39 protein-coding genes and 2 other RNA genes (2 of these 41 running past the window's edge) are annotated in these 57,671 nt (G+C 40.0%); 14 read left to right on the top strand and 27 right to left on the bottom strand.

Annotation, left to right across the window (positions count from 1 at the left end; translation table 11 throughout):
- On the bottom strand, window positions 1-301 hold the start of the coding sequence (locus AC2SLT_RS04375; RefSeq protein WP_486546421.1) for an SIMPL domain-containing protein. 431 nt of this gene lie to the left of the window's left edge; only the first 301 of its 732 coding nucleotides appear in the window; its start codon is at window positions 299-301; its stop codon lies beyond the left edge, outside the window.
- Between the two features lie 422 nt (window positions 302-723).
- Here AC2SLT_RS04375 and ffs point away from each other — a divergent pair.
- An RNA gene (gene ffs / locus AC2SLT_RS04380) (signal recognition particle sRNA small type) lies at window positions 724-820 on the top strand.
- A gap of 982 nt (window positions 821-1,802) precedes the next feature.
- On the opposite strand, the gene ssrA is transcribed toward ffs, so the two are convergent.
- The 4 genes from ssrA to rpsF all read right to left on the bottom strand — a co-directional run bounded on the left by ssrA (window position 1,803) and on the right by rpsF (window position 3,498).
- Window positions 1,803-2,160: a transfer-messenger RNA gene (gene ssrA, locus AC2SLT_RS04385) on the bottom strand.
- 156 nt (window positions 2,161-2,316) lie between these two features.
- Window positions 2,317-2,820: a 50S ribosomal protein L9 gene (gene rplI, locus AC2SLT_RS04390; protein ID WP_486546422.1), complete on the bottom strand. Its 504-nt coding sequence runs from the start codon at window positions 2,818-2,820 to the stop codon at window positions 2,317-2,319.
- Between the two features lie 19 nt (window positions 2,821-2,839).
- Complete coding sequence (gene rpsR, locus AC2SLT_RS04395; RefSeq protein ID WP_007395263.1) at window positions 2,840-3,067, bottom strand: 30S ribosomal protein S18; 228 nt, start codon at window positions 3,065-3,067, stop codon at window positions 2,840-2,842.
- A gap of 26 nt (window positions 3,068-3,093) precedes the next feature.
- Window positions 3,094-3,498 (bottom strand): 30S ribosomal protein S6, encoded by a 405-nt coding sequence (gene rpsF / locus AC2SLT_RS04400; protein ID WP_486546423.1) that lies wholly within the window; start codon window positions 3,496-3,498, stop codon window positions 3,094-3,096.
- 427 nt (window positions 3,499-3,925) lie between these two features.
- On the opposite strand from rpsF, the gene AC2SLT_RS04405 reads away from it, so the two are divergent.
- Both AC2SLT_RS04405 and rraA read left to right on the top strand, forming a co-directional pair.
- On the top strand, window positions 3,926-4,630 hold the full coding sequence (locus AC2SLT_RS04405; RefSeq protein ID WP_486546424.1) for an NAD(P)H-binding protein: 705 nt from the start codon (window positions 3,926-3,928) through the stop codon (window positions 4,628-4,630).
- 126 nt (window positions 4,631-4,756) lie between these two features.
- A complete protein-coding gene (rraA, locus tag AC2SLT_RS04410; RefSeq protein ID WP_486546587.1) occupies window positions 4,757-5,272 on the top strand; it encodes a ribonuclease E activity regulator RraA in 516 nt (171 codons plus the stop codon).
- Between the two features lie 178 nt (window positions 5,273-5,450).
- On the opposite strand, the gene AC2SLT_RS04415 is transcribed toward rraA, so the two are convergent.
- The gene (locus AC2SLT_RS04415) at window positions 5,451-5,588 is read right to left on the bottom strand and encodes a hypothetical protein (RefSeq protein ID WP_486546425.1); all 138 of its coding nucleotides are present in this window, start codon (window positions 5,586-5,588) and stop codon (window positions 5,451-5,453) included.
- Between the two features lie 343 nt (window positions 5,589-5,931).
- Between AC2SLT_RS04415 and mfd the strand changes: the two genes are divergently transcribed.
- Together mfd and AC2SLT_RS04425 are read left to right on the top strand one after the other, a co-directional pair.
- On the top strand, window positions 5,932-9,648 hold the full coding sequence (mfd, locus tag AC2SLT_RS04420; protein ID WP_486546426.1) for a transcription-repair coupling factor: 3,717 nt from the start codon (window positions 5,932-5,934) through the stop codon (window positions 9,646-9,648).
- Window positions 9,649-10,360: 712 nt separating this feature from the next.
- A complete protein-coding gene (locus AC2SLT_RS04425) occupies window positions 10,361-10,795 on the top strand; it encodes an HIT domain-containing protein (RefSeq protein ID WP_486546427.1) in 435 nt (144 codons plus the stop codon).
- A 184-nt stretch (window positions 10,796-10,979) separates the two neighbouring features.
- Here the strand turns inward: AC2SLT_RS04425 and fdx are convergent, their stop codons facing one another.
- From fdx to AC2SLT_RS04465, 8 genes are all read right to left on the bottom strand, one after another.
- Window positions 10,980-11,318, bottom strand: coding sequence for an ISC system 2Fe-2S type ferredoxin (fdx, locus tag AC2SLT_RS04430; RefSeq protein WP_486546428.1), 339 nt, complete (start codon window positions 11,316-11,318; stop codon window positions 10,980-10,982).
- 43 nt (window positions 11,319-11,361) lie between these two features.
- Window positions 11,362-13,338: a Fe-S protein assembly chaperone HscA gene (gene hscA / locus AC2SLT_RS04435; RefSeq protein ID WP_486546429.1), complete on the bottom strand. Its 1,977-nt coding sequence runs from the start codon at window positions 13,336-13,338 to the stop codon at window positions 11,362-11,364.
- Between the two features lie 56 nt (window positions 13,339-13,394).
- Window positions 13,395-13,955, bottom strand: coding sequence for a Fe-S protein assembly co-chaperone HscB (gene hscB / locus AC2SLT_RS04440; RefSeq protein WP_486546430.1), 561 nt, complete (start codon window positions 13,953-13,955; stop codon window positions 13,395-13,397).
- Between the two features lie 216 nt (window positions 13,956-14,171).
- Window positions 14,172-14,492: an iron-sulfur cluster assembly protein IscA gene (iscA, locus tag AC2SLT_RS04445; RefSeq protein WP_486546431.1), complete on the bottom strand. Its 321-nt coding sequence runs from the start codon at window positions 14,490-14,492 to the stop codon at window positions 14,172-14,174.
- Between the two features lie 241 nt (window positions 14,493-14,733).
- Window positions 14,734-15,132, bottom strand: a complete 399-nt coding sequence (iscU, locus tag AC2SLT_RS04450) for a Fe-S cluster assembly scaffold IscU (protein ID WP_486546432.1) — start codon at window positions 15,130-15,132, stop codon at window positions 14,734-14,736.
- A gap of 449 nt (window positions 15,133-15,581) precedes the next feature.
- Window positions 15,582-16,799, bottom strand: a complete 1,218-nt coding sequence (locus AC2SLT_RS04455) for an IscS subfamily cysteine desulfurase (RefSeq protein WP_486546588.1) — start codon at window positions 16,797-16,799, stop codon at window positions 15,582-15,584.
- Between the two features lie 5 nt (window positions 16,800-16,804).
- Window positions 16,805-17,314 carry an Rrf2 family transcriptional regulator gene (locus AC2SLT_RS04460; RefSeq protein WP_486546433.1) on the bottom strand — a complete coding sequence of 170 codons (510 nt, stop codon included), beginning with the start codon at window positions 17,312-17,314 and terminating at the stop codon, window positions 16,805-16,807.
- 690 nt (window positions 17,315-18,004) lie between these two features.
- The gene (locus tag AC2SLT_RS04465; RefSeq protein ID WP_486546434.1) at window positions 18,005-18,637 is read right to left on the bottom strand and encodes a hypothetical protein; all 633 of its coding nucleotides are present in this window, start codon (window positions 18,635-18,637) and stop codon (window positions 18,005-18,007) included.
- Between the two features lie 701 nt (window positions 18,638-19,338).
- On the opposite strand from AC2SLT_RS04465, the gene AC2SLT_RS04470 reads away from it, so the two are divergent.
- On the top strand, window positions 19,339-19,611 hold the full coding sequence (locus tag AC2SLT_RS04470; protein ID WP_486546435.1) for an HU family DNA-binding protein: 273 nt from the start codon (window positions 19,339-19,341) through the stop codon (window positions 19,609-19,611).
- 142 nt (window positions 19,612-19,753) lie between these two features.
- Window positions 19,754-21,628 (top strand): SurA N-terminal domain-containing protein, encoded by a 1,875-nt coding sequence (locus AC2SLT_RS04475; RefSeq protein WP_486546436.1) that lies wholly within the window; start codon window positions 19,754-19,756, stop codon window positions 21,626-21,628.
- A gap of 277 nt (window positions 21,629-21,905) precedes the next feature.
- Here AC2SLT_RS04475 and purH read toward each other — a convergent pair whose 3' ends face one another.
- The 5 genes from purH to mrcB form a co-directional block, all read right to left on the bottom strand.
- The gene (gene purH / locus AC2SLT_RS04480) at window positions 21,906-23,480 is read right to left on the bottom strand and encodes a bifunctional phosphoribosylaminoimidazolecarboxamide formyltransferase/IMP cyclohydrolase (protein WP_486546437.1); all 1,575 of its coding nucleotides are present in this window, start codon (window positions 23,478-23,480) and stop codon (window positions 21,906-21,908) included.
- 68 nt (window positions 23,481-23,548) lie between these two features.
- Window positions 23,549-23,860 (bottom strand): DNA-binding transcriptional regulator Fis, encoded by a 312-nt coding sequence (gene fis / locus AC2SLT_RS04485; protein ID WP_486546438.1) that lies wholly within the window; start codon window positions 23,858-23,860, stop codon window positions 23,549-23,551.
- A 180-nt stretch (window positions 23,861-24,040) separates the two neighbouring features.
- Window positions 24,041-24,958, bottom strand: coding sequence for a 50S ribosomal protein L11 methyltransferase (gene prmA / locus AC2SLT_RS04490; protein WP_486546439.1), 918 nt, complete (start codon window positions 24,956-24,958; stop codon window positions 24,041-24,043).
- A gap of 44 nt (window positions 24,959-25,002) precedes the next feature.
- Window positions 25,003-25,986, bottom strand: a complete 984-nt coding sequence (locus AC2SLT_RS04495) for a tetratricopeptide repeat protein (RefSeq protein ID WP_486546440.1) — start codon at window positions 25,984-25,986, stop codon at window positions 25,003-25,005.
- A gap of 349 nt (window positions 25,987-26,335) precedes the next feature.
- Window positions 26,336-28,750, bottom strand: coding sequence for a penicillin-binding protein 1B (gene mrcB / locus AC2SLT_RS04500; RefSeq protein WP_486546589.1), 2,415 nt, complete (start codon window positions 28,748-28,750; stop codon window positions 26,336-26,338).
- A 1,313-nt stretch (window positions 28,751-30,063) separates the two neighbouring features.
- On the opposite strand from mrcB, the gene AC2SLT_RS04505 reads away from it, so the two are divergent.
- Window positions 30,064-32,973, top strand: coding sequence for a heavy metal translocating P-type ATPase (locus AC2SLT_RS04505; protein ID WP_486546441.1), 2,910 nt, complete (start codon window positions 30,064-30,066; stop codon window positions 32,971-32,973).
- A 292-nt stretch (window positions 32,974-33,265) separates the two neighbouring features.
- Here AC2SLT_RS04505 and AC2SLT_RS04510 read toward each other — a convergent pair whose 3' ends face one another.
- Window positions 33,266-33,988 carry a Bax inhibitor-1/YccA family protein gene (locus AC2SLT_RS04510; RefSeq protein WP_486546442.1) on the bottom strand — a complete coding sequence of 241 codons (723 nt, stop codon included), beginning with the start codon at window positions 33,986-33,988 and terminating at the stop codon, window positions 33,266-33,268.
- A 722-nt stretch (window positions 33,989-34,710) separates the two neighbouring features.
- On the opposite strand from AC2SLT_RS04510, the gene AC2SLT_RS04515 reads away from it, so the two are divergent.
- Both AC2SLT_RS04515 and AC2SLT_RS04520 read left to right on the top strand, forming a co-directional pair.
- Window positions 34,711-35,700, top strand: coding sequence for an NAD(+) kinase (locus AC2SLT_RS04515; protein ID WP_486546443.1), 990 nt, complete (start codon window positions 34,711-34,713; stop codon window positions 35,698-35,700).
- A 254-nt stretch (window positions 35,701-35,954) separates the two neighbouring features.
- Window positions 35,955-36,260 (top strand): YeaC family protein, encoded by a 306-nt coding sequence (locus tag AC2SLT_RS04520; RefSeq protein ID WP_486546444.1) that lies wholly within the window; start codon window positions 35,955-35,957, stop codon window positions 36,258-36,260.
- Between the two features lie 175 nt (window positions 36,261-36,435).
- Here the strand turns inward: AC2SLT_RS04520 and AC2SLT_RS04525 are convergent, their stop codons facing one another.
- From AC2SLT_RS04525 to AC2SLT_RS04545, 5 genes are all read right to left on the bottom strand, one after another.
- Window positions 36,436-36,810 (bottom strand): HopJ type III effector protein, encoded by a 375-nt coding sequence (locus tag AC2SLT_RS04525; RefSeq protein ID WP_486546445.1) that lies wholly within the window; start codon window positions 36,808-36,810, stop codon window positions 36,436-36,438.
- A gap of 86 nt (window positions 36,811-36,896) precedes the next feature.
- Window positions 36,897-37,142, bottom strand: a complete 246-nt coding sequence (gene csrA / locus AC2SLT_RS04530; protein WP_486546446.1) for a carbon storage regulator CsrA — start codon at window positions 37,140-37,142, stop codon at window positions 36,897-36,899.
- Between the two features lie 610 nt (window positions 37,143-37,752).
- Window positions 37,753-39,036, bottom strand: coding sequence for an aspartate kinase (locus tag AC2SLT_RS04535; RefSeq protein WP_486546447.1), 1,284 nt, complete (start codon window positions 39,034-39,036; stop codon window positions 37,753-37,755).
- Between the two features lie 282 nt (window positions 39,037-39,318).
- On the bottom strand, window positions 39,319-42,036 hold the full coding sequence (alaS, locus tag AC2SLT_RS04540; protein ID WP_486546590.1) for an alanine--tRNA ligase: 2,718 nt from the start codon (window positions 42,034-42,036) through the stop codon (window positions 39,319-39,321).
- A 443-nt stretch (window positions 42,037-42,479) separates the two neighbouring features.
- Window positions 42,480-44,528: a DUF389 domain-containing protein gene (locus AC2SLT_RS04545; protein WP_486546448.1), complete on the bottom strand. Its 2,049-nt coding sequence runs from the start codon at window positions 44,526-44,528 to the stop codon at window positions 42,480-42,482.
- Between the two features lie 360 nt (window positions 44,529-44,888).
- Between AC2SLT_RS04545 and AC2SLT_RS04550 the strand changes: the two genes are divergently transcribed.
- Window positions 44,889-45,083: a hypothetical protein gene (locus AC2SLT_RS04550; RefSeq protein WP_486546449.1), complete on the top strand. Its 195-nt coding sequence runs from the start codon at window positions 44,889-44,891 to the stop codon at window positions 45,081-45,083.
- A gap of 386 nt (window positions 45,084-45,469) precedes the next feature.
- Here the strand turns inward: AC2SLT_RS04550 and AC2SLT_RS04555 are convergent, their stop codons facing one another.
- Entirely contained in the window at window positions 45,470-46,789 is a 1,320-nt protein-coding gene (locus AC2SLT_RS04555) for an MFS transporter (protein ID WP_486546450.1), read from the bottom strand.
- A 320-nt stretch (window positions 46,790-47,109) separates the two neighbouring features.
- On the opposite strand from AC2SLT_RS04555, the gene AC2SLT_RS04560 reads away from it, so the two are divergent.
- Together AC2SLT_RS04560 and AC2SLT_RS04565 are read left to right on the top strand one after the other, a co-directional pair.
- Window positions 47,110-50,820: an autotransporter assembly complex protein TamA gene (locus AC2SLT_RS04560; protein WP_486546451.1), complete on the top strand. Its 3,711-nt coding sequence runs from the start codon at window positions 47,110-47,112 to the stop codon at window positions 50,818-50,820.
- Window positions 50,821-51,131: 311 nt separating this feature from the next.
- Complete coding sequence (locus AC2SLT_RS04565) at window positions 51,132-56,141, top strand: translocation/assembly module TamB domain-containing protein (RefSeq protein WP_486546452.1); 5,010 nt, start codon at window positions 51,132-51,134, stop codon at window positions 56,139-56,141.
- 405 nt (window positions 56,142-56,546) lie between these two features.
- Here the strand turns inward: AC2SLT_RS04565 and hemP are convergent, their stop codons facing one another.
- Complete coding sequence (gene hemP, locus AC2SLT_RS04570; RefSeq protein WP_011960827.1) at window positions 56,547-56,711, bottom strand: hemin uptake protein HemP; 165 nt, start codon at window positions 56,709-56,711, stop codon at window positions 56,547-56,549.
- A 677-nt stretch (window positions 56,712-57,388) separates the two neighbouring features.
- Here hemP and AC2SLT_RS04575 point away from each other — a divergent pair.
- A protein-coding gene (locus AC2SLT_RS04575) for an NUDIX domain-containing protein (protein ID WP_486546453.1) crosses the window boundary here: on the top strand, window positions 57,389-57,671 show its 5' portion. 854 nt of this gene lie beyond the right edge of the window; the window shows 283 of its 1,137 coding nt (coding positions 1-283); it begins with the start codon at window positions 57,389-57,391; its stop codon lies off the right edge, out of view.

Consider the following 57,671-nt stretch of genomic DNA (forward strand, 5'->3'; position numbering starts at 1 on the left):
GGTAAGTATTTTGAGAACCTGTAGTAGCAGTAACTGTGGGATAGCGCTTAGCTATATTAAGCGCATTATTGATCGCTTTATTAAGCTCTGTTGCAAGCTGATTAGGGGTTGTCGCCTGAGCGTTTTTAGATAAGGTGGCAGTTACCTCGTCATTTTCAACGTCTTGTTCAGCATCAACGCTAAAACTTATTTGATTATAGCCTGTAGGCTCTGCATGAGCCGTGAGGCTGAAACACACTGTAGAGGCAAGAACCGCTAACAGTCCTAAACGTAATATGGGTTGTACGGGTGAATGTATCATCGTTAAACTCCTTTTAATATAAAAATAACACTATGAATGTCATTATAGGCAACTTTAAAGTAGACTTTTTTAAAGTATCTCTCTATTAACGACTAACGACATCATATCAATTACTTTTTATACAATAAGTGCAATCATTGTGAATAATGTTACTAGCAAATATGCTTAATATATTCGACCTTAATATTAACTACAACTTCCGAAAATAACTGAATTTAAGCGCTTATAGTTGATTTAGGAGTGTTTATTAAACGTCTGGCGCCACCTTGCAAACAGGGATAATAAATATACCCCAGTTGCTTTAAATCTTAATGCTGTGAAAGTCCTAATAAAGGTCATCTCAGCGTTATCTATCATAGGTTAATTTGATGAATAAACTTGATAAAAATGCGAGCTGATGTATAATACGTGCTTGGTGACTCTATTGGTAGCCTCGCAACATTGTACTATGAACCCCGCCAGGACCGGAAGGTAGCAACGGTAGTAGATACAATGTGTGCCGAGGATGTGCTGATGGGGTCATCTTTTTTTCGCCTAAAATTTGTCGTACCTATTATCATAAAGCTTGTCACTGCATTAGTGACAAGCTTTTTTTATTAAAAATGATAAATGATATAAAAAACCAGGCATTAATAATTTTTGCTAATTGTTAGGCGATAATACGACCCGAGTCAAAGAAGCGTTAAGGATAGCAAGTGCTCATTCGGATTTTGCTGATTTTTGTTCCCTTATAGTCAAAAGTATCATACCTTTAAGTTGAAATGCACTAAATGCTGTTCAACCGTAACGTCTTGTCCAGTTTATAGTAAGTGGCAGTGCCAACCACACTACTTAGTCCGGCCATTAAATAATAGATGATGGGCGCAACATGGGTGATAAAAAAATAAAATATCAAAAAACCATAAATATGACCAAATAAAGCGACTAAAGCTAACGTGTAATACTGAGTTTGTTTGAGAAAAGCCAGTGGTATAAGTGAGAAAAAATAAGAGGCTAAAGAAAAGAGATACCCAATACCTAGCATTTCGATAAATACGTGAAACCAATTGGGTCCAAGCTATGAATACAAAGGTTGTGAGTGAATAATATAGTTGGAAAACATAAAAAATAGGGTAAAGAATAAGATGCCGACAAAAGGAGGTGTAACAATCTTAATGATCGCAATAAGTAATGTACTGAACGCCTTATAGCTCGCTGACAAGAAATAGCCTTTTTGTGTGAGTGATTAAATGGTGGGGGATTTGAATATTTGGGTAGATGTTCAGCTTGTTTAGAAATTTTTTTTGTTTTAAATTTATAATAAGTATAGTGTCTTTCATCATGACTATACTATTAATACTGACAAGCTAACAAATATACCATCAAATTAGAATATAATATCAAATATATATATCGAACTACTAAAAAGTTACGGTGTTAGCCTCGCTAAGCTTAATTCTGTCAAAATTACGTCATAAAAAAAGCCCCTCGAATGAGGGGCTTTGATTTTAATACTAGTATTTGGTGGAGATGGCGGGAGTCGAACCCGCGTCCGCCAGCACTACGCTCATGAATCTACATGTTTAGGGTCTGTCTTTGGCTTTAACCCGCACCGAACCGACAGTCAGGTTGGATAGGGCGATCCTTTAAGTTTGAACCTAAGTGACTAAGGCAGTCACTTAAGCGAACCCATATGCGTGCGCTTCAACTCATCTAACCCACTATGGGTAAAGGGCAGAGGAGTAAGCAGGGTTTAAGCTGCTAGAGCGTAAGTTTCGTCGTTTGCGACTATAACAATATATGTTTGATTAACGAGAGGACATATACTCTCGACATGCATCATTGAGTTTCATCACCAGCGTCGAAGCCAGAACATCCCCAATAGAACGAGATATTATACAGTGGAATAATAGGTAGAACAAGTCAATAGCCATTGCTATTACACTAAATAACATATTTTTAGAGATTAAAAAAGCCAGCCGAAGCTGACTTTTATTTTTAGAATCTTAACAAGCTTAATAGCTTGCTAATACAATTTACTCTTCTTCTTCAGTTTCCTGAGCGTCAGATGATTGTGCAGCTTGAACGTTACCATCTTCAGATAAGATAGTGACTAAGATATTAGCAAAGATGTCATGATGAAGCTGGATATCAACGTTGTATTCACCCACTTGACGTAAAGTACCAGATGGTAACTTAACTTCAGAACGGTCAACTTCGATACCAGATTTGGTTAAGGCATCAGCGATATCGCGAGTACCAATAGAACCAAATAATTTACCATCTTCACCTGATTTAGCACGCATAATGACGTTGACGTCAGTAAGCGCATCTGCACGTTTTTGTGCAGCAGCTAATTCTTCAGCTTCAATCGCTTCAAGTTCAGCACGACGTGCTTCAAATTTTTCAAGGTTTGCTGGTGTAGCAGGTAAAGCCTTACCTTGCGGGATAAGAAAATTACGACCATATCCAGCTTTTACATCTACAGTTTCGCCAAGCTTACCAAGGTTGACGATACGCTGTAATAAAATAACTTGCATGAGTCACTCCTAAGTTGGCTTACTGATGATTGTCAGTGTATGGTAGCAATGCTAAATAACGAGCTTGTTTGATAGCAGTTGCTAGTTGACGCTGATATTTGTTTGATGTACCAGTGATACGGCTTGGTACAATTTTACCATTGTCACTGATGTATTGTTTTAGTAGCTCAACATCTTTATAGTCGATGTGAGTGATACCTTCAGCGGTGAAACGGCAAAATTTGCGACGGCGATAAAAACGTGCCATGGATGTTCTCCTTAAATGAGCTTAAATTAATCGTCAGAATAGTCGTTAGACTCATCATCATGATCGTTGCTAGAGTCTTCGCTGCGTGGCGTCTTACGAGCGCGTTTCTCATCAGCAGTTTTAGCTAGTTGAGAAGGCTCAGTAATCGCGTCGTCACGACGAACAATCAGACTACGAATAATCGCGTCGTTGTAACGGAATAGCTCTTCAAGCTCTTCTAAAGTTTTACCATCACACTCAATATTGAATAAGACATAGTGAGCTTTATGGATTTTATTAATAGGGTAAGCCAATTGACGGCGGCCCCAATCTTCAAGACGGTGTACAAGACCACTATTGTCTTGAACTAATTTGATATATCGCTCAACCATTCCGACAACTTGGTCGCTTTGGTCAGGGTGTACGATAAGCACCACTTCGTAATGTCGCATTTAAGACTCCTTACGGATTAGTAGCCATTGACCCCATGTCAACAGCAAGGAGATTTATAACAGATACCAATGTTATTACAAATTAATAAAACAGTAGGTATCTTAGTGAACTAAATAACTATTTGTCTGTATTTATGTCTATATTTGTCCATATTTAAAGGATAAATCGTCAAATGACAAACAAACCATTTACTTATTGCTATAAAGCGGCGGATTATATCAGTAATTAGTCATTTTAACAAGCTTTGTATCAAATGATTTCAAGAGTAAATTATCGATTGAGCCCTTAACTAAAAGGGTTTACAGTAACAAAAAGAAATTGTCTTTAGGAAGGTTATATTTAGATATAATCAAGAGCTTTCTTATAAGTATTATTCAAGCGTCATCAAAGCGTCAATGAAGTATCGAAAAATAGGTAACCATAGATATGCAACGTAAAGCCATAATAATAGGCGCAACTGGTCTAGTCGGACGAAACTTAGTCAATCAGCTGAGCTTAATGTATGACAGTTTGATTATTATCGCCAGAAAACCACCCAAACAAATTTCGGCAAAGATGCAGTTTTATCAATTGGGGGATTTTACAAACCTCGATGAGATGATTACTAACATATCGATAGGTACTGATACCGATGCGTTTACATGCTTAGGAACCACAAAAAAACAAGCTGGTAGTGACGACAATTTTAAAAATATAGATTATAACTATAATTTAAATTTTGCTAAGATGTGTCGTAACAAAGGCGTAGAGCGTTTCTTTTTATTGTCTGCTTTAGGGGCTGATACCCAAAGCCGGTTTTTTTATAATCGTGTTAAAGGTGAGCTTGAAAACGCAATCATAGAACTTGGGTTTAATGAATTGGTCATATTTAGACCGTCTTTATTACTCGGCAAACATAAAGGGCTAATACTAGAAAACAGTGCCCAAAGAGCCTATAAACTGATATCACCACTTGTACCAAAAACGATGAAGGCACGACCTATTGAGGCCCAAAGGGTTGCTGCTGCGATAGCGCTGAGCGCTCAAAATATTCATGAGCGACATAAGTATATGCCGCGAGATAAGACGATTAACACTGTTACCGTGATTGAGAATAAAGAACTCCTTATGATGACTCAATTAAAGTCTTAAGCAAAAAATTTGAACGTGAGTACTACATAACTGATTCATACGATTTTAGAGGTTTAAATTCATAAACGAGCTTTTCATGCCCCTTTTACTTAAGCCATAGCCTATAAGGAAATAACAATGACCGAGATGACCAAAACAAACTTTGTAACCTGCGACTTACTAGATGCCAATCCTGAAAGCCAAGTATGCTTGCCCAATATAGAAGGTAAGTCATTTTACAGCTTTGGCGGTAAAGATAAGTTTTGCGGCGAGATCGTAACCGTCAAATGCTTTGAAGACAACAGCCGAGTTAAAGAGCTATTAAATAGCGATGGAAAAGATGCCAATGGGGAAGGCAAAGTGCTGGTGGTAGACGGTGGTGGCTCAATGCGCTGCGCGTTATTGGGGGATATGATTGCTGAATCTGCCATTAAAAACGGCTGGGCAGGGGTTATCGTTTACGGTTGTGTTCGTGATGTTGATGACATGGCGCAAATGGATATTGGCGTAATGGCGCTAGGGTGTATTCCTCGCAAATCAACGCGCCGCGGTGAAGGACAGACCGATATCGAAATCAATTTTGGTGACTTGAGTTTAAATTCTGGCATGTTTGTTTACGCCGATAACAACGGTATTATCGCCAGTGACAAGCCCCTTATTTAGGTCGTTTTGGCGAGATCTTAAACAAATAGATTTTGATAATTAAGGCGACTGGAGAGTATATATGACGCCTTTACACCCGTAAAAACTTATTGAGTTAAAATCTAATAAGCCAACATAGCTCAACACTTGCTATGTTGGTTTTCTCTATGCCATCTATTATAGACTACTTAATGTAGAGCTATTCATGCTTGTCGCTACTATCTTGACTCGCACTGTGGCGTGCGCTAAAGGCATGTGCCGTTCCTGCTGCCACGATACCGTCACTTGCCAAGCGCACGCACCACAGTGCATTGCCAAGTATATCCGCTTCAATCATGGCTAAACCGCGTTTGTGGTCAAACCATTCATGCAAGTTAGACTTTTGCCTATGAAGATGACTCTTGCAGAATACTTTTTCAGACTACCAAACTATAGTCGTAGTCAGATAAATGAGGTACAAGGCAATCGAGTGTAAGTACTACTGGTGTAGGCTAAGCAAGATTAACACCGTAACTTTTTTATATGGCTATGACTATAATGAACAATTACCACGCCAATTTGAATTGGTACTTATCACTTTTATTCGTATAATAGACACCCTAAAAAGCGCTTTACTATAAGCCCCTAAACCTTACTTTATTTGACAGACTGGCCTTTCACAAGGATAAAAACCACCCGTTATGCCTAACCTAATTGAGCATCCCTTAACCGATATCTTTACCCCAACTAACGAAAAGATTTTTCCGATTGATAAAAATCAAAAACGTTGGCTGTATCCAGCTCACGCGGCGGCAGGCAGCCTATGGTTAGCCAGTCTCACAGATTGTCCAGTGGCAAATGTAGAAAACCGACTAAAAGTCATGGTGACAAAGGATCAAAATCAGCTCAATCAAATAGAAACTGAATTGGCGTTCTGCGGTGTGGATGCCTATGTTTTCCCAGATTGGGAAACACTGACCTATGATGAGCTCTCACCGCATCAAGACATCGTCAGCGAGCGTATTAATCTACTAACCGATATGCCCAAAAGCGGCATATTACTTATTAGCATTCAAACTTTAATGCAGCGTGTCGCACCACCAAGTTGGTTAATCGGGCAGCACTTTGACTTAAGCGTGGGCGAAATCTTTGACATCGACGTTCAACGGTCTTTATTGGCATCGGCAGGCTACCGTGCGGTTGATAATGTCTTTGAACCGGGTGAGTTTGCTGTTCGGGGTAGTGTGGTTGATATCTTTGCGATGGGTCAGCCGTTTCCACTACGACTAGATCTATTCGATAATGAAATTGAGACCATACGCTTTTTTAACCCGCAAACACAGCGTACGTTATCGACGCAAACACTAATGGATTTAGTCGCTGGCAAATCAGATTCGGACAGTGCCAATCAACATGATCTGACAGTAGAGTCGTTGTCTTTATTACATAAGCTACCTGATGTCTCAAAGCCTATTACCCAGTTTCAGGTGCTCCCTGCCAAAGAGTTTCCTTTAGAAGAAGGCCGTGAGACCTTTCGGAATAACTTCGCTGCTATGTACCCTAAAGCCAGTAGTCGCAAAGTTGAAGTCCACAAAGATGTCATGGCGGGTATTGCCAGCAGTGGCCTTGAATATTATCAGCCATTATTTTTCGATTTAGAGGACTGGTCGCAAACCGGGCATTTATTTTCATATTTTCCTAAAGATACGTTGTTTATCATTGATGAAAATACGACCGAATTACAAGCCGATTATTGGTCACAGATTCAACGGCGCTATGAAGAGCGTCGTCATGATATAGATAAGCCGATAGTTGAACCTAAGCTGCTTTATTTACCGAGCAATGAGCTTCATGAGAAGCTCAATGCGTATCCGCGAATTATTTTGAGTCAAAGTGATTTATCACAAGCAGACTCAAATTCAGCAGACAACACCCAAAGTGGTAAAGTACGCCTACCAGTGTCTATGCCACCTGAGCTTCCCGTACAACATCAAAAAGCAGAGCCACTTCAAGAGCTTCTCGCTTATGCAAATGGAACATGGCAGGAAGACAACTCAAAGCGACGTCCGATATTGGTCGTTGCAGAAACGGCAGGACGTCGAGAGATCTTATTAGAAGTATTCAAGGGTAAACTTACGGTTCAAGCGTTTGAGAACTTACAACAGTTTTTAACCAGTGAATTGTATCAACATCCTGACTCATTAAAGAGCGAGACAAGACCGACCGTGGGCTTGACCATTGCTCCTATTGAGCGTGGCGCTGTAATCGACCAGCATCTATCTATTGTCAGTGAAACTCAGCTATTCGGCAGGCAGGTGCTACAGACTCGCCGGCGCCGTCAAAGCGATGTCTCAGAAGAGTTTTTGGTAAAAAGCGTGACTGAATTGACTGAAGGCAGTCCGGTTGTGCATATCGATCAAGGTATTGGACGTTACCATGGCTTGATTACCTTAGATGCCGGGGAGGGCGAACAAGAGTTTATCCATTTAAAATACGCCGATGACGCTAGTATCTATGTACCAGTAGCCAATTTACAGTTAATCAGTCGCTATAGTGGCGGAGATCCAGCGTTGGCACCACTGCACAAAATTGGTAGTGGTAAATGGGATAAAGCCAAACAAAAGGCGATGGAACAAATCCACGATGTCGCCGCTGAGCTGTTAAATATTCAAGCCCGTAGACAAGCCAAAGAGGGCATCCACTTTACGGTTGATACTGCTCAATATGAGCTATTTGCTAGTCAGTTCGCCTTTGAAGAGACTCCAGATCAAGCCAATGCTATCGATGCGGTGATGCACGATATGAAGCAAAACAAACCTATGGACAGGTTAATCTGTGGCGATGTGGGATTTGGTAAGACTGAAGTGGCGATGCGAGCCGCTTTTATTGCGGTTAACAGTGGTTATCAAGTCGCTGTACTAGTGCCCACTACGTTACTTGCCGGCCAACATGAAGACAACTTTAAGGATCGGTTTGCAGATTGGCCGATTCGGGTTGAGACCTTATCGAGATTTGGCGGTAAAAAATATCAAGATAAAGTGTTACAGGAGCTCGCAGAGGGCAAAGTAGATATCGTGATTGGTACTCATAAGCTGCTGCAAAAAGACGTAAAATTTGCCAATTTAGGCTTGATGATTGTCGATGAAGAGCATCGCTTTGGGGTACGTCATAAAGAGCGTATAAAAGCCATTCAAAGCGATGTGGATAGCTTATCAATGACAGCGACACCGATTCCGCGAACACTCAATATGGCACTTACTGGTATGCGTGATATGTCTATTATTGCAACCCCGCCTGCCCGTCGTTTGGCGATTAAGACTTTTGTCATGCAAAAGTCTAATCAGCTGTTGAAGGAGGCGATATTACGTGAGCTATTGCGCGGCGGGCAAGTCTACTTACTGCACAACGATGTCGCCAGTATTGAACGCATGGCAGAAAATATTCGTGAGCTGGTACCAGAGGCTCGGGTTGGGGTGGCGCACGGCCAAATGAATGAGCGTGGTCTTGAACAAGTCATGCAGCAGTTTTATCACAAAAAGTTTAATGTACTGGTGTGTACCACGATTATTGAAACGGGTATTGACGTTCCAAATGCAAACACCATCATTATTGAACGTGCTGATAAGTTTGGTTTGGCGCAGTTGCATCAGCTTAGAGGCCGTGTGGGACGCAGTCACCATCAGGCATATTGCTATCTGTTAGTGCCATCCGTAAAAGGGCTTAAAGGCGATGCTAAAAAGCGTCTAACTGCCATTGAGCGCGCCAATACACTGGGTGCAGGCTTTATGCTGGCAAGTGAAGATTTAGAAATTCGAGGCGCTGGTGAGATCTTAGGCAAACAGCAAAGTGGCAACATGCAGGCCATTGGTTTTAGTCTGTATATGGATATGCTAGAGCGTGCGACTAAGGCCATTAAAGCAGGTAAAGAGCCTGATTTAAACACACCCTTGTCCTTGACCAGTGATATTAATTTACATTGTTCAGCGCTTATACCAGAGGACTATGTCAATGATGTGCCGCAGCGTCTTTTATTCTACAAACGTATTAGTAACGCCGATGATAAAGAGATGCTAACCGACATTCGTACGGAAATGATCGACCGCTTTGGCGGATTACCTGATCAAGCTAAGCAGCTGTTTGCGATACATCAGTTAAGAGTGCAAGCTGAACCGTTGTCTATCTTTAAGATTGATGCGACATCTAACAGTGTGGTTTTAGAGTTTGCACCAGATACCCCTGTAGATGCGCTAGCCATCATTCAATTGATTCAATCGGATGGTAACCGCTATCGCATGAACGGGGCATCAGGCATACGCTATACTAATCCTGACAAGTTAGATACCCCGCAAAAGCGAGTCGAAGTCGTCCGTGAATTATTGACTCACTTTGCTAAGCATGTCTCAAAAGATAACACGTAAAGCGTTGTTAAAGTGAATGAGTGAAGGTTAATTGTAAAGGTTAAGTACCTTTTACTTAGTCAAGTAATATAAATTTCTTTGAGTTATCTAAATATGTCAAAGTGTGAGCTATATCATAAAAGCGTCATGTTTGTTTAATACAGATGTCATCTAAGACACGTATTGTATACCCATCCAATAGAGGAGAATGAAATAAAGAGGAGAGGACATAATGATAACAAAGAGTAATAATAACGTTTATTTGGCTGTAGATCTTGAGGATTTACAAGTACCAGAGTGGTTCGATGACGAGGCTGAAGACGCCGTTGAAATGTAAATCAATCGGGTACTCGATATTGTTAATGAGATAGTTGTTAATAAGATAGTTATTAATAAGAAGATTAGAATTAATAATAATAAACTTTTTATAATAATAAAAAATTGTTTAAATAATTAGGGATGATGAGTAAAACAACAGGAAGAGAATAACAATAAAATAGTGCGTTTGCTATATACATAACTATTTGAGTCTGTGCAGACTAAATAGTAAGACAGCCTTAAGAGATTAAGGCTGTTTTTTTTGGGAAACGCTTTAATTTAATACCGACAACCAAATCTTTAATAAGGGCAAATGTACAAAAAAGATTAAACATGACTTAGCATCTATAATATCTATGCAATACCTGATAAAATATTGGATTGCAGAAATATTAAAATAACTAAGAGAGCCAATATGTTTCAACTTCATCCAACCCTAGCTAAAGATTCATTTTTAGTTGGAGATTTTCCGTTATCAACGTGTCGTCTTATTAACGACTGTCAGTTTCCTTGGTTGATTTTGGTGCCTAGAGTGGCTGGTGTACAAGAAATTTATGAGCTGTCCGCTGTGGATCAAGCACAGTTTTTACGTGAGTCAAGTTGGTTATCGAGTCAAATGGATAAAACCTTCAATGCTGACAAAATGAATGTGGCAGCCCTCGGTAATCAAGTGCCCCAGTTACACTTTCATCATATTGTGCGCTACAAAAACGATTTGGCATGGCCTAATCCTGTTTGGGGAACGCCTACCGTGCCCTATACTCAAGAAGTATATCTCGCCATGCAGCAGACTTTGATGATGGCACTACGAGGTCACAATCAGATGCCGTTTGACTGGCAGATGCAGTAAGCTAACAAATTATCGGATTAAATAGGGTTTCAAGCTCAGAAATAGGGTAGTTTATAACTTTTTAATATCATAACTTATCTTTGTTAGATTCATAATTAAAGGCGCCATTAGAGGCGCCTTTAATTATGTGTTTGTTATTCCTGATTAGGTATTAAATTCCAAACGTACTTCTATACCACCCTGTTTAATGGTTTTCTTTTGCATGATTTAGTGTATATTTAGGAATCTCTACCACCAAGTCTGTGTCTTCGATGTCAACTTGACAAGATAGTCGAGAGTCAGGCTCAAGCCCCCAAGCTCTGTCAAGCAAATCTGCTTCGATATCGTCCATCTCCTCTAAGCTATCAAAGCCCTTACGGACGATTACGTGACAGGTAGTACAGGCTTTGGACATTTCGCAAGCATGTTCAATTTTATAGCCTTTTTCAAGCAAACCTTTACATAGGTTTTCACCGCTTTCAAGTTCAACTTCGGCCCCTTCTGGGCATATCTCATGATGAGGCAGTAATGTGATTTTTGGCATATGACATTCTCGTTATAAATTTTTTAAAAGGTATTAGTTTGGTTTATTCAGACCAAGTATCGGTACTAGTGCCCGCCATAGATTGTTTAACGCTTAGATCCATAATTCGAGCAGCAAAGGAGTCACTCAAGGGTTTAAGCAGAGCTTGTTTGGCTTCAACATCTGCTTTTAAGGCCATCAAGTCTTGCTCTTCTAGATTTGATACTTGTGATGTTGAGACTTCATTTAAGACCTTACCCAGCTGATTCATTGCGAGTTGTAAGTCTGATTGCTCGGAGGTTGAGAGTAACGCATTAAACTCTTCCATAGCAGATTGTAATGCTAGGATTTCGCGTTCAGCTTCAACTTTAGCTTCCAGCAGACTACGAGAGAGTTTGTCTTTTTCAGCATTGTCAAATCCAGCTCGTAACAGCTGCTCTTGTTGCTCATCACTTAAACCGTATGATGGCTTAATTTTAATGTCACTTTGTACGCCTGAAGTAGCTTCATAAGCACTCACAGAGAGCTGACCATTGGCATCAATCTCAAAAGTGACTTCAATGCGAGCAAGTCCAGCTTTCATAGGTGGGATGCCATATAGCTCAAACTGCCCTAAAGAACGGTTATTGGCGACGGTATCACGCTCACCTTGTACTACGTGAATGACCATACCTGTCTGACCATCTTGATAAGTAGTGAAGGTTTGTTTTTTCGCTACTGGGATAGGGGTATTACGAGGGATGATGACTTCGACGAGTCCTCCCATTGTCTCTAGACCTAATGACAGAGGTGTGACATCTAGCAACAACACATTGTTGGATTTATCTTGTTTAATAAGTTGTTCAGCAACCTGAGCGGCGCCTAGGGCCACAACCTGATCAGGGTCTAGATGTGACAGGGGCGCCTTATTAAAAAAGGCGGTAACGGCTTCTTGAATCACAGGCATTCGTGTAGAGCCACCAACCAGTATGATTTCATCCAGTTGTGATATTTCGACATTGGCATCTCGCATCACTTGCTCACAAGCGGCTAAAGTACGACGCGTTATGGGCTCAATAATCTGACGTAAATCCGTAGTCGTTAACGTTCCTTGCCACGGCTTATCACCAATAGATAAAGAGACTTCTACGCTGTCTTTATGGGTCAAGGCTTGTTTATAGGATTCAGCTTGACGAGCAATATGGGTGCGCTGTTGGGCGGTCATATCGGCTGGTTTTAAGCCCGCTTGCTTTAATATCCAACCCATAATTTGACGGTCGATATCATCACCCCCCAATGCACTGTTACCGCCCGTGGCTAATACTTCAAACACCCCTTCTGTCATCTTTAATAAAGACACATCAAAAGTACCGCCACCCAGATCATATATCAAATAGATATGCTCGTTTTTCTCGCCGTTATCATTATTATTTTCTTGATGATCGAGTCCATAAGCCACAGCCGCCGCCGTAGGCTCATTTAATAGCCTAAGTACGGTTAAACCTGCTAAGTTAGCCGCATCTTTAGTTGCTTGTCGCTGAGCTTCATCAAAGTAGGCAGGCACCGTAATCACCGCACCTTGAATACTATCATCCGGTAACGCAGACTGAGCACGATGCGCAAGCGTCCGCAAGATATCGGCAGAAACTTCAACAGGCGAGAACTCTCCTGAAGCAGTGACAAATGACGGCATTGAGTCTGTCGTTGTATCGCTCGACTTTAGCTGATAAGGATGCGAAAATTTAATATCTTTTAGGCTACGACCCATAAAACGTTTTGCAGAAATAATGGTATTTTCAGGGTCGGTTTCAAAATAGGCGAGTGCGTCACTACCCACTAAAGGTAAGTTGTCATTTTCTTTATTACCGTAGTACACGACGGAAGGTAGGAGTGTGTCGATAGCATTTGACTCATCAGAAGCTGAATTTTCGATGAGTGAAGCTTTACCTGAGCGTACAACCGCCACCATAGATCTGGTAGTGCCTAAATCTATACCAAGGGCATACTGATGTTCATGAGGGTTGGCGCTTTGATTGGGTTCAGCAATTTGTAATAGAGACATAACACACTCAATTGGTTGTAGAGGTTAAAATGGCGATAATATAATGTTATAAAGACTTATAGATAGAGGTCGTCATCGTTGTCTTGTTGCTGACTATTGTCGATAGAGGTATCCATATCTTTTTTGAGTTTAACGAGAAACTTAAGCTTCTGAGTCGCATCCATCGCTACTGGCCAGTCTTGATTGAGATAGGCATCATTAAAGCGTGTCGAGTGAGCCTCTATGCGCTGGTCTACTTTTGTTTTTAATTGTTTTATGGTTGCTAAATCAGCCGATGACTCTGCATCATCTAATGCCATACGCATGTCCATCGCATCATCAAGAAAATCTAAATCTGCAATAGAGTGGTCAGTATTTAAGGATTGACCGGATAGCTCGAGTAAGTAATTGGCGCGACTGTCTGGATTTACTAAAATATCGTAAGCATGGTTAATAACCGCAGAACTTTGCCTTGACGAAGGATCGTCCGTCTCAGAGCTTGAAGATAGTTTATCTGGATGATAGTGTTGCTGAAGTTGCCTTAACCGGTTACTTAATTTTATTTTATCAACATCAAAGGAAACTGGTTGCTCAAAGAGAGCAAAAAAATTGGCAAAGGTAGGCGTATTTTCAGACATAGGCTTGGGGTGCTATTAATTGGCTAAAGGTATAAAACTTTTATTCATGCACTGGTAAAAGTCAGCATAGAATATTTAGGCATACTATATGAACTACAATGTACTAAAGTTAAAATATGCTAAAGTTAAAACTGACGAACAATGTCGTCAGCTAAAAGTAAAGTTGTGTATATTGAATGGCTAGGATTGCAAAGAAAAATGGTTTAGTCGTTTATATTAAACGGTAAATGATTCTCCACATCCACATTCCCCTTTTTGATTAGGGTTACTGAATTTAAAGCCTTCGTTCAATCCTTCTACTACATAATCCATCAGTAAACCATCAAGATAAACCATGCTTTTGGGGTCAACAAAGATATTAACCCCTTGGCTTTCGAATTTTTGATCAGCAGCATCAGGTTGATCAACAAATTCTAACACATAGGCCAGTCCAGAACATCCAGCAGTACGAATACCAACTCGAATGCCTTCACCATGACCTCTGTTTGAAAGATAGTCAGAGACGTGTTTTGCTGCACGTTCGGTCAGTTCAATCATTTAGACTTTCCTATTTGTTAAAAATTACTTTAATTGATCTTTTGTTGATACAAGTAAGACCGTATACTCGGTGGACTTAAACTCGTTAATTACTAATAATCTAAATAGCTACTCATATTAAAGTCTACTATTATTGCCCATCAAGTGGCCTTATTAATATACTCAGCTAATAAACGTAACGGATTAACTAATTAAATTTAACGGCTTCTAGTCAAACTTAACAGCTTGTGGTCAAACTAATTTATGCTTCCGTAGAGGTGCTGCCACTTTTAACACGATAGTCATTAATTGCCGCTTTGATCGCATCTTCTGCAAGCACTGAGCAATGAACTTTAACTGGTGGTAACGCTAATTCTTCAGCGATATGTTTATTCTTAATCTCTCCCGCTTGGTCTAAAGTTTTACCTTTAAGCCATTCAGTAACAAGAGAACTTGATGCAATTGCAGAGCCACAACCGTATGTTTTGAAACGAGCATCTTCGATGATACCGTCGTCATTAACCTGGATTTGTAGACGCATAACGTCACCACAAGCGGGTGCACCTACCATGCCTGTACCGACGTTTTTGGCATCCTTGTCCAAATTACCAACGTTGCGTGGATTTTCATAATGGTCAATTACTTGATTACTATAAGCCATGGTGTTACTCCTCGGGTTTAACCTAGATAAATTGTACTATTAAGCTTATTCGCTAAGCGTATTTCAATAAAATAGTTTTAAAGTGTTTTTTAGTAGTGATATAAATGAATCAATGAGCTAATTATTCAATGATCTATTTATTGATCTATTTATTCAATGATCTATAAGTCTTTAATGAGGGTTGGAGGCTGGATAATCAATGATAATTAACCTTTTAACAACCAAATGATACCAGCCAACTCTTAAATCAACCCAACTAATAAATCATACCAGCCAATTCTTAAATCAGCACAGCAATGCTTCTATCAATCCTTCAATCAATACAGCTACCTAAATAAATGTCTAAAAAATAACTGTCTAACTAATTAAGAGACGTTATACCTGATTAATAGCTAATTAAAAATAAAGAACTTTAGAATGAATGCCTGCTAAAATTAATCAGTTGTCAATTAGTGTTCCGCCCATTCGACTGAGTTAAGATCAACACCATCTTTATACATATCCCAAAGTGGCGATAAGTCTCTTAATTTATCGACAGCTTCGTGAATTTGAGTCAAGATAATATCAATATCCTCTTCAGTGGTATAACGACCAAAGCTAAAACGTATAGAGCTGTGAGCTAACTCATCTGGACGACCAATGGCACGTAATACATAAGAAGGCTCTAAGGTAGCTGATGTACAAGCAGAGCCTGAAGATACTGCCATGTCTTTAAGTGACATCATTAATGATTCACCTTCAACAAAGTTAAAGCTAATATTGATGATATTAGGGATACTATGTTCTGAGTCTCCGTTCAGATAAATTTCTTCAATATCTTGAACGCCTGCCCAAAGCTTATCACGTAACTTTTGCGCATGAGCATGATCTTCTTCAAGACGTTTTGCGGCTATCGAAAACGCTTCGCCCATACCCACAATCTGGTGGGTAGCTAAAGTACCTGAACGCATCCCTCTTTCGTGACCGCCGCCATGTTGTTCTGCACGTAGGCGAATACGTGGCTTACGGCGTACAAATAAAGCACCAATCCCTTTAGGTCCATATACTTTATGACCAGAGAAGCTCATTAAATCAATCTTTAATTGCTCAAGATCAATGGCTACCTTACCAGCAGCTTGAGCACCATCAACATGGAAGACAACACCTGCAGCGCGAGTAATTTCGCCAATTGCTTTCACATCGGTTAAAGTACCAAGCTCATTATTAACCATCATAAGAGACACTAAGATAGTATCTTCACGCATGGCTTCCTTCACTTGTTCAGGTAAAATAAGTCCTGTGCTCTTTTGGGGCTCGATGTAAGTAATCTCGAAGCCTTCTTGCTCTAATTGGCGACACGTGTCTAACACAGCTTTATGTTCAATTTTACTGGTGATAATGTGCTTGCCACGACTAGAATAGAAGTGAGCCGCACCCTTAATCGCTAAGTTATCCGATTCAGTAGCACCTGAGGTAAAAACGATTTCACGTGGATCGGCATTAATGAGATCTGCAATTTGCTGACGGGCGTTTTCAACGGCTTCTTCTGCTTGCCACCCATAACCATGAGAACGTGATGCTGGATTACCAAACATCCCATCAAAGGTCATATAATCGGTCATTTTTTTTGCTACCTCAGGATCTACAGGGGTAGTGGCTGCATAATCAAGATAGATAGGACGGTTTATGTTACTCATGCTGGGTTAACCTCACTGGCTGAGAATATAATATTGGGATCAGATGACTCAGTGGCAACCTTATAAATAAGTTGTTGTCGATGAGAGACATCTTTTACATTTTCCATCTGTAATAATTGTTCTAATGAAATATTTTTTAAATATTGCTCGATGTGTTTAGATAGTGCACACCATAGATCATGCGTCAAGCACATGGCGCCACCTTGACAGTTACCTTTACCTTCACACTGCATCGCATTAACAGACTCATCAACGGCTGTAATAATAGCCATGACGTCGATTTCTGCAAGTGGTTTTGCTAAATGGTAGCCACCTGATGCGCCTCGAGTACTGGTTACCAATCCTGCTTTTCTTAATTTAGAAAACAACTGCTCTAAATAAGAAATCGATATTGACTGGCGTTTGGCAATATCAGATAAGGAGACAGCACTTGATGATTCACTATCTTGGATAGCCAGATCAAGTAACGCCGTTACTGCGTATCTTCCTCGAGTTGTTAAGCGCATTCAAGCCTCCGCAAGATCACTAGTGGTTAATGTGAGTGCTATTATAGTTAATCCTGAGTAAAATAGTCAAGATTAATTAGTACCTAATTTGTAAGGCAGCAATATATAATTAAAACAATAAGTTGACGGTTAAAAAATTGCCTTTTTTAGGGTGCTAAAAATATCGACAATAGGGTAGGTTAATACAAGGCTAGGATATCGATCCATAGTATTAGATTAAGTATATTGGCTATAAAGAATGATTAAGTGAGTCATGCGAGGTGAATAATGCAAGAAGATGAGTAATAAGTAACGATGTGCACAGTATGTTGTACTACAAAAATTTAGTCATTAGATGTTAAGAGCCTAAGATGTTAAGAGCTTAAATAGAGGGTCATTAATTTACTAGTAATGTCTTTATGGGATTGGACAGATTTAGAATAATATGCTCTACAAACTAAGGTTAGTTGTACGCTTTAACCATAAAGCTCTATAACTATATAACGCTATAACTACAATAATTAAATTAGTTACCTCAATCTCAACTCTTAATGTAGGCTGCGGCTTTAGCCCAGCATTTTTTGATTAAAGGCCTTGATTAACTGGGCTAAAAGCACCAGCATAAAGTGAATTTCAATAAGTTGATAACAGGGTAATAGTTATAGCGTATAACAAAGTAAACACACAATTCGGGCTTAAAAAGAATAATATTTAGGTCAACCAGCCTATAACCGCAGCAACTGCAATTATTGAAACGATGACTAAGGCGATCAACGTGGTTTTTTGCTTACTTTGTGCTTCTTTCAGGCTAACTTCTAGCGCCCGATTGCGAGTACTCAAGACATTTAATTGCTTCTGCTGCTCTTCTATACGAGCTTTGTAGTTTGGAACCGGGGCGCTTGCTTCTTCTTTTTTTGAGTTGTCTTTACCCTTAAAAGTTTTAATAATACCTTGAATTAAGCTCGCTAAGCCAAGCTGTACCAAGAAGTGGCGGACTTCAGCAACCGTTTCAGTAGCACCGCGCATTGTGAGTTTATTAATTTGAGTGGCATCATTACTTATGAATGAATTAATAATTTGGTGGCTATAAGCATTAATGATGACATGAGGCTCTGAAACTTGTTGTGGCAAGTGAGTATCCAATAATATACCCTTGTTCGTAAAGGTGGCATAGAACTGGGTGTGGGGCAGATAACTCCGAACACAAACCACAGTATTTTTTTGTGCAAGAGGATATACCGCTTTTCGAAGGTTAGGATCAAACCTCAATACAAGGGTAATGACGGACTCTGCAAGTACCAGTACAACATTAAGTAAAGAGCTAGAAATTGAATTTTGACTCATACTAAACCTATTTAAGAATTAAAATTAAGGGTTACTACTGGATTTACCCTAGTATAGAATTTATTTTTAAAAACCTATATTAGAAATATATATAGAGGTATTAACTATAAAAGAGCTTGTGTAACTACTATGAGAGTACTACCACATAAGCAGTCGTCTAAGGTGCTACTATAAAAGGTGTTACTAAATGAGGTGCTAAGATTGGGCACTATAAGTCTAAAAAGCCACTGATATTGAGCACTCTTTAATCGCTAAACGGGGTAAATAATAGCATAAAGAATCGCTTAGGCCATAGGTTCGATTGTCTTAAATGTGTGTGACTTAGTTTAATATCGGTGATAATGACCATAATTTATACTGATAATTTTGCTTATTATTAGCTTATTATAGGCAAAATATACAATAGCGCTTGAAAAAACATGATATTGAGGGTATAAAGTTATTATAAGTAGTGTCACGAGGTATGTTTAGTGCGTTTGTCGAAAATAAAGTGTAAATTTCTCTTGCACATTTCGAGTCCCCTTGTTATAACTGCATTTATGAACTACCTTGTCAAAAAATACTTTAGATTTAATAGGTGCATTTTTTTGCGCTATTGTGTAGTATTTAAAGGCTTGGTGATTGCTTAATAAATTATTGCTTAATGAGTAGTTAAGCGGTAAAATTTACCCCTGAATTTTTAAACTTTAAAGGAATTTTCTATGAATAAATCAGAATTGGTTGATAGCATTGCGGAAAAAAGCGGCCTAAACAAAACTCAAGCTTCAGATGCACTAAATGCTATGATGGAGAGTGTTGGCGAAGCTCTTGAAAATAATGACACTATTTCATTGGTCGGTTTCGGTACTTTTAGCGTAAAAGATCGTAAGGCGCGTACTGGCCGCAATCCAAAAACTGGTGAAGAGTTACAAATTCCAGCAAGCCGCGTACCACATTTTAAAGCAGGTAAAGGTCTTAAAGATCGTTTAAACTAAGCCTAAGCAATGCTATGTTAAGTGAATTAAGTTTCTAATAGTAGACCATAACGCACCTTAGGGTGCGTTTTTTTTGTGTCAGACCTTATTTTCACGTATGATATGGTGTTACCCATTAATTAACCAAAGACTGATATGTACTATGGAATCGATACGAAATTTTCTTAAAAGTTGGCCTGGAAGAATCTTTTTGATGCTTTGCTTATCACCCCTTGTGATTTTGGGGCTTGAGAGTTATTTTAGTGGTGGCGCTAGCGCAAATGAGGTGGCTAAGGTAGGTGATCAATCCATTAGCCGAATGGAATATCAAAACGGTATTAACGCACGTAGAACTCAGCTATTAGAAGAGGGTGTGGAACCTAGTGCGATCAATACGCATGTTTTGAATAAAGAGGTACTTGAAGGATTAATAAACCGGGCCTTATTAAGAAACCAAACCGAACAATTAGGTATGCACGTATCGGATGCTGAGATCAATAACCTGTTGTTAAAAGATCCTCAATATCAAGATCAAAATGGCAATTTCTCGAATGATCGGTTTGCCTTTGCACTGCAGCAGCAAAGAATTACTAAGGATCAATTGTTTGCAGATTATCGCCAACAGTTGAATCTCATGCAGTTATATGCCAGTGTGGCACAAACTGCCCTGTATCCTGAAAAGGAAATCAACGACTTACTTGCCTTGCAATTAGAAACGCGAGATGTATGGGTGTACCGACTACCATGGGAGCAGTATGCAGATAACGTTTCCGTATCAAAAGCTGAAATTGAAGACTATTATAATGAACACAAAAATGAGCTAAATAGTGTGGCGATGGTTGATTTAGCTTATGTAAGACTCGATCCTACCAAAATACCAGTAGATGAGGTAACGGATGAGGAGCTAAAGGCTCAGTATGATGCCTATAAAGCAAGTTTTGTTGGCAATTACACCAAAAAAATAAGCCAAATTCTTCTTACAGGTAATAATGCACAAAATACTATTAATGATATACAGTCACGACTTAAAGCAGGTGAAAGTTTTGAAGCCTTGGCTAAGCAGTATTCTGAAGATCCAGTGAGTAAGTCAAAAGGTGGTGATATAGGTACTTTCAATCCTGAAGCTTTTGGAGGAGATGGACAAATAGTCGCTAAGGCCATTGAGGGACTAAGTAAGGGACAAGTTTCAGAACCTATTAAAACCAGCTTTGGTTATCAGATATTTAAAGTTAATGAGGTGTCTGGCGACGATATGCCAACGCTTGATAGCATCAGAGATGAGTTAGTCGATCAAGTAAAGCGTCAAAAACGTGAGCAGATAATTGCTGATAAAATCACCCGAATTAATGATATGGCAACGGATGGTGTCAGTATTGAAGATATTGCTCAACAAGAAGAGCTGACAGTTCACCAGCTTAAAGACTACACTAAAGTTAACAATAAGACGGAGCTTAGTCAGCCTGCGGTCATCGAGGCGGCATTTGATGACTTTACGATTCAAAATGAATCTGTTAGTCCCAGTATAAAAGTCAATTCAGGAACACTTTGGGTACAGCCTAGTAACTATAGACCGGTAGCACCCTTGTCTTTACAACAAGCAAGCCCACAAATTAAAAATATACTTACTAAGCAGAAGGCCACTGATATGGCACTGGCTGAAGCCAATCGTATTGCTGATATTGGTAACAACAAAGGTATGCAAGCGACTAACGTATCATTCAAATCGCTTAAAAATGTCGATCGTCAAACTACGCAATTAGCGGCAGATGAAAAGGCGATTGCCTTTAGTTACGAAAGTAAGGGGGAGAAACCGGTTGCGGTAGCCACTGAGACTAATACAGGAGCGACAGTATTGATGTTAGGTCCTGTTTCAAAAGGATCTATAAAAGATGTGCCAGCGTCAGAGCTCTCCCAAGCGATGTTTGATATGAGAGATATTCGCGGAAAAGAGCAGTTTAGAGACTATTTAGAGTATTTAAAAATAGCCACACCTATTGAACAAAACGAGTCAATTATCAATGAGGTAGGTGGGTTGTAATGATGCTACCAATAGCTGTTTGCTCACACCTGTTTTACTAAGCTGAAAGATTAATAAGCATAAGCTTTAGTAAAAAATAAATGACTGTTTTGCATGATTATCGTAAATCTCTAAAAAAACCGCTTCATATTGGTATGAAGCGGTTTTTTATGATCTAGCAATAAGGGACTATTTGATGCGTAAGCGGGTCTAGCTTATCATCTTTTATCCGTATACTAAGGCCTAGACTTAAACTTAAACTTGGACTTAAATTCACGTCTGGCCTTAGACTCAAAGTTTAATGACGGAAGTGACGCATACCGGTAAACACCATAGCGATACCATGCTCATTTGCAGCAGCAATAGTCTCGTCATCACGGATAGAGCCGCCAGGCTGTATGATAGCTTTGATGCCTACCTCAGCTGCGTTATCGATACCATCTCTAAATGGGAAAAAGGCATCCGAGGCCATTACTGCCCCCTCAGTTTGTAGATTGGCATGACCCGCTTTGATAGCAGCAATACGTGCCGAGTTGACACGGCTCATTTGACCTGCACCAATACCGATAGTACGTTGATCTTTACCATAGACAATCGCATTTGACTTAACATATTTTGCAACTGTCCAAGTGAACAATAAGTCGTTCATCTGCTGTGGCGTTGGCGTAAGCTCAGTGACTATTTTTAGATCGTCTGCGGTAATCAGTCCTAAATCTTGGTTTTGAACTAACAAGCCACCTGTGACACGTTTATAATCAAATTGTGGTGCTCTATTTTGTGGTGCAGGTAACTCACCACAGGTTAGAACGCGAACGTTCTTTTTCTTTGCAGTGATCTCAAGCACACCCTCTTCAAGACTGGGTGCGATAATCACTTCTGCAAATTGAGTATCAACGATAGCCTGTGCGGTCGCTTTTGTTAATGGCTTATTAAAGGCAATGATACCGCCAAATGAAGATTCTGGATCAGTACTAAAAGCCGTTTTATAAGCGTGAGTCTGATCACTATTGATTGCGACACCGCATGGGTTTGCATGTTTGACGATTACGCACGCAGACTCACTAAAAGACTTAACACACTCCAAGGCAGCATCAGTATCTGCAATGTTGTTATAAGAAAGCTCTTTACCTTGATGTTGCTGTGCAGTAGAAATGCTCCCTGTGGCAGAGTTATTAGCTTCAACATAAAAAGCGGCTTGCTGATGAGGGTTTTCACCATAGCGAAGGTCTTGAGCCTTTTGCAGCTGTATATTGAAGGTACGTGCGAAGCTATCAGGGGCATCAAATGACTTAAGTCGGCTACCTAAAAAGTTTGCGATCATACCATCGTATTGAGCAGTATGCTCGAATGCTTTCACCGCCAAATCAAAACGAGTATTTTGTGATAAGCTGCCAGATGATTTTAATTCGTCTAAAATGGCATCATAATCCTTAGGGCTGGTCACAATTGCTACGTGTTCATGGTTTTTAGCAGCAGAACGAACCATGGTAGGCCCACCGATATCAATATTTTCAATGGCCTCGGCTTTACTAACATCAGGCTTAGCAACGGTTTGTGCAAAGGGATATAGGTTTACTACGACTAAATCAATGGGTCGAATGCCATGTTCACTCATTACAGCGTCATCTTGACCGCGGCGACCTAAAATGCCGCCGTGAATTTTAGGATGTAAGGTCTTTACACGGCCGTCCATCATCTCGGCAAATCCAGTGTAATCAGCAACCTCGGTAACAGGGATGCCGTTTTCAGACAAAAGCCGATAAGTGCCACCAGTTGATAGAAGGTCGTATCCAGCCTCAACCAGACCTTTAGCGAAGCTTTCAATATTTGATTTGTCAGAAACAGAAATAAGAGCGTACGGCTTTTCAGACATAGTTTTTCCTATAGTTGGATAAAAAAGTTAAACAGATGGTGGTAGTAGATTTAAAGTCAAGTTGGGTATTACATTAAATTATACTGTTGCATCTTTTTTCTTAAAGTGCCTCGATTAAGCCCCAATATCTTTGCCGTTTTTGATTGATTACCTTCCGTTTGATTGAGAACAACTTGCAATAGGGGCTTTTCAATCTCTTGTAAGATAGTGTGATAAAGATTGGTTGGTACTTGACCTTCAAGCTCAATAAAGTATTGTTCAACAGCATGTTGGACATGATGGCGAAGCGGAGTACGACTATCAGATAGAGAATGACTTATCGCTTCTAATGAAGACGTATCAGGATCGTTACTAGGGAAAGAGGAGAGGTGGTTATTCATAATAAAAGTCAGTTTAGTGCGGATATAAAAGCAAGTGGTTTAAACCTCATTCTATCATTAGAATAGTGCCTAGAACCATGGTTTAATATAAAACGTTTAATATATAAAAGGCACTATTTATTCAATGTGAATGTTTGGTTAAGGTATAATTTACAAAGAGTTGCTAAGAATAATGCTCAATCATTCGCCATTAAATTTACCCGAAAGACGATGCCAGTGTGAGTCTTCCTGTTTTGAATAAGCATGATGACCGTCTATATCAAACCAAGGTTGGTAAGCAGTTTTGACATCGTCTAATTGTTCTGAGATTAAACCCGCCAGTACTATACGACCTTGAGGCTGGATTAAAGTTGCTAGATAAGGCGCTAGTTCCATCAAGGGTTTAGCAAGAATATTGGCCGTAATAATATCTGCTTTAGCAATCTTGCCTGTCTCAAATTCTTTAGCAAAATCTTCAGGTAAAAAAGCTTTCAAAGAATTATCAACCTCATTTCGTTCAGCATTTTGATTGGTCGCTAATACCGCTTGTGGATCAATATCCACACTATAAACCTGCTTGGCGCCTAATAATAGGGCTGCAATACCCAATATACCTGAACCACAGCCATAGTCGATAATGACTTTGTTCTCTAACTCTTGATCGGTTAACCAATCAAGACAAAGCCGAGTTGTGGCATGATAGCCAGTACCAAAAGCCAACCCCGGATCCATCATAATGTTAATTGCCTCTGGATTAGGCGGGGTCATCCACTTAGGAACAATCCATAAATTATTAATACATTCAATGGGAACATAATGTGACATCCATTCGCGTTCCCAGTCAGTATCAGCCAGCGCAGTTGTCCAAACCCGTCGTGCATTCACTTGAACGGCGATAATTTGTGCGACGGCTTCAAGATTTTGGGCATTATCTGCGGTAAATAACCCTGTTAATACAACCTCATCCCACAGTGGAGACTGTCCAGGTAGAGGCTCAAACAAGGGTTGATCCCCTGCGTCTTCAAGGCTAATGGATAATGCACCTTCTTCTAATAATAAGCTCTCTGCCAACTCAACGTCTTGTTTAGCGCATTGTAGATGTAGTTGTTGCCAATCCATAAAAATCCTTATTTCATTTAGGTCAAAAAACAAGCTATTTTAAGCTATTGTGCAAGTGCTGCGTTTGCTTCGTTTATAACACGGACATTACCTTGAGCTTGTGCCGCTTTCAAGATAACTTGCCAAAGAGCTCTCTTTCTGGATGGTGTAGTCGCGACGACTAAACCACGTCGTGCCATTGCCTCAGCTTTTAGCGGTTGGTTTTGCTTCAATGCGACTTGACCTAGATAAAAATAAACCGCTGAAGATTGAGGCGCTAAGCGTTGAGCACGGGTAAATGTACTTTCTGCAGCCGATATTTGACCTTGACGTAGTTGTGAAACCCCTGTATCCATAAGCTTTTGGAACGCTGGAATATTCGTACCATCTTGTAGAGTGGTATTTGAGGTATTGGTACGCCCTCCTTGTTGCGAATTTTGACGCGCTTGTTCTAAAAGCTGCTGTTGAGTTGTCCGGGCATCAGGTTTAGGTGGGGTGATTATAATGACAGGGGGAGGTCTTACTGGAGATGTGTCAGTATTTGTATTCGAAGAGGGGGACTGAGCATTTGATGTACCAAATTGACTGTCATCATTTTGATTTACCGGTGCCTCAGCAGAGGGAGGGTTAGACTCAAAAGAGTCTGGTGTCTCTGGTTCATCGATAGGATAATTCAGATCGACGTCATCATCCATACTTTCATCATCACTATTAACACTATAACCACCATTATAGTCACCATTTTCAAGTGTTGTTGTCGATGAGGTGGTTACTGGCTCTATCTGATGAGTTACTGGCTCTGTCTGATGAGTTACTGGCTCTGTCTGATTAATTTGCGTATTTTGATTGGGTGTTGATGGCAGTTTATCTTGAGTGGACTGGCCAGTTGCTGTCGATTGCGATTTAGGAGTATTTTGAGTAGGGTAGGGTAGGGTGCTGGTAGTTTGACAGCCATTTAAGCCCCCTAGCATGACTATCCCTAAAGTCGACGCCGTTAAAATCGATTTAAGTTGTAGGGATTTGGTTTGGGCAAAACTGTACATATTCATGGGTTAAGTCCGAGTGAGGTACTATTCATGTACTATAGTCAACGAACTACTAAACGGTTACAGTGTTAACCTCGTTAAGCCTACTCGAGTAGTACTTGCACTCGGTTGCCTTGTAACCATTTTAGGCTTCTTTGACTATAATGTCACTGTTAAGTACTGATAAATCTATCATTAGAGTGTGATAAGGCACGAACAAACTACTTAGACAAAATAGTAAGTCACTTAATAGTAAGTCACTTATAGTCAAACTCAAATAGTCAAACACTAATGGTAGTATGAAAATGCGTAGCGGCCGATGTAACACAGCTAAATCAATATTTTAGGGTCTAAAGCTAACAGTAAGCGTTATTTAAAACCATTCTAAAGCTTTGTCATACCAAGTATCGCCTTCATTAGCGTTACCTTGACCATTAGAAGGCTCTTCATCTGAAGGTTGACCGTTGTCTATAGCACCATCAGGGCCTACTGGCGCAGTGGCACTTTGCTCGCCTTGTTCAGTGCTCTGTGCTGGGTCTTGGCGGCTTTGTTCAATGAGAGAATCGCGTTGATCATTAAACCACTGCAACTGTCGGCGGGCTTGTTCTCTTTGATAAACGTCAAGGGCACAAGCACTGGCTTCTTCGGGTAGATTCTTTGTTAATACCGGAAGATAACGGGCGCTTTCACAAGATTCATGAGACAATTTCCCAGTACCATTTTCAAGCCATAACCATTCGACTGAGTCTGGCTGCACCAGATCAACAGGACTTAAACGTAGGCGACTCATAAAGTCTTTCCAGATAGGCAAAGCACCACTACCTCCACTTAAGCCAATAGGTTTGTTGTCATCTCGACCGACCCAGACGACACTGACATAATTACCACTATAACCGGCAAACCATGCATCACGATAATCATTGGTAGTGCCTGTTTTGCCTGCTAAATTTAGGTTACTACCTAAAGACTTTAAGGAGCTGGCTGTGCCATTTTTTACAACTTCTTGCATGGCATAGTTTGTTAAATAATTGACATCAGGTGGTATACTACGCATGGTCTCAAGCCCAGAGCGTTGCAATATTTTACCACGGTTATCGACCACTGAGCGAATACTGAAGATAGGCGTACGAAACCCTCCAGCTGCGACTACTTGATACATACCAAGCATATCCATTGGACTAAGCTCAACAGAGCCTAAAAATAAAGAAGGGTAGTTTGGTATTTCTTCTTTTATACCTAAGCGGTGAAGCTGATTTATAAAGGTGCCCACACCAAATTCTAAACCTGTATTAACGGCTGCAAGATTGTATGATTTTGCCAATGCAGTGGTTAAAGGCACATAACCATGATCTCGACCATCATAGTTTTTTGGACTCCAAGTCGTGCCATCCTTTAAGGTTACTGTCACTGGACTATCATTAACGGGACTGGCAAGATTGTATTTGCCACTTTCAAGAGCCGTCATATATATAAAGGGCTTTAGCAAAGAGCCCACTTGACGTTTGGCATCCACTGCACGGTTAAACCCTGTAAATTCGCTACCACTACCAACAGCGGCAATCAATTCACCTGATGCAGGATCTGCACTCAACAAGGCTGCTTGTAATGGCTTGGTTTTACTGCTGCGTTTGCGAAGCGTGCTCAGTTGCTTCTCCACTGCGGCATCTGCTGCAAACTGTGCAATAGGGTCTAAAGTCGTAAATACCATCAAGCCTTCATTTTTCAAGTCGTCTTGATGATAATTGGTTTGAAGCTCGCGTTTAACAATATCTAGAAAATCGGGGAAACGGCTTTTACCAACGCTCGGCTTTTCAACGACATCTAAAGGCTGGACAATCGCTTCTTCATAGGTTGTTTGATCAATTTTACCTGTGGCAAGCATATTAGCTAAGACGGTATTGCGTCTTTCAAGAGCGCGTTCGGGATTACGACGAGGATTGTAGTAGCTGGTACCTTTAGCGAGACCAACTAGCAGAGCTTGTTGGTCAATGCGTAACTCTTTTAAGGGCTGATTAAAATAAAATTGTGAGGCTAATCCAAATCCATTGATGGAACGATTGCCATTTTGACCTAAGTTAATTTCATTAAGGTAAGTTTGTAATATTTCATCTTTATCGTAGTGCAGCTCTAACAGTAACGCCATCACCGCTTCATTAGCTTTGCGTTTTAGGGTCCGGTCAGAATTCAAATAAAAGTTTTTGATCAACTGCTGGGTAATCGTAGAGCCACCCTGCATTGAACCGCCTTTCAGGTTATTGTATATAGCACGACCAATCCCTTTAATAGACACTCCTTTATGCTCATAAAAGCCCCTGTCTTCAGTAGCTATTAATGCGTCGATAAGTGGCTGCGGAATATCTTTAAGAGGTAATACAATGCGGTCTTCGTTATTGTCAGGATATATACCACCAATCGTTACCGGCTCAATACGGACTATTCCAGTGTCATTGGGCTGGGTACTTTGAATGGTAACAACTTTAGAGTTGTCAATTTTAATCTTAATAACTTGTTCAGGATCTGTATCATTGGCACTATATTTAAAGCCACGGGTATGAATGGTATATTGACCTGCAGACTTGTTATAGGTGCCCGTTCGATCATAGTTAGAGCTGGATTTATAATTCAGCATCTCTAACCACGAGTCTAGATTTTTAGTGGTTAGCGTCGCCCCTTGGTATATCTCCAAGGGACGCGAAAATACTTTAGCGGGTATATTCCAGCGTTTCCCTTCAAACTTGGTGGTAATAACCTTGTCTTGTTTAACTAAATACATTGCCAGAACGAGCATACCAACAATGATAATAATCAGTAATATAAACCCAATAACAGAACCCTGCTGATGATGAGGGTTGGGTATTTTGCCAGATCTTAAATTAAAATCTGTACTTGAATTAGGGTTATTTACTTTAGGGTTGCTAAGAAATGAGCTTGAGTTAAAGGGCTTTTGTTGCACGATTGATTTACCAACATAAAAAAGACCTGATTATAATGACGTAAATTAGGTAAATTTTCAACGTTAATGGCGAGTAAAAGGTAACTTAACTGGTGTTTTAACCTTATTTTCATTCTTTTTCCATAACTTTTATAATTGCTTAATCAATGAAACAATGAATTGGTATATTTAATTAATAAACTTAGAAACTCGTATTCACAATCATTAATTGCTATTTTCGTATTAAATAAGACACTATTTCTTAAAAAGTAGGATTAAATAGAATGACTATTTAGCCTTATACCCCGTTCTCAACTTATTAACATTCAATTTAGGCTGGTCCTTTTAGCCGTGCAAATAAAGACCTTTAATTAAAAACGCTGGGCTAAAACCACCGCCTACGTTAAGAGTTGATAATGAGGTCCTTATATATCCTCGCAATGATCTATTTTATTCTAAAAATTTCAAAATTCAGCGTATGAATACAGATTCTTTGGTCAACACAGTCTTCAATTCCTAGCCTTCAATGTGTATTAAGCTATGGCGCCAAACTATCTTGTAAAACTATCATGTCAAACTATCGCGTCATAAAAATAAGCTCCACTATCCTTACAATAAACTGAAACGATGTATGGTTATGAAAGAATGACAGTTAGCAGAAGGTCTTAGGAGTGAGATTCCTGATACAATATAGGTGACTAAATAGTGACATTGCATAGGCTACGGTAGTGCAATAATTTGTATGAGAACCTGTAAAGACACGAACTCATAGGACTGACGCAAGACCAAATTTAAAAAGTGAGAAACAATAGGGGCTGTATAGAATTGATTCATGGTACAGGCGGCGGCTATTTTATAGACAATATGCAGTGAAATTTTTGACGATTAGTCAGTCTAAGTTAGACAATTTCGCAATAAATTGGCATAAAATAGTTCCGCCTCTGAGAACGGATTAAGCAAAGCACTGCTTTGCCCGTTCGCAAGGCGAGAGCTATGCTCGAGTTAGGCTGATGCTAAAATTGCTCCAGACGGTGTTGCAAATCTAGCTAAGGTCTAGACATTATCGTCGTTTTGCGCCTAGTCTAGGTCAATTTTAGCTATCAGCAGTCCTAATTAATCAATTCTATATAGCCCCTAAGCAAGCAACAACCAGTAGGAAACAAGATAACTTGAAGCAAAATAGTGTAAAAGAACAGCCAGTTGATAAGTTACATCATAATTTCTCAGAAGATATTGATGAGTTGGTGTTACCGCCTGACGGACATTGCTTTCACTGTGGAGAGCCAGTTCCTAACCCTCCGTTTACGGCTAACGTGTTGGGTGAATCACGTTTAATGTGCTGTATGGGGTGTCAGCTAGCGGCAGAAAGTATTGTAGATGCCGGTCTCGAACAATATTACTTAGATCGCTCAGAGATAAATCGTACTGCCAGCTTGCCAACTGAGCTTGAACGTTTGCAAGCCTATGATCATGATGATATTAAATCGCAATTTGTGTATAACTCTCAAGGGAAATCTGTTGCCGAGCTTTCTGTCAGTAACTTGCGATGCGCAGCTTGTACTTGGCTAATTGAAAGTCGTATGTATGAATTAGAGGGCGTAGATAAGTGCCAAGTTAACTTAACCAATCAGCGTATGCGTGTGGTATGGGACGAAGATAAACTGCCGATTAGTGATATCTTGGCCACCGTCAATAAAATTGGCTACGAAGCTAAGCCTTATCGGCAAGATACCCATGAAGCAATGCTTGAGCGTAATAATAAAAAAATGATGATACGCTTGGGTATTGCAGCCTTGGGTGCCATGCAAGCGATGATGTTCGCCGTTGGTATGTACTTCGGTAATTATAGTAGCTATGGGGGCATGCTTTTAGAGCAACGTGACTTTTTACGTTGGGTCTCCTTATTTGTCAGCATTCCAGTATTTTTCTATTGCGCTGTGCCGTTTTTTTCATCTGCTTGGACGGCAATAAAATTGCGCCAAGTTAATATGGATGTCCCCGTCAGTATTGCCTTGTTTGTAACCTTTTTTGCCAGTCTTTATGCCACACTTACTGGCAGTGGTGAGACTTACTACGACTCCGTCAGTATGTTTGTATTTTTCTTATTAGCGGGTCGTTATATAGAGCACAATGCCCGTCTAAAAGCCGCCAACATGGCCAATGATTTGGTAGTGGTGGAGCCCACCTTAGTACAAAAAATTACCAGTGTCCCAGAGCTTGTCGCACAGATAAATTCGTTCAGAATATCAGAACCCAGCACAACACTCAGTGACTCTGAAACGAGCTACTTTCAAGCACGTACTAGTGATGAAAACGCAGTATTATTAACGCCCTCTCAAACAGAACACCTCAAGCAGCTAGGTCAATTAATACAGTTAGCTCAAAGATCTAAGCAGGCAGACGCTCATGCAAGTGATAGCGATCGTGACCTCGAAAAAGAAACTAAAAATATAATCAAAAATGCAACTAAAAAAGAAACTAAATCAGTCACTGCTAATGCGCTAAATATTGGCGATGTCATTATGATTGAGGCGGGTAGTGAGGTAGTGGCAGATGGCATATTGTGCAGTGAGACTGCCACCGTCTCTCAAAGCTTACTGACTGGTGAGAGTCTACTAATCGTAAAGCGCAGAGGTGATAAAATTATCGGCGGATCTCAAAATGACAGCCAGCCTTTTATAATGGTGGTCACAGAGCTACCAGAGAACAGTCAGATTGCCCTAATAGATCGCTTAATGAATCGGGCCATGAGTGAAAAGCCTCAAGTCGCAGAGCAAGCGGATAGATGGGCGCGGTGGTTTGTGGCTCGTATATTATTGTTGTCCATCTTTGTCTTTATAGGCTGGTACTTTGTCGATCCGTCACAAGCCCTATGGTCGACAGTAGCAGTGTTAGTCGCCACTTGTCCTTGTGCATTATCCTTAGCCACACCGATAGCGCTAACCGTATCTACCAATAGGCTGGCAAGTTATGGGTTTTTGACGACTCGTGGTCATACTATCCAAACGTTAGCCGAAATAACCCATGTGGCCTTTGATAAAACGGGCACCTTAACCTATGGTAAACCAAATCTTCAATATATCGATAATCTAACAAGAGATACTAACGTCTATGCAGGACGCGCAACTCAGGATTCTAAATCCCTTACATTGACTCATGACGAGGTACTATCCATTGCTGCTGCGTTAGAGATTGGTAGTCGGCATCCTATTGCCAGTGCCTTGTTAGATGCTGCCTATCAACTGCACCTGCCTGCTGTAACAGAGTTGCAACACCATGCAGCAGGAGGCGTTGAGGCAGTGGTAAGTGATATTGGCGGTGATTATAAGTATCGATTGGGTCATGTCGATTTTGCTTTGAATAAAGACATCAAAGATATTGACGAGAGTCTACATGTAGATGACATTGGAAATATGACCTATCCCTTAGAGCTAGATCAACATCAGGCGAGTACCGCGGTTATGTTAACTTGTCGCTTGACTACAAACCCTTGTGATGAAAAAGCTAGTAATGAAGAAGAATGGCAACCTATCGCCTTGTTTTATTTTAACGATAAGACCCGTGATGGTGTAGGGAAGATGATATCAGCTCTTCACGCTCAAGATATTAAAACAGTTGTCTTAACAGGTGACCCCAGTAAACATGCGCAAATAGTGGCGAAGCAACTGGGTATTTTTGATGTTCGTTATGGTCTATCTCCCTCAGACAAAGTAAATCATATTAAGCAGCTTCAGCAGCAAGGTCACGTGGTAATGATGGTGGGTGATGGCATTAATGATGCACCGGTATTGGCAGCGGCAAATATTTCAACTGCAATAGCGGGTGCTGCTGATTTGGCACAAGTCTCCAGTGACAGTGTGATTTTAAATGGTAAAGTATCCTCTGTTTATGATGCCAAACGCATTGCAGATAAAGCGCATAACATTATCGGACAAAACATACGCTGGGCCATTGGCTATAATTCATTGGTGTTATTACCGGCAGCTTTCGGCTATGTACCGCCTTGGTTGGCTGCTATAGGCATGTCCTTTAGCTCACTGGTAGTTGTGTTAAATGCCCTACGGTTAAAACGTGCTTAACTTCTATGTTTAAGTATTTAATTTCTATATTTAAGTACTTAATTTTTATGTTTAAGTATTTAATTTCTATGGTCACGTGGAGTAGTGACGTACTGGATAATAAGCAAATCTAGGGGGTAAAAAAAGTATGAAATTTTGACAGGCAGAATAATGAATAAAATAGATGACAAAGTGAATCAGCGTGAGCGTTTTTCATAAAAAAAGGGGGCATTAAATGAATTAACGCCACCCTTTTGTATTAGCAACTTGTATTAGCAATAGATCTAAAGCTTAAATCAAAGTCACATCAAGCTTAATCTTGGAAGTGACTTAATAGACGCATGAATTCAAAGTACATCCATACTAGTGTGGCTAAGATACCGATAGCAAATATCCATTCGTACTCTTCAGAAACACCTGCTGCAACACCACGTTCTATATTATCGAAGTCTAAAAGTAAGCTAAATGAGGCAATCACCACCACAAACAAACTAAAGCCAATGGCGATGAGACCACCAGTTTGGAAAAGGAAAGGCAGAGTAGAACCAAATAAGATGAAGCCCCACTGAACGATGTAGATGAGCATAATAGCGAAAATAGCAGACATCATAATTGAGCGGAACTTTTCAGTGACTTTAATCATACCAGAGCGGTATAAGCCAAGCATGACTGCAGCCGTTACAAAGGTAGCCGCTAATGCATTGGCGGGTATACTAGGGTCAATACTCATAAATAATAAGGAGACACCGCCTAGAAATATACCCTCCAATATGGCATAGGGCGCTGCTAAAGATTTGGCCTTTTGTGGTCGAAAAGCCATGTACAATGCTAAGCCAACGGCAGCAAACATGCTACCGAAGGAAACCATGTGAGCCATGCCAAGACTCATGCCACCACTCATGATAAAAAAGAAAAAGCCTAATGCAGCGATGGCACTTAAACCTAACAAGAAACTGGTTTTGTGTACCACGCCTTTGACGGTCATCGCTCTACCGCCGACGGCAAGTTCAGTACGACTGACAATAGGATTTGCCATAATCTTGATTCCTTTAAAAGCTGATAATTATCTTAAATATGACACGAATACTATTTAAACCATAACTAAAATAGTTTTAAAAAATAAGTTAAAGTTTAATAAGCATATTTGTTGACTATAATAGCTTATATGGATAAGTCTAGTAAAGATATATTGAATCTGTCATATGTTGGGCTATTGCAGCACCATTATCTTCTCTAAGCAAAGAGTTAAGTTTCAAAATTAAATAACCTCAAATCCATACTATTTTGCTATTAGTCAGTAAATATTCAATTGCTCATAGACTTGACTAAACATAACGGACATTTAACCCAGGGCCATTTGGAATTAAATCGAGCGGCTGAAGATAGATACAACTTTACGATTCGGTTTAAAGGTGCTAAGTAGGTCTGATATTAGTGAAGTAAATCCAATAATGTGGTACGCTACGACCTAACATTAAGGAGACTGAATTAGGTTTTTAAAATCCTAGTGTGGATAACCAGTAAGGATAAAAAAACGTGATTCAAATATAGACTATGGTGCCGTCAAATATAGTGACGTAACGCAATTCTTTATGTCGGCAGATGCACCTAATAAGAACCTAACCTCTTTTTTTCGTTAACCGTATACTGCTGCTTTTAGCGACAGTTAATGATTAGGGTACGATTTATAGATGCCTGCTCGAAGAACGTTTAAACTCTATTGAAACTGTTAACGACCTATTTTATAAGCTGAATTCTATGGAAAGCTCTTTGCAGTCCGATATATCACCTAACTTATCTGCTACACCTCATTCTCATTCTGTAAAAAATCCGGCCTTTAGGCAGATAGGTCTGATGGGGCGAGCTCGTAAACGCGGTGTCATCACCACCATTCATGAAATTAGTCAGCGAGTCAATGAAATGGGACTTAATCTCATGATTGATGCTGAAACCGCAGGATTACCAGACTTAGACATTGAAAAGCTAAATAATATTCAAATTGTGAAGCGCAGTTTATTAGGTCAAATATGTGATTTAGTCATCGTGGTGGGTGGGGATGGGTCCATATTGCAAGCGGCCCAAGCATTATCACGCTACAAAGTGCCTGTTTTAGGAGTGAACCGAGGACGTTTAGGGTTTTTAACGGATGTAAACCCAGATGAGGTGGATATAAAACTTCGCCAAGTTCTGATGGGCGACTATCAGTTGGATCAGCGGTTTTTATTAACTATGGAAGTGCGTAAAGATGGTGAAATCCTGCATCAAGATATGGCCTTAAATGATGTGGTTTTACATGCGGGAAAATCAGTTCATATGATTGATTTTCAGTTAAAAATTGATGGTTTAGATGTGTATCGCCAACACAGTGATGGGTTGATTGCTGCGACGCCAACCGGTTCCACTGCGTATGCGTTATCAGGAGGTGGACCTATTATTCATCCTAGTCTTGATGCCATATGTTTGGTGCCAATGCACCCTCATACCTTATCAAGTCGACCTATTGTCGTCAGTGATAAGAGTGAAATTATCATTCGTATTCATAAAGATAACCGAACGCAGCCTATGGTTAGTGCTGATGGTAAGCCAAGTATTCCCTTAGAGCAAGACCATCGGTTACATATTCGCAAACACCCTGACAAATTGACATTATTGCATCCACCTGGATTTGACTTTTATAAGGCATGTCGTACTAAGTTGAACTGGAATGTTCATGCAGAAGAGTTCACGTTAGATGGAGAAGATGATTAAAATCTGTTTGAATATCAGAAATGTCTTCTCAAAGTTGGTTATACCGCTTCTACGAAATACTTCATCCTTGTTAGACTTATTTAGGCTATCTTAACTTGCTTATTGTAGTGTTTACATTTTGTAGCGTTGGTATTGGACATTCTTGTTCGGTTGATTTTTAGATTTGGTATTCGTTTAAATTTTCAGCAAATGGTATTAAATAAGCGTGTTTAAGTTCTATCATTTTTGCTCCTTTTTTTGTAGAGAGGTTTATCATGAATAAAGAAGACGTTTTAGCGGCAATGACACCGGAGTTGGTAGAGTCATTTCGTGCTGCAATAGAATTAGGCAAGTGGCCTGATGGTCGCAAACTTACCGCTGAGCAACGTGAAACTTGCTTGCAAGCGGTGATGATTTGGGAACATGAAAACCTACCGCCTGAAGAGCGTATTGGCTATATTCATAAGCCTGTCAAAAAAGATGGCAGTGTGGTGGGCGAGGAGTGTGATGTCGAACATGACCGACATTACCCTAATTTACCTAACCCATCTGGCAATATTCAGCCCGTTAAGTTTCGTTAGGTATGTGAAGCATTGTATAAGCGACTTAATAATATAGGGCGTGTGGAACATTCGACCATGGCTATCAGCAGTGCTAATTTGCGAATGTTCCACACGCCTTAATAAAAAAAAGACTAACTTTATTTAAAGTTAGTCTTTTTTTGCGTGAATTGAAAACTAGTCGCTAAGTAAACGATTAGATATTTTTAACATCGACGCTAGGACGGAGGGTTAATGGATTTTTTTCCATTAAGAATGCCTGCCAACCCCAGTGAATAAAGTTTCTAATATTGGGATGATCGGTACCATTTGGGGACGCTAATACAGAATCGTAATGCTCACCAAAAAGTTTTAAGGTATCGAGCTGATTTAGATTATGCAGTTTAGCAAAGCCAAATACTTTAGCGCTACCTTCATTTTCCCCTATGTCATTATGAACATCACCATTGGTAAAGCTCACTGGGGTGTAACGGTAGAAGTCATCGATGAAATTTAGCACATCGTTAAAACTTATAGCCTTTTTACTTAGTCCATTTAATAGCGCAGACACATCAGAACTACGAATACTCATAATCGCCTCATTAACCATTTATTAACTAAGATGTAAATGACAATCCTTTAATATACTAACTTTTATTAAAAATATTAATAAAAATGCTATCTATTAAAGAAGTCATCATCATCAAATGACGTCGGAAAATTACCTTGCTCTAAATGTTTCATTTGCGATTGCATAGCACGTTCATGCTGAATACGCTGATAAATCTCTTCACGATGCACCGCAATGTCCTTGGGAGCATTGACGCCAATACGGACTTGATTGCCTTTTACGCCCAAAACAGTGACGCTTACTTCGTCACCAATCATTAATGTTTCACCCACACGACGAGTTAAAATTAACATGCGTCACACTCCTTATGTCGCAATAAAAAATATTGGCGAATGCCAAAAAATAAATTAGTCATAACGTTGCCCATTTAGTTTGCCCTTAATAGAGGCGACCTTTAACCTCAAAAGCCCTGTTGAAATATCAAAACGATAAAACACATGTTTTAAATACTATGACATTAATGTACGTAGTAATTTCAAAGTGGCATTGAGGTTAATGATGTATTTGCCCTAAGTAGAAGTTTATATTAGCAAAACAGCGAATTTAAACTTTACTTAAATACATCTATATAGGCCGTAATCAAACGGATTATTATAAGTCTTTAAATGCCATCTGTCATTTAGCTTTCTAAACTTGTAACATTATATATACGCTTAACTGAGATTAGCGATTTAAAACTGAGCATTTTAAAACTAAGCTTTATTTTCCAAAAAAGTGATAAAGTTGTTTAAATGACAATAAAAATCCTTTAAATCTAGATAACGCATTAAATCTAACAGATAGCACAAATATTATACCAGTTTATAACTGTTTAAACATTTGAATAGCTCATGGTTAAAACACTTAAACAATTGAATAGAATGGTATTTATTATATATTTTAAAGACTTTAATCAACAAGTAGCTAGATACCTGCTACTTTACTTTCCCCTTCTGCTCTATCTAATCCGAAGGCGGTGTGCAGTGACTTAACCGCTTTTTCAAGATGCTGCTCTTTAATCAGCACAGATATTTTGATTTCACTGGTTGAGATCATTTGAATATTGATGTTATTTTCTGCCAAAACTTGGAACATCTTACTGGCAACACCTGCATGAGAGCGCATGCCAACCCCTACCAATGATACTTTTACCACATCGCTATTACCATGAATTTCCTTAGCTTCAATATCTTGTTTGATATCTTCAAGAATACTAATCGCTTTTTCGAAATCTGGACGGTTGACCGTGAAGCTAAAATCTGTCATGCCTTGATCAGATAGATTTTGTAAAATCATATCTATTTCAATATTAGCGTTACTAATTGGGGTTAAAATAGACGATGCAACACCGGGGTGATCAGGGACGCCTCGCACTACAATTTTAGCTTCATCTCTATTAAATGCTATACCTGAAATAACGGGCTGTTCCATGTCGTCTCCTTCGTCTACTGTAATCAGTGTGCCAACGTTTTGGCGGAATGCTTCATCAAAGCTACCATCTTGACCTTCATCAAAGCTTGAAAGTACCCTCAACGGTACTTGGTATTTCCCAGCAAATTCCACAGCTCGAATTTGTAATACTTTTGAGCCAAGGCTTGCCATTTCAAGCATTTCTTCGAAAGTTATCTTATCTAATTTGCGCGCTTTAGAGGTAACTCTGGGATCAGTTGTGTACACCCCATCAACGTCGGTATAAATTTGACACTCATCGGCATCTAGAGCAGCTGCCAGAGCCACGCCTGTGGTATCAGAACCGCCACGACCTAGAGTCGTAATATTGCCCTCAGCATCGATACCTTGAAATCCTGCCACTACCACAACGTTACCGTCATCAAGCTGAGCTCTGATTTTCTTATCATCAATAGCTTCTATACGCGCTTTAGAGTGGGTGTTATCAGTACGGATAGCGACTTGACCACCTGTAAATGAACGGGCGCCGATTCCCAACTCTTGGATCGCCATAGATAATAGAGAAATAGAGACCTGTTCCCCAGTTGATACCATTTGATCATATTCTCGAGGATCAGGCATTCTACTAATTTGATTGGCGAGATCGATTAATCGGTTCGTTTCACCGCTCATGGCTGAAACGACGACAATAACCTGATGTCCATGGTCATGCCAGCGCTTTACTCGCTTAGCAACATTTTTGATGCGGTCGATACTTCCCATCGATGTACCGCCGTATTTTTGTACAATCAACGCCATGATAAACCCTTCAAATTAAATGTTGGTTGTCTTCACTTTACTATTAAGGTAGCTAATATTAATATCGCTATCGCCGTTAGCAAGAGGGATGACAAGTTCGTTAAAATAACGCACTATACCCAGTTATAAGAACTAGGGATAGAGCTAATATTAACATGATTAGTCAGTTTATATTTAACAACCTAAGACACTAAGACCACAGTAAAATGCCAATCACAGTAAATGATGAATTAAGCGATAGTCAATGTGGTAATAGATATTAACTGCTTTTACTAAGTTAGATTAGCTAAGCTGTGTAGCAAGCCATTCTGGTAGCTTAGTCATAACTGACTCAAGATTGTCACTATTAGGCGCGCCACCTTGCGCATAGTCAGGCTTGCCACCCCCTTTTCCGCCCAGTTCACTCGCTAAATGACGGATGATATCACCCGCTTTAATATCGCTTGTTAACGATTTGCTAACTGAGGCAGCTAATGCTAACTGATCGTCTTTTTCGCCAACGAGTATGATGATAGTGTCTTGTAACTTGGACTTGATATCATCCATAAGACCTCGTATAGCCTTGCCGTCAATACCCGCTACTTTGGCAATCAATACTTTTTTATCTGCAATCGTTTGCACGTCATCCACCAAAGTAGCAGCTTGGGCGCTGGCTATTTTTTGATTGAGACGTTCGATCTCTTTTTCAAGTTCGCGTTGTTTGTCCGCCATACTTTGCACACGATCAGCGACTTCAGGACGTTTGGCTTTAAGCTGGTTGGCAAGCGTTGTCAGTTGATTATCAGCTTGCTGCACATAACGTAGGGCGCCCATACCGGTTAACGCTTCAATACGTCTGATACCCGCAGCGATACCCGACTCTGAGGTGATTTTAAATAGACCAATATCGCCTGTACGCTGAACATGTAAGCCACCGCATAACTCGATAGAGAAGGGTTTATCTACCCCGTCTTGATAGTCATGGGTTCCCATTGTCAAGACACGGACGGTCTCACCATACTTCTCACCGAATAAAGCTGCCGCCCCTTTTTTCATCGCCTCATCAATGTTCATAAACTCAATTTGGGTTTCAACGTTGGCTTGAATCTGTTCATTAACCAACCGTTCAATGGTTAGCAGATCTTGCTGGCTGACGGCTTGATCATAAGAGAAGTCGAAACGAAGAACCTCGCTTGAGACCAACGAGCCTTTTTGAGTCACGTCATTACCCAGTACTTTACGTAATGCGGCATGCAATAAGTGAGTTGCAGAATGGTTTCTTGCACTCGCCGATCGTATCGCTGAGACAACATGCGCTTCAGCAGATTGATTGGGTTTGATATCTCCCATATTCACGACGCCATGATGAATAATGGCTTGACCTGACTTTTTGGTATCCTCGACATGGAATACACCAGAGCTGGTATGGATGTCACCCATTTCACCAACTTGACCACCCCCTTCGGCATAAAAGGGCGTGCGATCTAAGACAATAACACCTTCATCGCCTTCATGCAGCTCTGTGACTTCTTTACCCTCTTGATATAAGCCAATAATAGTGATGTCTTTGGCTTCAAGACTTTCATAGCCGATAAATTCGGTAGGTTGTTCCACTTTAATTGCGGATGAATAATCGACATCAAATTTGCCCGCATCACGGGCACGTTGACGTTGGATATTCATTTGCTCATCAAAGCCTGCTACGTCAATGCTAATATCACGTTCACGTGTAATATCAGCCGTCAAATCAACCGGGAAGCCATATGTATCATAAAGTTTAAAAGCGGCTTCACCAGACAGCACGTCACCTGCTTTCAAGCCTTCGAGTTCACTGTCTAATAAGCGCAGGCCTTGTGCCAGCGTTTTAGCAAACTGAACTTCTTCTTTTTCGATTGCTGACTCAATAAAGGACTGTTTTTCAACCAATTGCGGATAAGCATGTCCCATTTCTTCGACTAATGGTGCCACCATTTTGTAGAAAAAGCTGTTATCTGAGCTCATATCTGCACTGAGCTTATTGCCATGGCGAACCGCACGACGAATAATACGACGTAGCACGTAACCACGGCCCTCGTTACTCGGTAATACACCATCTGCGATTAAGAAGCTCACTGCGCGGATGTGATCGGCAATGACTTTTAAAGAAGCTTGGTCCTTATTTTGAATACCTAAGATATCGGCTGCACTATTCATAAGATTTACGAATAGGTCAATCTCATAGTTACTATGGACACCTTGTAATATAGCACTGATGCGTTCAAGGCCCATACCTGTATCGACACTAGGGGCGGGTAGGGGTTCCATACTACCATCAGGCTGACGATTGAACTGCATAAATACACAGTTCCATACTTCGATATAACGGTCGCCATCTTCTTCAGGTGTGCCTGGTAGGCCACCTTCTACGTCTTCGCCATGGTCATAAAAAACTTCAGAACATGGACCACAAGGACCAGTATCTCCCATTGCCCAGAAGTTGTCCGAAGCATAAGGAGCACCCTTATTATCACCGATACGGATAATACGATCAGCGGCAAGACCAACATCTTTATGCCAGATATCGAAGGCTTCGTCATCACTTTCGTAAATGGTCACGTACAATCTATCAGGATCTAGCCCTAACCACTGCTTTGAGGTTAAAAACTCCCAAGCGTAACTTATGGCTGCTTTTTTGAAATAATCTCCAAAGGAGAAATTTCCTAACATCTCAAAGAACGTGTGATGGCGAGCGGTATAGCCGACATTATCTAAATCATTATGTTTACCGCCAGCACGGACACATTTTTGTGAGGTCACCGCACGGGTATAATCCCGTTTATCAATACCTAAAAAGCAGTCTTTAAATTGGTTCATCCCTGCATTGGTAAAGAGCAAGGTCGGGTCATTATAAGGAACCAAACTTGAGGAAGGCACAGGGGTGTGTTGCTTACTGACAAAGAAGTCAATAAAAGATTGACGAATCTCTGCCGTACTAAGAAAGAGGTTAGAATTTGGCGATACAGAATTTGAGGGGTTAGACACAGACTGAGTCACAAGAACTCCTTAAGGATTGGCTGATAGCTAAAGGTTTAATACTATAGTCAGCGAACTACTAAACGGTTACGGCGTTAACCTCGTTAAACCTACTCCAGTAGTAGTTGCACTCGGTTGCCTTGTAACCATTTTAGACTTCTTTGACTATATAATAATAAATAATAATTCAGAAAATAGTTTTGAGACTGTTATATCGGACTTACCCAGCGTTAAAAAAAGTATAAATTAAGCAATTTATGTCATTTCTATTATTAAGATCGATATATTTAAACGCTAAACAAGGTCAGATTTTAAACATAGTTCTATCTAGTCCGTATTTTACCGTTAAAGTGGCAATAACAAACAAATTAATAGCGACAAAGTTTAGCATATTTAACACTAAAACATGACTATTGCCGCATTTTGTCGTTAAATTATTATCTTAATAAATTTTAATCGTTCGAAAGTATGGCAACGTCTGTCTGACTAATCTCTTCAGTTTGGTTAGGATCTGATTCAATGACAACAACGGGCATATAGCGTAATTGCAAACGTACAGGTTTATATTTAGGATAGTCATTATCAATCAAATTATTAATAGATTGCTCAATATTTCTAACATCAGAAGTAGAAGGACGAGTTTCTCCGCGCATGACCGCTCTCACTGTTTGATGGTTTTCGCGCGTTAAAAACTGAGTGGTGGTTAACGCATTCCCTTTATCGATGAAGTAGTCATTGATGGTTTCTTTGACCTCATTTTCAAATTGTTGTTTTTTAGTGATGGTATTAAAGTTATACGTCAAATAACCCGCAATACCAGCTAATAATACTAAAGGTACGGCATTACGACGAAAAAAGGTAATGATTGGACTTGTCTTGTAATCATCTTCCATTAGACGGCGAAATCCAGTAAACCAAAGCACTAGGGCGTTGGTAAATTGGATAGCAATAATGTTCGTCAATGCCAGCAAAAGCGCACCAAGTCCTAGACTTGCTTCACCATGAGCAAATAATATGCCACTAGCCGCCAACGGTGGCACTAATGCGGTAGCAACAGCCACCCCGACCACCGCCACGGACAAATGTGGCGAAATCATGGCGTATGCACCGGCAGTACCCCCTGCTAAAGCAACCATTAAGTCCATTGAGGTTGGCTGCGTGCGAGATAATATCTCATTTGATAATTGAGTATCCGAATGTAGCCATCCGACTATAAAGCCAATAGTGACGACCATTAGTGCCCCAAGCAGAACAGTTATCAAAGACTTACGTAAAAAGGGCATACGATAATCAATAATAGCCAAAGCGACACCACTTATCGGGCCAAGCATCATGGCAACTAACATAGCGCCTATTACTACTGCAGCTGAATTAATGACCAAACCATAACTGGCTATAATGGCAGACAGCGCATTCATAATGAAGTACATACGACTGGGCAGTGCGTTTGCTTCAATACTGACACGAATCCCTTGATAGTCTACATCGACTTTGCTTTGTTGTTCAGCCACAAACTGTTTATAGGACTCAAGTTTTTCTTCTTTTTCGATTTTAAGTTTTTCTTCTTCCGTTATTTCCTCATCTTTCTTGTCGTCTTTCTTGTCGTCTTTTTTGCGTTTGCTTTTATTAAGTTTCTGCTTGCTTTGGTTTTGTTCGTCATTCGCTTTTTCGACATCGCCTTTTTCGTCAAGATTTTCAGTTATGACCTCTTGATTATCTAAATAATGATCGTCACTTTGATATGACGTAATCGAGTTTTTATCAGAAGGGCTTGGCGAATGCTGAGTCGCTTTTTGATCATTTTCACATTTATGACCAGCCGGTTGACGGTCAAGTAAGTTTTCTTGTAATGGTTTATCAGACAAGTTATCAGGAACTGTTTCATGATGAGAATCATTAGGCTCAATGGTTTTGTTTGAGCTAACCTTCTTATTATTAGAGTCAGCACCCTTATTGGCAGTTGACCTCTCGCTTAAAATATTATCGTCAAAGTTATCTATTGAGCTGTTTGGTGTCGTCACTGTTTTAAAGGATGGGGCACTATCAGTCCTGTTTTCGGGCTTAGCCTCTTGACGTGCTAAATAATCGAGACGTTCTTTTTCCTTAGCCAGTTTTTCTGGATCCGTATCGTCATTTAAAGTGTCTGACGTCCCTTCATTTGAAAGCTCTTCTGTTTTGACTGCGGTACTTTCTTTATCTTGACGCACTGACTTCTCACCATTTTCGTGAGCAATAGTATTGTGTTCAGCCGTCTTTTGAGTAGCTATGCTTTCTTTAGTCAGGTCTTGAGTCAGGTCTTGGTCAGAGGCGTCTTCAGCAGTTGCAACGGCAATATCTTTTAACGGTTTATTGATAAGCTCTGCGTCAATAATTATAAAGGGACAGTGCCAGTGGATCTTCTCATTTGGAACAGGCTTGTAAATTTTAGACTTGTAATCATAGCCTTTAGCGTAAGGTGCGATTTGGTAGTAGGGTACAGGGATGTATGAATTTTCCGGCATTTAGCACCTATATAAAACACTTTAAACATTCTGGTTAACGATAGGTCAAGGTCAGTCGTATTGGTAAATGAGGCTCTGTTCTATAAAGTCTAATAAAAGCGACTTAAATTAGAATCTGATAAGGGTCTTATACGCACTAAAGATAATTTAATGCTTCCCTTATTTAAAGATAGTCTGCTGAATTTAAAAAACAGCTAAAAAGTATAACATTTTATTTAAAAACCCTCTTCTATAAAACAAAACCTGCTAAGGCAACAAAAATTCGTAAAAACCCTTATAATTTATGTGGAATTATAGTATAACTATAATATAATAATATTTAAGAAAGCCTAATTTGAAGAGTCAACCTAAAGCGAGGTAATGGACATGAACTGGCAATTACTCAGCATGATTTGGTCTATGACAGCAACCGTAATGATTGGCATTTTTATGATTGCCGCATTGGTCATTGGTTTTGATGGTATTCCTCATATAATTGGGACAGCGGTAGTCGGCGCACTCTTGGCCATTCCAGTGGCATTAGTCCTCACCAAGAGAATAAAAAATATTAAGTAGAATTAAGTAGGATGAATTTTATCGCCATGAACTTTAGTCTTTACCTACTATCACAGATAGTTTTACCTAAGATGGTTTTACCTAAGTTAAGTAAAGGTGCTTTATATAGTGTGTAGGATATGTAGCCTGTGGTGAAGCAAAGAAATCCACGGCTTACCCTTTGACTATTAACTATCATAATAGCAGCATCACAGTAGAGTTTTGTCTGAGTTTATAATATAGTGTCGTCTACAGATATGAAAAAAGCCAACCTTTAGAGTTTTAAGGTTGGCTTTTGCCGTTCAGAAGTCACTTAACTAAACAGAAAAATTAAGCAAATAGAACGACTAGACAAAAGAGAAGGGTCAGTGCTTCAATTATAACAGGTTAGGTATTGAAAAATATGGCTAAAGTATAGCGTCCTCTTTAATAGTCATCGTACCTTGGTACTTATTTAACTTAACATACAAGAAAATCCCAAATAATATATTTAATATACCCGTGATTAAAAATAGCTGAGGCAGTGACAGAGATAGTAAGTTTAAAATAACAATGGCAAAAATGGCTGACGTCACCATAAATATCGCATTAAAAATATTGTTAGCGCCAATGACACGCGCACGATGGTGAATCGGAGAGTAAGCTTGCATCGACGCGTATAGAGGAACAATATAAATACCGCCACTAAAGCCTAACAAAAATAAATCCAAATACACACGCCACGCGCCTTTAATACTGGATAACTCAGTAATGTCTAGTAGATGACTGCTGCTAATATTTAGTGCCGATAATGAGAAATATAAATCTATAGCGAATAGACTTAAACCCGCAATACCATAGGGCAGTATTTTAAAGCTCACTTGATTTTTAGAAAGGGTTTTGCACATCAATGATCCGATAGCAATACCGACTGAGAAGAGCGTCAGTAGTAAAATAACAACCGACTCATTGCCGTTTAATAACACTTTGCTAAACTCAGGGGTTTGGGTCAAAAAGGTAGCGCCATAAAACCAAAACCAACTGTTTCCCATAATGATAAAAAATAGCAACGGTAGCGAATATAGATACTTAATAGTATCCATACTCGTTGTCAATATATTCCAGTTCACCTTCAAATCAGGTTGCACTGCCGGCATTTTAGGGATAAATTTAGTCGCTAATAATCCTAAGGTAGCTACTAGTAAAATCATACCACTCACCCAGTATAAGCTATTGCTAAGCTGAGTGAATAAACCGGCACAAATCATACCTAATAAGATGGACAAGGAAGTGCCTGTTTGAAACAAGCCGTTGGCACCTACTAGTTCATCCTTATGCATGGCCTGTGGTAAATAGGCATATTTAATGGGACCGAAAAAAGTGGATTGTGCGCCTAATAAGAATAATGCTAAAAACAAAAACCAATACCATTCAAAGATAAGTCCAATCGCCGCCATGGTCATGATGACAACTTCTAGAACCTTGATATACCACGTCAGCCTTGCCTTTTCATATTTATCTGCTAGTTGACCTGCTAAAGCCGAAAATAAAAAGAATGGCAAGATAAATAACATAGCAGCTAAGTTATTTAGTAAGCTAATGGACACATTAAGTTTGTTAACCGCTGTATAGGTTAAGACTAATAATAATGCTTGCTTAAAGAAGTTGTCGTTAAAGGCACCTAAAAACTGGGTAAAAAACATCGGCGTAAAACGACGGCTACGAAATAGAGTAAATTGTGATGCCATAAAAGGCTTCCTAATTTGGGTACAAGGAGGTTAACGACTTTAATTAATTGTGAAATTAATCGTTAAAGTGTTGACAGTTTTATATTAATCTCAATGAAAGAGCTTGTATTCACCCCATACTTGAGTTTTTTTAGTTAAGGTTTCGCCTAAAATATCACTGATAAATATCTGCATTCAAGGTATCATAGCTACAATTTATCACAACTGTATTTACGACAACTACATTTTTTTGCTATGTGGTTTAATAAATACCAATATAAATGCACTATTCACCATATGCACTATATTTACTAATAATCGTTATTAAAAAGAGATTGGTAATGCATCTATTACATCAGCAACGGTTAGGGGACAGCCCAATAACTGACAAAAATCGCCTGCAATTACCCCTATCACCGAGTACTTCATATCTGAGTTTGACAGTAAAGGTACCTTTTCGATACTCGAATCTTGCGTATGGGTTGTCACTATGTATGTTAGCAAACGTCTGTTTGCTGCCTTCGGCATTCGCCGCTGAGTTAGGTGCTGCCAATCAACCTGAGAGCTCGGGTACTAAAAATGATAGCCAGACTTTGAATCAAATTAAACAATCTGTCAGTAATGGTCAATCGAGTGATGATAAGACTGTTGAAGAAGCGTTAATTGCTTTAAGACTTAAGCAAGCTGTTGAAAAGGGTCATATTGATCCCAGTGTTTTGGAGGATTATCAAAGAGAGACCTTAAATACGCCTGTCGGCAATAATGGTGATAGTAATAATAGTCGTTTAAGTAACAATAAAACCAACAATAGCGACACGGGTCGTAGAAATGGCAGTCAAAACTCTAACAACAACCTATCTTCCGATAACAGGGTAATGAATGATGAAGAAAAAGATGCTATAAGCTCATTAAATCAAAGTTTACAAGAGTCAAGGCTAAAAAATAACTCAACCAATAGTGACACAAGAAGTGGCAAGTCTAATCAACACGATAGCCAAACCAGCCATACCAACCAAGATAGTGACGCTATCTTTGATCGTATTTTCGCAGATGATGCCTTAGATAAAGACTTAAGTTCGGCGTTAAATAGTCACAATGGACTGACTGAGAGTACACTTACTCAGTCACCTCAGCAGCTGGATGTCTTATTATCTGATATAGGTACAGAGGTTTCCTCTGATTTTGATGCCCCAGTTGCACGACTTGATGCAGTGACGCCCCCTATAGGATTTGATTCAGAGCTTGATAAAAGAACTCAGATAAATCCAAATAATAGAAAAACTCTAGGATGGATGGATGAGCCTGCTGCGAACACTGAGGTGAGTGGTCAAAGCGCAAACATGGCTACAGACAGTGGAACTACCCCTGTTTTTAAAGCACGAGATGTCGACGTTAGCCCAGAAGATAAGGCTAGCCCAGAGAGCCAAAACGATAAGGATGATTCCCCAACTCAATCACTGAGTACACCAGTTGGTCAAGTGGCAAGTGAAATTAAACAGGCTGGTGAGATTACCGATGATGTCGTTGCCGAAGCCCAAGAAAAGGGTACTTTGGAGCCAGGTATCAATCCAGAAGATTATTTACCCGACTATCAAGGGGATGCCAATCAAAATGATCTCGGCAACGTTGTTACGGATGCGGCAGATGACGATTCACGAGATTCTGCTAATAAACAAGGATTCTTTAAGGGGCTTTATAATCGGCTATTTAACGGGGGCGTTGCAAGCTTACCGAGAATAGAGGCCGATGTCTTTATGGACCAAAATCAAGATCAATCCGGCATTGCACAACCCAAAATGGTAAAAGTCGATAGTAAACAACAGCCCTTTGCAAATATAAAAGCGGCGATGGAGAATATAACCGTTGAGTCTATTTCTGACTTTACCGCAGTCACTCCCAAGCTATATGAAGAAGCGATTAACGCTGCTCAAGCGGTAGGCTACTATGACGTAGATTTACACTTCCAAAAAGTAGCCGATGACAAAATTGCCGTCATTATCGAATCCTTAGGTGAACCGGTTAAAGTAAATAGCCGCATCATCGATATTAGAGGTGAAGGACAGGAATTAGAGGAATTCAAACAGATAGTAGAATCAGCGCCTCCTACTGTTGACAGTACATTTAATCATGGTGTCTATAAACAAACTAAACGAAATATTGAAACGACCAAAGAACAGTTTGGCTTCTTTGATGGTCAGTGGTTGAATAGCTCTGTAGATGTCATATTGCCAGACAATACGGCAGATGTAGATTTAATTTATGATACTGGGGAGCGGTATCGTTTTGATAATGTTGTCTTCTTTACTATTGATCCTGACACTGGACAGTTGACTACAGATCCCGATAAGTTACCCGTCAAATCAGAGTTGCTGCATCAGCTACATGAATTCAAAGCGGGTGATAAGTTTTATGCGCCTTCTGTTACTAAGTTTACCAATGACCTTTCAGCCACTCGTTATTTTAACGTCGTCAACGTCGAAACGGTTCGACCCGGTAGTAGTGCAGGTAGATTAGAGTTTGAAGGAAGAGGTTCCCAAGATAATCCAGAAAATGATGACCTCAGTCGCGCTGAGGATACGATTATTTCGGATGGGTTAAACTTTAATACCAAGGGCTCTGGCGATACCACTATGGACAGTCAGAATATCAGTTCAAGTCAAGCAGTAGATCAAGCCAAATCAGAGCTTGATAGTACTGAAAACTACGATTTCGAATCAGATCTAAGACCTATTGAGTACTCAATTGATCAAGAGACGTCAGATAAACTCGCTGAAATCACCGCAAAAGCAGAGCGCTTGTCGAGACTGCCTGATGATAGGGTGCTTGATGAAACGGAACAAGAAGCAAAAACGCTATTAGGAAAAATATCCAATGCGGTTAGTAAAGCCGTGGAGAAAATCATACCTGATGACGATGACCCCTTTGCCAGAACGGACTCGCTACCACAGGATTTGAGTAATACTATTTTAGCCAATCGTAAGACGCCTGAACAAGTTGCTGAGACTAAGTCTGTCCCTCTTTATGTGTTTGTCACAGCAGACAAACCAAAAGATGTCGATTTGGGTATCGGGTATGGTACAGATACTGGGGTTCGTGCTGTTGCTAGACTTGAGCATAATTTGATCAATCGTGATGGCTATCAAGCTGGCATTAGTGTTGGCGCATCAGGTATAAATCAATCTATTGACGTCCATGCCAGTCGACCATGGAAACATCCTTTGGACGATACCTTGTCTGCCAACGTCAGCTATGAACAAGAAACCATTAATCAAGGTAAGGGTAATCTTGATTTAGATACCCGCACTATAAAAGCGGGTGTCGCCCGTAATATTCGTAATGAGACAGGATGGAATAGGACCTATTCCCTTAAATATCGTGTTGATGAGCTAGAGAGTGGTGTGAGAGGCACTGATCGAGAAAATCTGCCAGTACCTTTTAACCGTGAAGGAGCAAAGTTTAATCAAGAAGCTTTATTGCTAGGCTATCAAATGGATAAAACCACCGCTGATAATGCGATGAACCCTACAAAGGGGTATCATCAATATTACTCGATTGAGGCGGGTTCTGATAGTGCGTTAACCGATACCAATATGGCGATCGCTCGTGCAGGTGTGACGGGCGTCTATAGCTTTGGTGAGATGAATAAACATCAGATCTTAGCCAGTTTGGATGGGGGATATATATGGGCTGACGACTTTGAAGATGTGCCTTATAAGCTACGATTCTTTGCCGGTGGTGATCGTAGTATTCGCGGCTATGATTATAATAGTTTGTCTGCGTTAGAAAAAGGCTATCTGGTGGGTGGACAAGTTCTGGCTGTCGGAAGTGCAGAATATAACTATGAATTTAAGCCAGGGTTAAGAGGGGCCGTTTTTGCAGATGCTGGTAATGCTTATGATACCAACTTTGAAGCGGATACCAAGTTAGGGGTAGGCTTTGGCATTCGCTGGGCGTCTCCAGTAGGTATGGTTCGCTTAGACTTAGCAGCTGGCGTGTTAGAAGAAAGTATACCCATAAGATTGCACTTTTTTATTGGATCGCCTCTGCAATAAAGCCAGTAGCGAAGCTAATAGTAGAAATATGACTAGTAGAAAGATTATTAGTAGAAAGATTAACATCGGTCAAAGTAGTTTGGATATTAAAACATGGCACTGAAATGATTAAGGCTTGGTATTGTTCGGTGTATAAATATCCTTTAAGATTAGGCATTTTTTATAGTCCTAAACTATTAATTTAACCAATTTTTAATTACATATTTTTAAGCTACATGGTAAAAATTCCACACACTTTATATCCAGTGCTAAAATTTAGATAACCTCGTTAGATCTAATTCAGGCTATTACATACTTAAGTTACTTATTATATGACTACTTCGCAAAGTCCACAGCCTAATAAACAACAAGATCCAACTCAGCGCGATGCGGAACGGTTAAAGCGTCATTATCCGCTATCATTTCTATTAAAGCTATTGGCCCTGCTTTTGGTCTTGTTCATGATTATGTGTATCGTGCTCTATATCATGGCAGGGACGTCTCGTGGTACTAAGTTTATTGTAGAAAAGATAATCTCAGAGACTGGGGTTGAGCTTGAGTATGGTGCAGGTAACTTGCGTGATGGGCTGATGGTAAAAGACATCAGTATGAGTGCATCTGAGGATGTCGATATCCACTTCGTTAACACCTACGTAAAAATTGGCTGGCGGGCGATGTTTGCAAGAGAAGTACATCTACGCGACGCGACGATAGATTCAATTGTTATTGAAAATCGTAAGCCACCGACAGGTGAACCCTTTGACTATAAATCGTATGACTTACCGGTAAACTTGCGTTTTGATCGGGCCCGTATTAATGAAATTATTTATAACCAAGCAGGCAAAGATCCCATTCAGGTCACTGATATCCAAGCCAATGATCTCAGCTGGATTGGCACCGAGCTTGAGGTTGGTAAAGCTAACCTACAATATAATGATTTAGTAAAAGTCGGTGATCTGGAAGGGTTTGTTAATTTGACAGACAGTTATCCGTTAGACTTATCGGCGGTTGTCACTGTCAATAGTTTAGACAAAGTGTATATCGATCCTATTCAAGTAAATGCGACGGGTAGCCTTAAACGTACTTACGGCAAGATACGTAGTAAATATAATGACAGTAATGTTAAGGGAGAGTTTATCGTTCAGGGCATGGATGATAACTCTCCTTTTGAAGCCAAACTAACTTGGGACGAAATTCAGCTGCCTTATGCTGAAGGTCAAGAAATTCAACTCCAGCAGGGGTTAGCGACCCTTTCAGGTGTCCGATCAGACATTGAGCTGCGTATCAATAGCCGATTATTAGCAAAAGATATTCCAAGTGGACAATATAAAGCCCGTGCAGATATTGTTGATACCAGTAAAATGCTAGTACAACGACTCACCGCCTCAACGCCTAACGGTGATCTTTTAGCAAAAGGAGTGATTGACTGGGAAGAAGCCTTCAATATTAAAGCCATGCTTTATAGTAATAATTATAAAGTGCGTAGCTTATTGCCCGAGTCTGCAGCCCCCTATGCCCCTGAATATCTTGATGGTCGTCTGGCATTCTTATATAACAATAAAAATAAAGATGGGTTAATGCAGATTGATGCAGGATTGCAGCAGCGAGATGGTGAATCCCTTAAGGCCCATGTCGTCCAGGGTAAAAAGCCAGATAACCCAAGATTTCAAGCTCCTTGGTATATTGATGCCAGTTGGAATAACTTAAAGCGTCAAAATATACCTCAAGTAGGCAATATCAATAGTCCACGAGGGTCGGCAAATATCAAGTTACGTGACAATCACCTATGGGTCACTGCCGATGCACAAATTAATGAGCTTAACGCTGCTCCAGCTGGAGACTATAAGGTAAATCTAAATAAAGTCGATAATAAGGTTAATCTTCAATCCTTTAATTACAATGGCATTATGGGTGATTTGTCAGGTAAAGGCAGTTTCATTCTAGCCAACAAAAACACGCCCTTAACGTGGGATATTGATGCAACTACCAAAGAGCTAAGACCGCAAGTTTTTAATGAAGATATGCCAGTGAAGAGATTGGTTGGCAATCTTCGCGCCAAGGGTAAGATGATCGATATCAGTCGCCGTATTAATGGCAAGATAGTCAAAGGTCAAAAACACGTATTTACTATCGATTCGACAGATATTAGCTCCACACTGACTGCTCAAGTGACAACAGGTGAGGGTGCTAATTCCAAAGTTGAGAATCGGCGATTGATGATAGTCGGTCGTGGTGATGGTGAAGTCGATATATTAAATGGCAATGTTGATCATTTCGATGCCCGTTTTAAGGGGAAAGTGGACACTCAAGGCCTACCTAAAGGTGATGTTCAACTCGATGCCAATGGGACGTTGAAAAATGTAAACATTAAGTCCTTTAGCCATCAAGGAGAGGCGGGAGACATTACAGCATCTGGGAATGTTAACTTGACCGATGGCATTCAATGGAATCTTAGCGCCAATAGCAAAGATTTTAATGTGGGCTATTTTGTGCCACAAACCAAAGGCATCGTAACAGGGGATTTAAAAACGTCAGGTAAGTGGCGATCTAATGAGACGAAGCTTGGTGATCTTCAAGCCTTTGATGTTAAATTTAATGGCTTAATTGACACTCCGGAGTTACCTAAGGGTAAGTTAGTCATTGATGCAGGTGGAGATGCTCACTCTATTAAAATACGCAATCTAAGCCATATCGGTGAGGCAGGAAGCTTGGTTGCTAAAGGCTCGGTGAATGTCAGTAATGGTGTGGCCTGGGATATAGATGCAGCCATGGATCAATTTAACCTAGGATACTTTGTATCTAATGTGCCAAGTACGATAACGGGCCGACTATCCAGTACTGGTCTTTGGAAGGAGGGGGTGCAACGTGTCAATATTAAACAGATGGCACTGCGTGGACAAATCAAAGGTGAGCCTCTACTGGCAAAAGGTAGTCTAAATGCTACTTTGCATTTACCGAAGGATATGGGACATTATTTTGAATCCTTGCAAGCGGCAGATACTAACGCTCAAGTTCAAAAAGTAAAAAGTATCGTTGAGACCCTAAATGCAAACGACTTGATCGTCCAATGGGGTAACAATCAAATCGTGGCAAATGGTAATGCTAATAACCTACAAGCTAAAGTAAATATTCATGACCTATCCCAATTAGGGGACGGATTCTCAGGCGATATATTGGGTGGTTTCACTTTAGTTCAGCCTAAAGGAAAAGCGCTACCCACTATATATGTTGATCTTACGGGTGATAGGCTACTTCTGCCTGGTATCTCCTTAGAAAAAGGGATTATTAAAGGAAAGATTGTTGATCTCGCTAAGAGTCCAAGTACGTTAGTCATTATGGCAGAGGGTTTAAAAGCTTCAGAAAGTAAATTTGAAAATGTACATGCCATATTTAATGGTACTGAGCGAAATCATACCGTTACTCTAACTGCAGATACCAATAGTGCAAATACTCCAGTCAGCCTTAAAGCCGCTATCAAAGGAGGCTACGATCGTAACGCCCAACGTTGGACAGGTGTCATAGGAAATGGAGAGATTGGCACTCAATACGTGACTTTAGCACAAAGCCAACCCGCACAATTAATCGCTTCGTTTGCAGGAGATGCGCCACAGATACAGTTAGCAGCTCACTGCTGGCAGGCTACCAATCAAACAGGCAAGCTGTGTCTGCGTGAAAACCTAATCGCTTCTACTGCTAAAGGACAAGTAAATTTAGCGTTACAAAATATTGATACCACTTTATTTACGCCATTTTTACCCAAAGATATAAGCTGGCAAGCAAACTTAAATGGTAAAGCGGTCATGAAGTGGGGTAAAGGCATTAAGCCTTCTATAAATGCTACGTTGTACTCTGATAATGGCAAGATTGGCATGCTACAAGAGGGCTATTCAGAACCGGTTACTATGCCCTACAAGCGCGTTTCTCTTATCGTTAGGTCTTTTGAAGAAGGTATAAAACTGCGTACAGATATCGATAGTGGTCATGGTGCTCGAGGATATGCTGACATAGTGGTTGATCCTTATAAAGAGGAGAAACCTATATCAGGCGCGCTGGTATTAAATGAGTTTAACTTAGCCATTTTGAAACCTTTCTTCCCTGGTATGCGTCGTTTAGCAGGTAATATAACGATGGCCGGTGGCTTGGGCGGTACGTTGAGTAGTCCTGTATTTTACGGTGATGTGAACTTAAAAAAGGCTACGATCGCTATGTTAGACCTGCCCGTTAATTTGACGAATATCAATGCAAAAGCTAAAGTTCGTGGAAAAAGTGCGACCATTGATGGCGAGTTTATGAGTGGTGAGGGCACAGGTCTGCTGACAGGAACGGTAGATTGGCAACAAGAGCTTCAAGCAAAACTGCGCGTAAGAGGCGAGCGTTTGATACTATCCCAGCCGCCCCTATTATTTGCTGAGATAACCCCAGATTTAAATATCATTATTAAGCCTCAACAAAAGAGCGTTAATATTGTCGGAGCGGTTTTAGTACCCAATGCGACCATAAGACCACCTGAGGCGAATGAAGACGTGATCACCAAGTCAGATGATGTTGTGGTACTTGACCGTGAGCTTATAGGTAATATTGAAGAGGTTTTAGCCATTTCTCAGCCTTGGTCAATCAATGCTGATATTGGGGTTGACTTAGGTCGTGACGTTACCTTCCAAGGATTTGGTGCGGTGCTACCTTTAGCAGGTGCAGTGCATGTTACCCAAAAAGGGCAAGGTGTGATGAATGCACTTGGGGTAGTACAGGTTAGTCGCCGAACCAATATTGATGCTTTTGGCCAAAGTCTAGAGCTCAATTATGGTCAAGTTCGTTTTAATGGTGAGGTTGTTAATCCTCAGCTAAGTATTGAAGCGGTTAAAGAGATAGAAGGCCGAACGGTAGGGTTGCGGGTTAAAGGTCGAGTTTCAGAACCAAATATAACGGTCTTTAATGATGCAGGGTTAACACAACAACAGGCAATGAATGCATTGGTCACGGGACGACTATCAAATCCAGCCGCTACTCAGATTAGCGAGGAAGGCTTTAAATCCGAAGTGACCAATAACTTAGCGGCTGCTGGATTAAGCTTTGGCTTAAGTGGTACTCGGAATTTAACCAATAGTATTGGACAAGCCTTTGGACTTGAGCGATTGACCATTGATGCCTCAGGGAACAGTGATGACACAAGTCTTAATGTCACAGGATACATCACGCCAGACTTATATATTCGATATGGTGTGGGGGTGTTTAATGCGCAAAGTAGTCTGTCGGTACGTTATCAGCTAACGCGTCGTATCTATGTAGAGGCTAGCTCATCTGTTGAAAACGCTATCGATGTGGTTTATAGCTTCCAGTTCTAATTTTTCAAGCTTAGAGTTATTGATTTTATAGTCATTACTTTAGTCAGCACTTAAATGGCTTCTAATACATTGCTTCAATATACAGCTAGGATAAAATATAGCTAGGATAGAGGATGCTACGGCATAATGTTGTTATGCCTTCAAGTATCGTCGTCTATTAAGGATGAATAGAGGTAAGGCTAAAATGTTTGGCGTAAAAAAGAGGGCAACTGTCACAGTTGCCCTCTTTTTTTGTATTAATATTTTGATATAAATTTATTTAAGTTGATGTCGCAACATGTTCAGTCCAATTATAAAGCTACGGCATTGACCTCATCAAGTTTACTATACTAGTAATTATATAGTGACCATCGATGAAGCTTATTGCTCAATAATTATTGCCCAATATCTATTACCAAATGATGGCTACTTGGTCAAAATTAATCGGTTGTTTCTGGTTAGGCGCAATCGATATTCCTCACCTTCATGTTGAATACGAACTTCTTTCGTTAAGGCAAAAAGATGCTCAGATTGTAGCATAGGAAGTTGATTATCACGAAGACGAAGTGCTCGAGAAATGATAGTAGCCATGGGTTATATCCTCTGTTTAATGATTGTTGTATAGTCAACGAACAACTAAACGGTTACGGCGTTAACCTCGTTAAGCCTACTCCCGTATTACTTGCTACTTGCACTCGGTTGCCTTGTAACCATTTTAGACTTCGTTGACTATAGTGAGTAGCGAGATGCATTCTAATGCTGCTATTGATGATAACCATCAGCTATTTATTTAAACAATCCATAGAAAATCATAAGTGCCAACATATAAAGAGTTTGCTATTTTAATAAATTAGTAGTATTGAAGAGCACTGAATGACAATTTTTTCTATTTGATAATGATTATCATTAACTTAATTATTATTTATTCTCATACACATTGCAAGTGTTTTTTTAAACTTAATCATTTAAATTATCAATGGATGGGCAAAAACAATCTTGAATACTTAATTTAATTAAAATAGTGTGTTTAAAAAATAGAGTGTTTTTAAATTATTTACCTCATTCTCAACTCTTAACGTAGGCTGTGGCTTTAGTCCAGTATTTTGATTAAAGGTCTTGATTTGCTGGGCTAAAAGCACCAGCCTACAATAAATTTTAATAAGTTGAGAACGGGGTGTTATTAAGTGATAGACAGTCTTCTAGCGTTAAGACAATTAGTTTGGCACTGATTAGCACTATACGAATCTATAAGTAATGATGGAGCAACAATGAAGGAAATTAAGGTGGCAATTGCAGTAATCCACTTCTCGGATAAATATTTACTGGGTTATCGTCATTCGCAGCAACATCAAGGCGATCGATATGAATTTATTGGTGGTAAAGTAGAAGATAATGAAACACCCAAGGATGCTTTAATGAGAGAGGTTGACGAAGAGATAGGGCTGAAAATAACGTCTGATAATTTGATTAATAAAATGGGGGTTTTACGTCATGTATATGATGATTTCAAAGAACCAAAAAATAGTAAAACAGTTTGTTTGCATGTTTTTC

The organism is Psychrobacter sp. CX18 (genome assembly GCF_057396215.1).

Coding starts and splice junctions, on each gene's coding strand:
- rplI (WP_486546422.1), bottom strand. CDS start 2,820: ATGCAAGTTATTTTATTACAGCGTATCGTCAACCTTGGTAAGCTTGGC.
- rpsR (WP_007395263.1), bottom strand. CDS start 3,067: ATGGCACGTTTTTATCGCCGTCGCAAATTTTGCCGTTTCACCGCTGAA.
- rpsF (WP_486546423.1), bottom strand. CDS start 3,498: ATGCGACATTACGAAGTGGTGCTTATCGTACACCCTGACCAAAGCGAC.
- AC2SLT_RS04405 (WP_486546424.1), top strand. CDS start 3,926: ATGCAACGTAAAGCCATAATAATAGGCGCAACTGGTCTAGTCGGACGA.
- rraA (WP_486546587.1), top strand. CDS start 4,757: ATGACCAAAACAAACTTTGTAACCTGCGACTTACTAGATGCCAATCCT.
- AC2SLT_RS04415 (WP_486546425.1), bottom strand. CDS start 5,588: ATGATTGAAGCGGATATACTTGGCAATGCACTGTGGTGCGTGCGCTTG.
- mfd (WP_486546426.1), top strand. CDS start 5,932: ATGCCTAACCTAATTGAGCATCCCTTAACCGATATCTTTACCCCAACT.
- AC2SLT_RS04425 (WP_486546427.1), top strand. CDS start 10,361: ATGTTTCAACTTCATCCAACCCTAGCTAAAGATTCATTTTTAGTTGGA.
- fdx (WP_486546428.1), bottom strand. CDS start 11,318: ATGCCAAAAATCACATTACTGCCTCATCATGAGATATGCCCAGAAGGG.
- hscA (WP_486546429.1), bottom strand. CDS start 13,338: ATGTCTCTATTACAAATTGCTGAACCCAATCAAAGCGCCAACCCTCAT.
- hscB (WP_486546430.1), bottom strand. CDS start 13,955: ATGTCTGAAAATACGCCTACCTTTGCCAATTTTTTTGCTCTCTTTGAG.
- iscA (WP_486546431.1), bottom strand. CDS start 14,492: ATGATTGAACTGACCGAACGTGCAGCAAAACACGTCTCTGACTATCTT.
- iscU (WP_486546432.1), bottom strand. CDS start 15,132: ATGGCTTATAGTAATCAAGTAATTGACCATTATGAAAATCCACGCAAC.
- AC2SLT_RS04460 (WP_486546433.1), bottom strand. CDS start 17,314: ATGCGCTTAACAACTCGAGGAAGATACGCAGTAACGGCGTTACTTGAT.
- AC2SLT_RS04465 (WP_486546434.1), bottom strand. CDS start 18,637: ATGAGTCAAAATTCAATTTCTAGCTCTTTACTTAATGTTGTACTGGTA.
- AC2SLT_RS04470 (WP_486546435.1), top strand. CDS start 19,339: ATGAATAAATCAGAATTGGTTGATAGCATTGCGGAAAAAAGCGGCCTA.
- AC2SLT_RS04475 (WP_486546436.1), top strand. CDS start 19,754: ATGGAATCGATACGAAATTTTCTTAAAAGTTGGCCTGGAAGAATCTTT.
- purH (WP_486546437.1), bottom strand. CDS start 23,480: ATGTCTGAAAAGCCGTACGCTCTTATTTCTGTTTCTGACAAATCAAAT.
- fis (WP_486546438.1), bottom strand. CDS start 23,860: ATGAATAACCACCTCTCCTCTTTCCCTAGTAACGATCCTGATACGTCT.
- prmA (WP_486546439.1), bottom strand. CDS start 24,958: ATGGATTGGCAACAACTACATCTACAATGCGCTAAACAAGACGTTGAG.
- AC2SLT_RS04495 (WP_486546440.1), bottom strand. CDS start 25,986: ATGAATATGTACAGTTTTGCCCAAACCAAATCCCTACAACTTAAATCG.
- mrcB (WP_486546589.1), bottom strand. CDS start 28,750: ATGCTCGTTCTGGCAATGTATTTAGTTAAACAAGACAAGGTTATTACC.
- AC2SLT_RS04510 (WP_486546442.1), bottom strand. CDS start 33,988: ATGGCAAATCCTATTGTCAGTCGTACTGAACTTGCCGTCGGCGGTAGA.
- AC2SLT_RS04515 (WP_486546443.1), top strand. CDS start 34,711: ATGGAAAGCTCTTTGCAGTCCGATATATCACCTAACTTATCTGCTACA.
- AC2SLT_RS04520 (WP_486546444.1), top strand. CDS start 35,955: ATGAATAAAGAAGACGTTTTAGCGGCAATGACACCGGAGTTGGTAGAG.
- AC2SLT_RS04525 (WP_486546445.1), bottom strand. CDS start 36,810: ATGAGTATTCGTAGTTCTGATGTGTCTGCGCTATTAAATGGACTAAGT.
- csrA (WP_486546446.1), bottom strand. CDS start 37,142: ATGTTAATTTTAACTCGTCGTGTGGGTGAAACATTAATGATTGGTGAC.
- AC2SLT_RS04535 (WP_486546447.1), bottom strand. CDS start 39,036: ATGGCGTTGATTGTACAAAAATACGGCGGTACATCGATGGGAAGTATC.
- AC2SLT_RS04545 (WP_486546448.1), bottom strand. CDS start 44,528: ATGCCGGAAAATTCATACATCCCTGTACCCTACTACCAAATCGCACCT.
- AC2SLT_RS04550 (WP_486546449.1), top strand. CDS start 44,889: ATGGACATGAACTGGCAATTACTCAGCATGATTTGGTCTATGACAGCA.
- AC2SLT_RS04555 (WP_486546450.1), bottom strand. CDS start 46,789: ATGGCATCACAATTTACTCTATTTCGTAGCCGTCGTTTTACGCCGATG.
- AC2SLT_RS04560 (WP_486546451.1), top strand. CDS start 47,110: ATGCATCTATTACATCAGCAACGGTTAGGGGACAGCCCAATAACTGAC.
- AC2SLT_RS04565 (WP_486546452.1), top strand. CDS start 51,132: ATGACTACTTCGCAAAGTCCACAGCCTAATAAACAACAAGATCCAACT.
- hemP (WP_011960827.1), bottom strand. CDS start 56,711: ATGGCTACTATCATTTCTCGAGCACTTCGTCTTCGTGATAATCAACTT.